This is a genomic window from Candidatus Hydrothermales bacterium (genome assembly GCA_039630235.1).
Classification (GTDB): domain Bacteria; phylum Hydrothermota; class Hydrothermia; order Hydrothermales; family JAJRUZ01; genus JBCNVI01.
The window spans coordinates 1-44,906 of record JBCNVI010000011.1 but is presented as its reverse complement, the minus strand read 5'-3'; the positions used below and the strand labels follow the sequence as shown (position 1 = coordinate 44,906).

Genomic DNA, 44,906 nt, shown 5'->3' with positions numbered 1-44,906 from the left:
AATAGTTTTAAGTAGGGGCTCTCCGCAGTTGCCACAGTATTTAAATCCCTCGGGATTAATAAATAAACACTTAGGACATTTCATCCTATTTATGTATAAGTAGATTATAATATAAATCTAATCTTCGTTGAAACTTAAAGAGTTATTCCCTATAAGTGTTTAGAAAGTTTTTTTAGCTAATCTTTTAACATTCCAAGTTGCCACATTAAAAAGATAAACTCATCAGTTATTGATTTTATTATCTTTTTTAAAGGTTTCCCCGCTCCATGTCCAGCCTTTTCTTCAACATAAAGAATCACTAAATTATCTTTAGAAATCTTTTGCATTTTTGCAGCCATCTTCATAGCATGCATTGGATGAACCCTTCCATCAAACTCTGAAGTTTTGAAGAATACCGAAGGATATTTTTTATCTTCTTTTATATTGTGATATGGTGAATAAGCATAAAGGTATTTAAAATCTTCCTCTTTATCAGGGTTCCCATATTCAGTAGTCCATATATGGGCAACTCCAAATTTATGATACCTTATCATATCAAGAAGTGGGACACCACAGTAAACTGCTTTAAATAATTCTGGTCTTTGTGTCATTACAGCACCTACAAGTAATCCACCATTGCTTGCTCCCATTATAGCGAGCTTTTCAGGATTTGTATATTTTTTATCTATTAAATATTCAGCTGCACTTATGAAATCATTAAACACGTTTTGCTTTTTCTCTCTCATGCCTTCCTTATGCCATCTTTCGCCGTACTCATCTCCTCCCCTTAGTCCAGCTATGGCAAAAACTCCCCCTCTTTTTAAGAAAGGAATAAGTTCCTCCATAAAATAAGGGGAAATTCCAACACCAAATCCTCCATAACCTGTAAGAATTGTCGGATTTTTTCCGTCCAGTTTTATTTCCTTTCTGCTTAATATATAAAGGGGAACTTTAGTGCCATCCTTTGATGAGTAAAAAACTAACTCTTCTTTATAATCATCTACATCAAAATCTTCTTTTCGTTGATATATCAGAGTGTCTTTTAAATTATTTACGTTGAACTTATGAATTGATAGAGGATAGAAGAATGATTCAAATACATAATAGAATTCGGGAAAATCGTAATCCTTTTCTCTTATCCATATGGTTCCCTTTCGTGGTGTGTTTATTTCGTATTCTATTTTGCCTTTTAAGTCAGCGATAAATAACCTGTAATATGTATTTTCTTTTATTGTAAAGACTATTTTGCCTCCTGCAAAGGTAAAGTCTTTTAGTACTCCTTTTCCCTCTGGGATTACCTCTTCGCTATTTTTTAAATCAGGATTTTCTAATGGAATTCTTATTAATTTAAAATTTGGTGCGTTATGGTTTGTTTTTATGTAAATATAGTCTTTATAAACCTTTGCCTCAAAAATTGCGTCTATGCCCTTTGCAATCTCTCTAAATTCCTTGTTTTTTACCTCTTTAAAATAAAGATCGTTTTTATCCCAACCCCTTGAAATCTCGAGGAATATATATTCACCACCTTTTGAAGAATAAACTGATGGAATTTCTGTATCCGAAAGTTCTCTTCCAAATATGTATTCATCGTCTTCATATTTATTTCCAAGTTTGTGAAAGTAAACTCTGGGTAAAAATTTTTCTCCTCCTTCGTTTCTTGTGTAATAAAACCCTGAGTTATCTTTTAGCCAAGCAACAGTTGACCATTTTGTGTTAGGCAGTTTATCAGAGAGAATCATCTTTTTTTCTGTATCAATTATGTACATAGTGCTTGCCTCACTACCTGCCTCTGATTTTCCGTAAGCAATATATCTTCCATCAGGAGAGGGATAAAAGAAGTCTAAACTTACTAGTCCCTCCTTGCTCCATTCATTCGGATTTAAGACTATCTCGGCATTTTCAGGGAGGAATTCGCCCCTGCTAAGGTATAAAATTGCGTGGTTTTGGTCTTTTTTTATTTTATAAAAGAAATATTTATCTTTGTAAACAACTGGGGCACTTATTCTTTCTTTTAACAAGATTTCTGTGTATTCCCTTTCGATTATATCTCTCTGTGGGATAAAGTCGAGAATTTTTCTCGCGAATTCATTTTGTTTTTTTATCCATTCCTTTACTTCTTTATCTTCAAAATTTTCAAGCCACCTGTAATTATCTTCTATTATAAATTCGAAAATCTGTTCTTTTAAGAGAACTTCCTTTGTTTCTGGATAATTAACCTTCATTTTTATCCCTCTTCCTAAAATTAAAAAGATTAAAATAGTTTTTATATTTAGTAATTATAATTAAACTAATCAAAGTATAGACAATCTCAACAAGTCTTTTCATCTTCTCCTTTAAATCTGATAAAGAGAGCTTTTAAGAAAAATAATGGAACTCAGGTCAGCGTAAAGAACTTAGAGAAAAAGAAACTGTTGTTATAGAAAGAGAGGAAAAATTATATTTGAAAATTTAGACTCAACAAACGAAACTTTTACCAACTGTTTCACACTACCAATGGAACATTCATAAATGATAAAGGAGTTCAAGAAAAAATTGAAATATAGAAAGGGCAAAAAGGTTGTTTTAGAATTATTTTGGAAACACAAGACAATAACTCCACAAGGTGCGTAGAAAAACAAAAAAAATATACTTTAGCAACATCATCAAGGCTACACAAGCTCATACAATCTCGTCTTATTCCTATTACCCCCATGCACTTCACATTATCAAAAAACTGCTCTAACTTATTACTCTTGACTAGCCTCCTATACCCATTTTTAACTTTCCTCCCCTCTGTTTCACTTATCGGTATTACACACTTGATTGATCCCTTTTCCAAATACTTTATAAAATTTACGCCGTCATGATACCCATCAGACACAAAGTGTTAGGCTTTAATATTAGCTCTTATAGCTCAAAAAAGCTGTAGTTCTTCCCGAATAGGCTTTACCAATTGCCACTTCTAACATTATCTTGTTCTTACCTATTAATACACGAGTTTTTGATGTGTGTATATTGTAAACGCTTTCTTACTTAGTTTTAAGACGATAATAAGGAGTGTGTTTATGAGTGATATGATGTAGAGGGTGGTGAGGTAGAAAGTAAGGTGTTAGTAGGAGTGAGAAGAAGGATATGAGGCAGTTGTTGGAGAGTATGGATAAGTGGGATAAAGAGTTTTAATTCTATGAGTAAGTGGCTAATCTATTGCTTATATCTTTCTTATAAAAAAGAATATAACTTAATTTCTCACTTGATGTCTCAGGTGTGCTATGTTTTATATTATAATATATGTAGAAGGAGAGGGTGTTATGAAGAAACTTTTGGTGACTGTGGTAGGTGTTTTTTTATTAGGTGCCGGTGCTTATAACCAGATCAAGGAAAAGACTCAAACACAAAAGTCCAAAGATGAAGATGCTCATCTTCTGAATGAAGCAAAAAAATTCTTTCAACCGCTTCCAAAGGTAGCCGAGAATCCTGAGAACCCACTGACAAAGGAAAAGATTGAGCTTGGCAAGATGCTCTACCATGAACCGAGACTCTCAAAAAGTGGTCTTATTAGCTGTAATACCTGCCATAACCTTGCTTCATATGGTGTTGATAACCTTCCGACTTCAATAGGTCATAGCTGGGCGGTAGGTCCAAGAAATGCCCCGACAGTTTACAACGCCGCTCTTCATATTGCTCAATTCTGGGATGGAAGGGCAAAAGATGTGGAGGAGCAAGCACTTGGTCCCATACTAAATCCTATAGAAATGGCAATGCCCTCGGAAAAGGAAGTTATAGAAAGGCTAAAGTCCATACCGGAGTATGTGGAAATGTTCAAAAAAGCATTCCCCAATGAAAAAGATCCGCTCAGGTATGAAAACATAGGTAAAGCAATAGCAGCCTTTGAAAGAACTCTTATGACGCCCTCAAGGTTTGATGAATTTCTCAAGGGAAACACTAAGGCACTCACCCCAGAAGAAAAGAAAGGTCTAAAGCTTTTCATAGAGTTGGACTGTGTATCCTGTCATAGTGGTCCAGCTATCGGTGGAGATGCCTTTCTTAAGTTTGGTCAGTTTGTTGACTATTGGAAGGCAACAGCTCCTTATGTAACCATAGAAAAACCTACAATCCCTGTAGACCTTGGAAGGTTCGGAGTGACGAAGGAAGAAGAAGATATGTTTGTTTTCAAAGCCTCTTCTTTGAGAAACGTAGAGAGAACCTATCCCTATTTCCACGATGGAAGCGTATGGAAGCTTGAAGATGCTGTAAAGATCATGGCAGAGACACAGCTCAACAAAAAACTGACCGATGAAGAGACCCGCTATATAGTCGCTTTCCTGAAGTCCCTGACAGGTCAGATACCGAAACATGCTCTTGAACTACCTCTTTTACCTTCTTCAACAGCTGAAACACCCCATCCTTCCACGAGGTAAAGCTTAGAGTCCCATACAGAGCCTTATGATATAAACCAACGTTCAAGGGAGTGTTTTTTTTGGAAAGAGTTTGATGTAGCTTTTAACATGTTGAGTTGTTAGTTATGGATATTATGTTGAGGCTGTTTTAGAATTATCTTGGCTGTATATGACAATAATTCTACAACGCATGTAGAAATACACAAAAAAAGACCTTATTTCCAGCAACACCTTCAAAGTTCCACATTATGAATCTTGCTATCACGAACAGTCTCATAAGCTAATATAATCCCGTCTTATCCTTAATTACTAAACACACTTCACATTACCAAACAACCACTTAACCTTATATCTCTGTTCAAACAATATAACCTCCCGTAATATTTCACATTTTCATACCTACCTTTGACTAGCTTTATGTTGTAAACGTTGTCCTTCTTGGTTTGGAGAAATTTAAAACATGCTCAACAAATAAACTATTAGAAAACTGATGAAAAGACCAAAGAGTGTAAAAAAACATTAGGTGAGTTAAGATTAGAGATATGAAAAAACCTCTGGAATAGGAGATATCACTAAGAAAGATTAAATCTTTGAATTTATTAGAAAAATTTTCTCTAGATAATTTTTCTACTGATTTTCGGGAGTTAGCTGTTGTTGTTCTTTCGGAAAATTTTTAGTCTTAAAGAGGCGGTCTTTCAGCTAAATATACGCTTAGGAGACAGTTGAGGTATGTGAAATTGAGATTAAAGTAATGCCTTAGAGTTTTATAGAATAGCTACTCTATGATGCTGAAAGTATAAAAGTAGGAAAAAGAGAATCAAAGATTAGGAGATTAATATTAAGGAGATTGCAAGAGAATCTTGAAAAAGATTATAGTAATTTTATGGAAAATAAAGAAAAGAAACTAGAAGAACTTGAGAAGATAAAGGAAGAGGTAATTAGATTTTATCAGAAGTCAAGAGAAATGCTTAATAAGTCTCCTATTGATGAGGAGTTAAATTCTTATGAAGATATAAGATATGTTAGGGTAGCTTATAGACTCTTATGGGTTGCAATTTTGAAGGTACTTGACTATGCATTTTTGAGTACTGGGAAAATAGGAAAAGAGGAGCTACCTAAAAATGAAGATGAATATATGGACTATATAAATAGGAATCCATTTTCTGAGGATGCACAACTGTTGAAAAAGCTATTTGAAACTTTTTATAAGGGTATTAATATTGCAGGTTATAGTATGGGGCTAAAAGAGGGAAAAGAAGAAATAGATTCAGATTTTAGGTTGGCAGAAAAGTTTATTTATAGATTAGGTATCAAAATCGAAAAATAAACCCTGGCAGAGGCAAGATCAGTGCAAAGCAATATGAAGATATAGAATCTGCCGAAAAAGCCTCAGAGTCTGAAAACTCTCAAGGTTTCCCCCACTTTCAGCAGAAGAATTTGGAGGGATCTAAAGCGATAAAAGATTTACGAAAGAATCCTAAAAAAGAGTATAATATAAATTATGAGAAATAAAGAAAAAATCGTGATGAAGTTAGTCTAAAAGATGTAGTTAAAGAACTAAGGAAAATAAGAAAAAAATTAGAAGAACTAGAGAAAATAATAAAAAATATAGTTAAGCTAGCAAAAGAGTTTTCTGATCTTTCAGAAGAATTTTCGGAGGAATTTGAGTATGAATCAGTCAGAAATGCCTTATATTCCTTAGGTTTTATAGAAAATTTAGAATTAATAAAGGTGGAAGAAGTAATTCCTGATGAATTAAAAAAATATGCTCTAAGAGAAGGTTTATGGATAATGTATCCTCATAAAACAGGTTTAAAAATTCAGACTAAGATCGAAGATTAAATTTTTAAAAACTAGAACATGCGATAGAGAGAAATTGAAGGGAGAAATAAGAGAAAAGATAATTTGCCAGAAAATTCTCTGTCAAAGGAAGGGCAAAGAAGAAAGTCTTTTACAGAGGTTCGGAAAAGAAAGGGTTAATAATTACGAGTATGGCCTTTTCTTATACTCTTTTTTAGCACCCTAATTAGGATTTTTAAGTCCAATAAGAAGCTTACATAATCTGAATTTTTTGTTATCTTGCTCATCAATCCTTTACCTTTTCTTTTTACCCCTTAGATAGAGATTTGAAATTTATACTGAGGATAGCACAGAACATATTAGAGCAGCGCCGCGTCTCTGAGTTAAAAGGGACGGTAAAGACTTAGCTCTAAAGATTCCGAAAATTTGAAATATACAATTTTAGTAAGGAATAAAAAATATCCCAGGTTTCCACAGCTTCTATCGCAGGAGTTTGATAAATTTAGACCACTTGACTTGTGCAAGAACATGAAGGTAACATTAGATTTAAAGATTTGCGAGAAAATTTTAAAAAGAAGTATGATATTTACATGAACAATTTAGAAGAACTCGAGGAAATAAAAAAGAGGTCATAAGATATTATCAAAATGCGAGAGAAACATTAAAAAAATCTCCTCTTGATAAGGAAACAAATCTTTATGAAGATTTAAGATATGTTCGGATAGCCTTTAGACTCTTATGGATTTCAATTTTGAAAGCTCTTGATTATGCATTCTTAAGCACTGGAAATATAACAAAAGAAGGCCTACCAGAAAGTGAAGAGAGATACGGGGGCTACATAGATAGGTATTTACTTTTTAAAGATGCAAAACTAAAAGATTTATTTGAAAATCTTTATAATGAAGTTTACGTTGCAGGTTATTATAGAGGTTTAATAAGAAGCAAAAATATGATAGATTTAGATTTTGAAGCAACAAAAGAATTCTTTTATAGATTAGGTATTGAAATTGAAGATTAGATCTTTTACCAACAAAATTTTATTCTTCTTTTAAGATCTTTTTTACAAGCTCCTTTTTTCTTCCTTTGTTTCTGCTAAAACTAAAAGAGCAATAAGTTTTAAATCCTCGTGCATTCTTTCAGATCCCTTATCCATTCTTTCAAACCCTTTTTCCATTTTTTCAAAACCCTTTTTCATTTCTTCAACTATTCTTATAGTATTTTCTCTTGTAATTTTTCCATTTCTCCATGAAGATATGTAACAGCAAATGCTAAAAATGTCACCCCAAAACCTATAATTGAAAGCGCTATTTCCATATTTAAATTATAATGTAATTTTCATTTTTCAGAAAGAGTAGCTCTAAAAACATTTGTTTAACCAAATCCTGAACACCAAGATCCATTACACTATACAAGATCTCTACCTTTACTTATTGATTTTTTACCTTCGTTTTTTCGTTTTATCCTCCAGAGTGGAGATTTGAAATTTATATCAAGTGTATTATAGAATATCAAATAAGGTGGGGCCGTAGCTCAGCTGGGAGAGCGGCAGGCTTTAAGCAGTATTATCTCCTTTGCTGGTATGATAAAAATTGTTGAGATAATAATAAATCTCTTTAAAAGATGATATGGTTATTAATTTTTATGTTAATATTAATTTTATTTTTAATCATAGGACCAGAAAAAAAATCTTTAAAAGAGCCAGAAATAATTAAACCTTTTCAATTTGCTTCTTCAAAAGATGAGTTTATCAAAAAGTTTATGCCTTATGCTGTTAAAATAGCTTCAAAATATGATATGGACCCAAAGATAATTTTAACTCATGCAGCGCATGAAACAGGTTGGGGAAAAAAAGTAATAGATTTAAATTTTTTTGGAATAAAAGCAACTTCTAAATGGAAAGAAGCGGGGAAAGATACAATTTTTATATGGACAACTGAATATGAAGATGGAAAAGAAAAAAAGAAAATTGATGAATTCAAAAAATATAATTCTATTGAAGAAGCAATTGAAGATTATATCAATTTAATTCAAAATGTTTATCCAGAGGCTTGGAAAAATAGAAAAAATTACAAAAAATATTTTGAAGCACTTATAAAATATGAAAAAAAATATGCAACAGATCCTTTATATTCTCAAAAACTTAAAAATGTTTATGAATCAATTACATGATAATAAGAAAGCTTGAAATATGGAAGAAAGACAAAAAATTATTTGGGGTTATATCATTAGAAAAGGAAAAAGGGCAAGGATTAGAAATTCTTACATATCAGAGTCCGAAATTAAAGTTTACAAATCCCATCCTGAATGGGATATATATCTTATACAAGAAGGAGAACCTGAAAGATGGGGATATAGAAAGCTTAGAGAAGGAGTTTATGAACTCTATTCTTATAAATTCCTCAAATTTAATCCTGATAGAAAATTTGATAAAGAAAATAGAGATAATAAAACAGATACAGGAGGCGATAAAATGGTTGAAACTACTGAAAATCCTAAAAATGAAATAAAAGAATATTGTAAATATTTAAAAACTTTGCCGATAAATCTTGAACTTTGGTCAAGAGTTCAACTTCCTAAAACAAAAAGAGGAAGAAAAAGATTTTTAAAAAAATATGGAAAATATGCCTTTTTAGACCCTGAAAATTTAAAATATCCAATTTTAACAAAAAAAGGAGAATTTTCTCCTTATGGTCTTTTATCAGCATATAGAAGGGCAAGACAATATGGAGATGAAAAAATTGCAGAAAAAGCTTTAAAACTTGCAAAATGTTTAGGGCTTGCTTGGGCACAAGAAAACCCCTCACAGGTTCAATCAATCCTTTTTGATAGAACCCTATGGAGTTTAAAAGAAGCAAGAAGATGGCTTATTGACCATGATTATCAATATAGGACTTATGAAAGGACAAAAAATTATTATAGGTTCCCTCAGCTCCCGGCAGAAGAATTTGATAGATTTAGAGTTTTGGATTGGGGAAAAGGGATAAAAGCAATAATAGGATTTAAAGATATAGAAAAGAATCCAGCTGATTTTGAAGAAAAAAACCTTATAATATATATATGGAACTTTTTGAAAAATATTTAAAAGAGGCTGAAGAACTTCATGAAAAAGGTGATTTACCACAAGCAGGTGAAAAATATTATGGGGCAATATCAGAACTTATAAAAATGATAGGTGAGAGAACGAAATGGGAACATAAAGGACATAGAGCGAGAAGAGAAATTATTCTTAAATTAGATGAAAAATATCCAGAATTAAATCTTTGGACTTTGCATGGAAGTGCAGAAAGATTACATCAAAATTTTTATGAAAATGATTTAACCATAGAAGGATTTGAAAAAGATGTAAAGAATGTGAAGCTTTTAATTTCTTATCTTAAAGAAATTTTAGAAAGATTATAATGAAGATTAAATCCTTTCAAACAAAGAAAGCCATTTTTTATTTAAATGAAGTTTATAATGTCCCCTATGACGTTTTATCTTATGCTTTTGGTGTTTCAAGGGCGACAATAAAAAGGATAAAGAAAAATTTTAATGGGTATGATAAAGAGAAGTTAAAACAAGAGATTAAAGAAGAAATAATTTGTTGGAATATTTTCAACCAGAAAGAGTTTAAAGACAGGGTCAATATAGAGGGGGGTAGTAAAATATACCTCCTATCTTTTAGGATGCCTCAGAATTGAAATTTAAGCGTCCTTTTTCAAAATGTCGCAAAATAACCATAATGCGACATAAAACAGGATAAAATTGCACAAAAATTGGTTAAAAATGGGTATTTTTTGGGGTTAAAATGTCGCCTTTTGGTCTCTTTTGCGACATTAAAAGATCCTGTAAAATTATAAGAAAAAACATAAAAATAAATTTTTTAAAAGACTAATATTCGCAATTTTCAACATAATTTCTTGTATCAATTGATAAAATTTTAAGATAAATTAAAGTATTTTCAATTTTAGCGTGTCCCATCCATTCCTTTAAAACAGCTGGTGGGACTCTATTTAAAGTATGGAAGACTCCAAAAGAATGTCTAAAAGTATGGGGATGAGCTCTATTATTATCAATTCCAGCTTTTTTACAAGCTTCTTTAACGATTCTTTCAATTTGTCTTGCTTTAATTTTAAAAAGAGGTTCTTCATTTTGTATTTTAGCATTTACAATATATTGAGCAATCATTCCTAAAAGTTCTGATTTTACAGGGACAATTCTAACTGTAAATTTTTTTCTTTTCAAAGTAATTATTTTAATAGTTTTAGCGTAATAATCAATATCACAAGGTCTAATTTTTAAAAGTTCAGAGACTCTTGCTCCTGTTTGCCAAAGCATTTCCATTATAAGTTTATTTCTAAAAATTTTCTTTTGATTTCTTCCCGGTGCATTTTCAATAATTTTTCTAACTTCTTCTTTTGTAAAATATTTAGGAATAGGTCTATTAAAAATATCCAAAAATCCAGAATATCTTTGAATATCTTTTTTCATATTTTAAAATAATTCAAGTTGTCTTTAAAGTTCATCTTTTTTAAAATAATTTTTCTAAAAAATCTTCAATTTTTTCATTTTCTTCTTGCTTTATAAACCTCTATAGGTTTTTTAAATCCTTCCAAAGCATGTGTACTTCTAAATTTAGCAATTCCTTTTTCAATTATCCAATAGTAAGCAACTTTTTCTCCTGTTTTTAAAATAAAAGTTCTTCCTTCTGGATTAAATTCCATAAATGTTTGTTTAATAGAGCGTGAGAAAGTAAGTTTTGCCTTATTTCCAAATTTTCTTTCATCTGAGATATACCAATATTTCCCAGAATAATCTTTGATTATTCTATTAGGATAATCATAAAAATTTTGTTTACATCTTTTGCATATATATCCGATATATTCAATTTCGAAAGTTTTCCTTGTGATTATTTCAATATCTTCTCCCCACTTTTCCTTTAGACAAAGGTCACATTTCATTATTTTCCTCCAATTCTTTTAATTTTTTTTCTTTTAATTCAAGAATAATATTATTAACAAAATTTTTCATCGGATTATTTTTCTTTTCTTTAAGTGGGTTGATATATCTATCAACGCTTTCAAAGCTTTCCCATCCTCCTAATTCCTTTATAATCCTTAAAGAAGTTCCCATATCTTCAGCGATTGTAGCCCAATTATGTCTCAAATCATGAAATACAAAATTTTCAATATTACATTTCTTTAAAAATTCATGATGGAACCATTCAGAAAACTTTCTTTTTTTATATTCAGTTTGGTATGAAGGGAAAAGCAGGTTTGAAGTTGAGATAGAAAGTAAAAACAGAGCCAATTGGTAAGGTATATCAATTTTTCTACTTTTTCCAGTTTTAGTAATATCAGGAGTAAAATGGATTAATCCTTCTTTTATATCATCAATTTGAACAATTCTTATATGTTCTTTTCTAAGTTTTAAGATTTCTTCAAGTCTTGCTCCTGTAAAATATCCAATCAATAAGATTCCTTTCTTTTCAGCTTCGTCTATTTCTATTATTCCCTTTAGAAATCTAACATTTTCTTGATAAGAAAGTGCTCTTTCTCTTTTCTTTTCTTCAAATTGTCTTTCTTTTAATATTTTATCTGCATAATTAATTCCTGTTAGATATCCATTTCTTAAAAGGAAATTCCATACTGCTCTTAAATATTTAAGTTCATTTTTAATGCTTTTTTCAGTTATATTCTTTAAAGTTTTAGGGTTTATATCTTTTAGTCTTTCAGTTATGTAATTCTCAATTTTAATTTCATCAATTTCTTTCCATGTGATATTTCCCCATTTAGCAAAGAATGGATTAAAGAAGTATAGAAAATGTCTTAATTTTTTCAAATCTTGTTTTCTATTATAAAAATATTCAGAAAAAAGTTTAAGTCCTTCTTCAAGTGTTAATTCTTCTTTTTTTTCTTTTAATTTTTCCTTTTCTCTTTCCCAAAGAAATCTTTCCGCTTCTTCATATGTATTAAATGAATATCTTTTTGTTTTTTCTTCTTCCCATACTACAATTGACCACTTTCTTCCATGTTTTTTAATTTTACTTCTCCATCCTTTTTTCTTACAGGGATTTTCTTTTCAATTTTAGGTTCTTTATGGTATTTTAATATTTCTTTTGCTTCTTGCATAATTTTTTCAGCTTGTTTTCCAAGTTCAATTCTTGGGTCAATTTCTCTTTTCAAAACGCAATATATTCCATATTCAAAAGCTTCTTGTTGAGAGTCAAAAAAGAAAGATTTTCTTATTCTTTTTCCAGTTTCTCTATCAATTCCAAATTGAACATCAATTCTCCATTTTTTATTTCTTCCCAAAAGATAAGGTTGAGGTATTTTATATTTTCTTAGTCCTCCTCTTGTAATAAGATATTTTTTATCACAAGAAATTTGAAATTCATATCCTTTATACTTTACAATATCATTATGCAATTCAAATTCAGTCCTCCAAGAGATAACTTACCTCCTTTTAAAAGGGAAGGGAAGGAGTGGGACCTCCTCTCCTTCCTTAATAATTTTGGTAAGAAATTTGGTAAGAATTTAAAATTTAAAATGCTTAATTTACAAAAATTTTCTTTAATTTTGGTAAGAATTTTGGTAAGGATTAAACTTTTTAAAAATTACATATTTAAATTATATGTTAAAAGATGGTTATTTGTCAAGTGTTTTTAATTTTGGGGCCGTAGCTCAGCTGGGAGAGCGGCAGGCTGGCAGTCTGCAGGTCGTGGGTTCGAATCCCACCGGCTCCACTTTTTAATATGAAAACTTATATGAAACTTATTTTATTGTTACCTATTATCTTTTGTTCCATAGCAGATAAAAAAAGAGAAGATAAAACTATTAAGGAAGAAGATAAAGAAAAGGCAAAACACCTATTCATAAGAGCAAGTGTTTATATAAATCAGCAGAGATATAACGAAGCAATCTCTTTACTTAACGAGGCTAAAACTCTTAATCCTAATCTTTTAGATGTTTATGTAGCTCTCGGAAATGCATACATTTCTATTAACGATACAAAAAAAGCAAGAGAAAATTTTAGTGAATTAGTAAAACTTGCTCCAAACGATAAAAGGGGATACCAAGGCTTAGGATTTCTTCATGGATTCTTTTTAAGAGACTACGAAAAAGCAATAAGTTTTTATAAAAAAAGTTATGAACTTGATAAGACTGATATAAACGTTTTAATCGTGATTGCTCGCTTTTTTGAAAAATTAAATAAGGATAGTTCTGATTACTACTATAAAAAGGCACTCACCTTAAGTCCCGATAATCCTGAAGCTCTTAAGAGATATCTAAATTTTTTAGTTGAAGAAAAAAGATTTGATGAAGCAATTCCTTACGCAAATAGAGCAATTGAAAAAATGTCTCATGATGAAACAGTTATGGAAAGTGCCTTTAAAGTGTACATTCAGATGGGTGACCCCAAAAAGGCTATAGAGATTGCAAATGAACTAATAAAAAATAATCCTAACGAGTATATTTATTATCTTATGCGAGGATCAGCTTACGCCTCAATAAACGAAACAAAAAAGGCTCTCTCTGACTATGAACAAGCTGAAAGATTGAATCCAAAAAGTGTAGGTGTCTTTGTCAGAAGAGCCTTCTTATACTTGGATTTAAAAGAGTATAACAAGTCTTTAAATGAGAGTAAAAAGGCTTTAGAATTAAACCCAAAATCTGAGGAAATTCTATCTGCAATTTATTATGTTTTAGCCGAATGTTATAAGGGACTTGCTTTAATTAGCGAAGAAGAAAAGAATTGGGATAACGCCCTTAGTATGTGGGAGAAGGCAAAAGGGTGGTATTCAAAAATTTATTCCCTAGGAGATACACCATATAGAGATTACTCAATAAAAATGATTGATTATTCAGCTAAAAGATGGGAAAGAGCAAAAAGAATAAAACTTGGAATCGGTGAAGAATGAAAAAAGGCGGTATACTTGGGTCTATTATAGTTTTAGTTGGTTTGCTTGGCTTAATTATCTATATTGGGTATAAGCCTTTTCTTTCATATATGAAATACCTATCCCTTAAAGAAGAATTGAACCGAATAGCTAAATTTTCAAGAACACAGAGGAGTTTAGAAGAAGTAAGAGACTCTGTAATCAAGAAACTAGATGAATTTGGGTTCTACTTCTCTCCTAAAGATGTCTCTGTCCAATTTGAAAGGGAACATGTAGTAATTAAGACTTTCTTTTCAGACACTTTTAAGTGGTTCGGAAGTAGAATTATAAAGCCAATAAATTACAAAGTGGAGGTAAAGCGCCTTCCTGTCATCACGGACTAAAAAAGAAAAAATTTTAAGCGAAAAAGTTCTTGTCCTTAATCAAAATTATGAGCCAATATCTTTGTGCTCTGTCAAAAGAGCTATTATTCTATTAATTTTAAACAAAGCTGAAAGTGTTGTAGAAAGAAATGGGAAAAAAATAAGATCTTGCTATCTTGAAATGAATGCTCCATCAGTAATAAGGATTAAAAGATATATAAATTACAGACCAAATAATGTGCCAATTACTAAGAAAAATATAATAAAAAGAGACAAATATACCTGTCAGTACTGTGGAAAAAGATCAAAGGATATGACAATTGATCATGTAATTCCAAGGGAAAGAGGTGGTAAAGATACATGGGAAAATCTTGTTACTTGTTGTAAAGAGTGTAACATGAAAAAAGCTAATAGAACACCAAAAGAGGCTGGAATGAAACTTATTAGAAAACCGAAAAAACCAAACTACTTTCATATTCTCTTTTCAGAAGAAGAAATTCCTGATGAAAATTGGAAACCCTTCTTATTTATTTAATATTTTCCTTACCTATAACAGAAATAGAGGTAAAAGGATTAACTCCAGAGCTTGAGAAAAAGATAGTTTTAATCTTAGAAAAATTTAAAAATAAAGAGGCTTCTAAAACTAACCTTGATAGGCTTACACAAGAACTTTCTTTATTTTTTTTAAAGGAGGGGTATCCTAATGCACGAATTAAATTCTTGGGCTTCGAAGAAAAAGAAAATGGTTTAAAGGCAGTTATAAAAGTATATGAACTTAAATTTTTTATTGTTGATGATATTTTAATTAGTAAAAATATTAAAACAAAAAAGAAGATTTTTGAAAGATTTTTTAACTTTAAAGCTAAACCCTTTAAGATAGAGGACTTCGAGAAAAGTAAGGAAAAAATCGAAAGGTTTGGTTTTATTAAAATTAAGGGATTCGAGTTAAGGAAAAGTGGAAGTTTTAATTACCTTTATCTTGATGTTATAGAAAAACCCTCAAATAGTTTCGAGTTTTTTACTCTTTATGATAATAAGATAAAAAAGTTTACTGGTAAAATAGAACTTAATATAAATAATATTTTTGGAGATTTAAGGCAATTTTTATTAAATTGGGAAAGGTTTGCACAGGGTAGGACGAATTTAGAAGTTAAATACAGTGAGCCCTTTATTGGTAAGTTTGATATATCCTTTTCTCCCTTTTATAGCATCTTTCAGAGAGAATCGCTCTATATAAAGGAAAATATTGGTTTTAAAATCGGTTACTATTTTGATAAAGGAGTTTTTTCTTTTATATACAGTTATTTTGAAGAAATACCGTTTTTGAGGTCTTCGAAATTTATTAACTCAAGTGGTTCAGAAATTTTTATTGGAAAAAAAGGCTTTTATCCTTCAAATCTTTTTTACTTTTCTATAAAAGGTATGATTTTGAGGGGAAAAAAGACGTCTCATAAGGCTACCTTTGACTTTTTTATTATGAGAAATTTTATAAAAAATTTTTATGTTTCTTTTGAAATTTTAAGGGGACTTATAGATTTAAGGGATACTATTTTTTCAGAGTACTTTTTCCTTGGAGGTTCTAAGTATCCGCGAGGTTTTAAAGATGAGGAGTTTGTAGCAAATTCTTTTGTAACCTTTGTTTTGGAGAATTATATCAAATTTCAAAATTTTTTCCCTTTTATTTTTTACGACTATTCGACAATTAAATTAATTTCTGATCGTATTATCATAAAAAGGTCATTTGGATTAGGTTTTTTGTTATATACCTTAAATACTGAAGTAAAAATTTCTTTTGCCTTACCCTATAAAGAAAAAATAGAGATTGCTAAAGTACACTTTACCTTTAAAAATTACTTTTAAGATAAAATTTCTTTAATTTTTGGAATAATTTTTTTTGCCTCGATTCTTGCTAATCCAAGGTTTTGTATCGTCCCTGAGAGAACAAGAACAAAATATACGTCGCTATTTACAGGTCTAACAAGAACAGTGTATTTTTGAGTCATAAAGAGTATCTCGTTTAATTTTCCACCATCTATACTTTCGGAAGCTCTCAGAGTTACCCCGATAATGTTTGCAATTTCTGCATCAATAACTGCAGGATCAAATTGAACTTCTTTTATATGTTGTGAAAGAGCAATACCATCATTTCCTACACAAGAGGCATAAACTGCTCCCTCAACTCTCAATACTATTTCTTCAAGTATTTGTCCAAGTGTCATATTTATATATTAATTTTCCGGAATTGAACCTTTAATGTTAAATTATTGACTAATTATTAACTTATTTTCAAACAATTGACTATTTTTACAGTTTAATTTATAATGAAGTAAAGGAAAATAGAATGAGAAAAAATTATTTATTTTTAATGAGTGCCATTTTAGTAGGTTTACTTCATAGTTTTGTATGGCAGGTTTATCCCGTTGATGTTCAAGGAGTAGTTGGTAAGTATTCATCAATTGCCGTGGATGAACTAAATAGAATTCATATTTCCTACTATGATTCTACAAATGGAAATCTTAAGTACGCCTTATATGATGGAAATATTTGGAAATTTGAAACTGTTGATGGAATAGGCTCAGGTAACCCTAATGTGGGTAAATGGACATCAATTGCTATCGGTCCAAACAATCTACCTCATATAGCTTATTATGATGTTACAAATACTAATTTAAAATATGCACACTTCAATGGTACAAACTGGGTTATAGAAACTGTAGATGGCGCAGGAACTGCGGTAGGTCAATACACATCCATCTTTGTTGATCAAAATGGTATCCCCCATATAAGTTACTTTGATGCTACTAATACTGCGCTTAAATATGCTTACAAAGTTACAACAAACTGGATTATTGAAACAGTAGATAACTCAGCAGATGTTGGAAGATTTACCTCGATTTCTGGTGATCTGTCTGGGATAATTCATATCAGTTATAATGACCGGACAAATAATTCTCTTAAATATGCTTACGGTACCTATGGAAATTGGAATATTCAATCGGTAATTAGTAATCAGTATGGAAGTTATACCTCGCTTGCTCTTGGTTTAAATAATACGCCCTTTATTTCTCATAGAAAATACGGTGGCGGAGGTTCTGAAGGTTTAGTTTTAAGTTTTAGATCTGGAACTACGTGGGTATTAAGGTATATAGATTTACCTGCGAATAATTCTATTCTTGGAAGAGGAACTTCTATTGAATATGATAAAATTAATAACAGAATATGGATAGCTTATTATAATGGAGATCAAGGAAATCTTAAGTTAGCCTCTTCTTCAGATTATCCAAATTTTAATACTTGGAATGTTATTAATTTAGATACAACCGGTAATGTTGGAATAACTCCTTCAATTGCCTTAACGATTTTCAGAACCCCTATAATTAGCTACTTTGATTCTACAAATGGAGATCTTAAAGTTGCAGAGTTAAAGGATACAACTCCACCAGCTGCCCCAAGAAATCTTACAGCTAATGGCGGAAGACCTTCACCTTGGAGTAAAGAGGGAGTTTTTATCCTTCATTGGATTAATCCAACCGATGAGACTGGTATTAGAAGGGCCTTGTATAAAATTTATAACTTCCCTCAATCTAATTTTGATACAACAGGCACACTACGACCAAATGCTCCAGACACTGTTGTGGTAGTAAATGAGGGGATTATACCTCTTTATTTGTGGTTGCAGGATTATTCTGGAAATTTAAATTATAAAAACTATGATTCAGTCTATCTAAGACACGACAAATCTTTACCTGTAAATTCTAAGGTTAAAATATCTAAAAAATTTGTTAACACTTCAAGTTTTATCATTACCTGGACAAAGGGAGAAGATAGAGGTAACCCTCCATCAGGGATAAAAGGTTACAACGTTTACTATAGGGATGGAAACGGACCGTGGGTTATTTGGCTCTCTAATCATCCAGATACAGAAGAGGTACTTTACGGGATTGACGGACATAAATATTTCTTTGAAGTTACTGCTATTGATAGTGCCGGAAATGAAGAAACGCGAACTTTTGTTGCAGAAGATACTCTAATTTTTGACTTAACTGCCCCGTCTCCTCCACAAAATCTTTTGGCAAATGGCGCATCTCCTTCACCTTGGACAAATACTCCAAATTTTGTTATCTCATGGTCAGAACCTGAAGATACATCTGATATAAAAAGAAGACTTTATAAGCTCTTTTCTCCACCTGTTTCAAATTACGACACAACTGGAACCTTTCATAAAAGCCCTGATACAATAACTATTTCAAACCAGGGTATAGTGCCTCTATACTTATGGTTTGAAGATTCAGCGTCCAACGTGGATTATAATAGGAGGGGATTTGTTAATCTGAGATTTGATGCTACAAGTCCAACTAATTCAAAAGTAAAAATAGATGTGAAAACAACTAATCAATCTACTTTCCTTATCCATTGGACTAAGGGCTTAGATAATCTCTCAGGAATAAAATCTTACAGTTTATACTATAAAGTTAAAGGATCCAACTGGTCCTTATACAGATCTAATATAAAAGATACTTTCACTGATTTTAATTTTACTTTGACAGATACTTTGTATTATTTTGAAGTTGTAGCAGTTGATAGTGCGGGGAACGTTGAAAATTTAGTAGGTCTCCCAGAGGATTCTGTTTTTTATGATGTCAAAGCTCCGCAAGCTCCAACAAATTTACTTGCAAATGGATCTAACCCCTCTTACTGGACAAATATCAACTTTTTTTCTATTACATGGGTTGAACCTTTTGATAGATCAGGGATAAAAGATAGATATTATAAATTGGGCTTTCCACCCCAACATAATTTTGATACAACCGGAACTTTCCATAAAAGTCCAGACACTGTAAAAGTTAGTTTGGAAGGAGTTACCGGTCTATATTTATGGTTAGGAGATTCTACTAACAATGTCCAGTATACAAATTATTCTTCTGTATTTCTGAGATATGACACAACAAAACCTTTTAACGCAAGGTGTTCTATCCCTCAGTTTTATATTAACCAGCCTACTTTTACCTTGTCCTGGACAAGAGCTCATGATAATTTATCTGGTATAAAATTTTATGAGGTTTATTATAAATATAAGCATTCCAATTGGACTTTATACGCTGATAGTTTAGTTGACACTTTTGTTTTATTTAATGCTTTTTATTATGACACTGTATACTACTTTGAAGTAATATCTGTAGACAGTGCTGGAAACAGAGAGGTTATAAGTGGAGTTGCAGAAGACTCTGTTTTTGTAGGGACTTTGATACCACTGCCTCCAAGTAATCTACTCGCAAACGGTTCAAATCCCTCACCTTGGACAAAAGATACTGTTTTTGTTTTAACCTGGGATAATCCACATGATCCAACCGGAATAATAAGGGCTTTCTATAAGTTAGGTTCAAGACCTCAGCATAATTTTGATACTACAGGCTCATTAAGAGGTATACCTCCAGATACAGTTTATACAAAGGTAGAAGGTGGAGTAAAACTTCATCTTTGGCTTATGAACGGGCTTTATAACCTCGACTATCGTAGTACTGATTCGGTGCTGTTGAGACATGATAGAACCTCTCCTTCGGGTTCGAAGGTGCAGATACCTCTTTACTCTACTAATGATACAGCCATTATTACTTGGACTGAAGCACAGGATCAAGGAGGATCTGGTTTAAAAGGTTATGATGTTTATTATAAGGTTCAAGGAGGTAACTGGAATATATTAGTTAGTGATACAATTTCATTATCAACAATATTCGTTGGTTCAGATGGAAAAAAATATTATTTTGAAGCTATATCAAAAGATTCAGCCTCTAACTTTGAGCAGATAACTTTTTTACCTGAAGACTCAATAATTTTTGATTTAACATCACCTACAATTATTTCTATTAGTCCACCGCATGGCTCTGTGGATGTTCCGCCTAATACAAACATTTTAATAAGATTTTCTGAAAAGTTAAATAGATCAACAGTAATTGATACTAACTTTCAGGTTATTGGTAAAACTAGTGGAAGCCATAGTTTTGCTCTATTTTATGACTCCTTAACTTATACTGTTACTCTTGACCCACATCTAAATTTTTCTTCTCAGGAGACTGTTTTTGTAAGGATTTCCCAAAATATTAAAGATTTAGCTGGTAATTTATTACAGGGTCAACGTGAGTTCTTTTTTATAACAATGTTAAGGCCAGATACTCAGGGACCTGTTTCAATTTCTTCTATAAATCCAATATCTCCAGAACCTTATAACTATCTTGATATAAATGTTATTGTTTCAGATACAGGAAGGGGTAATTCAATAATCTCCTACGCTGAGATGTTTATTGATAACATAGGACCAAGTGGCACTGGAATTCCCCTTTTACCTATAGATGGAAGTTTTGACGAAAGCATAGAGGAGTTAACTAAAAAGATAGATCTTTCCACATTTAATTTTAAAAGCGGAGAAACTCATTTCATTTATGTTCATGCTAAAGATATAAATAACATTTATGGTGAGTATGATACTATAAAGTTTACTGTATCTCCTGACGATGATTCTATACCTCCGTCTTTTAAATCTTTTACTCAAGGATATATAAATCCTGGAACAAGTTTTTATGTAAAAGGTGTAATAAACGATTTATCAGGAGTTTATGATGATGAGACCGGATCAAAAGGGCAGGGAGTTTATCTTTTATGGGATTATGATGGTGAAGTTGATAATTCTTATTACGAAATACAGCTTCAAAGAATACGCGGTGATACCTTTATTTCAGTTGAAATGATCCCTGGTTTAGCTTCAGGTGAAGTTGTGTATCGTGTCTTTGCCCATGATAATGACTTTGACACTTATCATCCAGGTGATAGAAAAAAGGGACAAAGTGAGCTCTCTAAAGTTATTTTTGGAGTCCCTATGGTCGTTAATTTTAAGCCCTATCCCGATGTTATTTTTATTGGAGATAGCCTGTTAGTTGAGATAACTTCAAATATACCATTTAGAGAGCCGCCCATTTGCAGTCTCATAACTTTTAAGGGAAGTTTAAAAGAAAGGATAGAACTTTACAGTTTAGATAGAAATCATTATAAGGGTAAGATATCTACCTCTGGTGCTGATGTTGGCATAGCGAGGGTGATTGCTTATTATAAAGAGTACGGCACTCTTAAGAGGCTCGAAGATACGGTTATGATAAAGGCAAAGGGTGAATTTTTACCTGAGAATACTGTTTATGTATGGCCGAACCCTGTCAAGGACTATGGTAACTTTCATTTCTATATAAATCAAAATGCAAAAGTGACTGTAGAGATCTTTGATATAAGAGGAAAAAAAGTAGCTGAATCTAGTGGAATATTTAAGGGTGGTATTGAACCACATACACTTACTTCTAATTCACTAGTAATTGATTTAAGAGGTTTAGCGCCGGGACTGTATATGTTTAGATTAGTAGCAGAGGCTATTGATACAAATGAAAGAAAAATGGTTATAAAAAAATTTGCAATAGTGAGGTAAGGTTATGGCGTTTATGGTTAGTTTTTTATTTTTATCAGTGGGTGCTAAGTTTTTAACATTAGGTGTTGGGGCAAGAGAGGTTGCCTTTGGTTCTATTGGTTCTGTTTTTGTGAGAGATGCAAACGCTACATACTTTAATCCATCTTTACTTTCTTTTCAAGAAATGGGTAGTTTTGTAGTTTCTCATACAAATTATCTTTTGGATATGAGGATGGAGTCTTTTAGTATTTCTAATCCTTTTGGAAAGGTATTTTTAGGTTTTAACTTTTATGGTTTTTTTGCGGACAGGTTAGAGAGAAGAGCTGGTCCTTCAGAAAGCTTTACAACCTTTGGTTTGTCCTTTTTAAATACAAATTTTTCTGTTTCCAGTTTTCTCTATAGGAATTTAAGTGTTGGTTTTACTCTTAAGAATGTTTATGAAAGGATAGATACTTTTAGTTCAAGTTCTTTTGCTTTTGATTTAGGGTTTGCTTATAGGCCAGAGGTTCCTTTTTTTGAGTTAGGTGGTGTTTTATCAAATATTGGTGGAAAGTTAAAATTAAAATCTGAAAGTTATGAACTTCCAACATCTTTAAGGGTTGGTGTAGGTTTTCATTATAGGGATTTTAAATGTGGTATTGAAATTTTTAGGATTTTAAAGGAAGATACTGAATTTCGTTTAGGATTTGAGTATCTTTTAAAAAATATACTTTTTATAAGATCAGGTTATATTACCGGGTATAGAGAAGCTCAAGGTTTTGCTGGATTTAAGTTTGGATTGGGTATTAAGTATACACCCTTTAGTTTAGATTATACCTCTGAACCTTATGGAGACTTTGGAAATGTTCAGAGATTAAGTTTGGGAGTAAGTTTTAAGCCTTTAAGGTTTAAGTTGCCTGAAAGAAAGAGGGTTCCGCTGGAACCAAAACCAACTTTGCCAGTTGTAAAGGAAATTAAGCCTGAATATCCTTTTAATCTGGATTCCCTTTATGAGGTTGCACTAAAAGAGTATGAAAATAAAAATTTTGCTAAATCTTATAAGTTGTTTATGGAGGTTGTTTATGTAGATAGGAATTTTAGAAACTCCTTTGAGCTTTTTAGCAAAGTAAAGGAAATTTTGACAAACTCAAAAATTGATTTAGTTTTAAGTGATTTAAAAAAGAATTTAGAAATGGAAAATTATCTTGATGCTTACTCCTTAGTTAAAAGTAACTTTGAGTTATTAAATAGACCTGAGATTTTGGGTAAGAAGTTAAGTGAATTAGAGATGATGATTATAGAGAAATTTAGAGTGAGGGAAGAGGAAAAGGATATACTTATAAAAGCTTTTGAGTTTTATAAGGAAAAAAGATATAGGGATGCAATTAGTGAGCTTAGGAAACTTCCTGAAAATGAGATGATTTTAAAAGCTATAAAGATATGTGAGGAAAAGAGGGAAAGAAAAATTAAGTCTAATGAGAGGGCTCTTGATTTTTATTTTAGAAGTGAGTTTTATGAGAAAGCATACTCTGCAATTACCGAAATTGAATCAGAAGGGGTTTTCTCTTCGGAGTTAATTGTAATGAAAACAAGAATAGAGGGTAAGCTTAAGGAAAAGACAAAGACCTTTTATGAAGAGGCTTTATCTATGGAAAAAAATAAAAGATACATTGAGGCACTTTTATTAGTTAGTAAATCTTTAAAAATTTTTCCACTTGAAGAGGTAGAGAAAATGAAAGAAAGACTTCTTGATTTAATAAAGATTGATAACAAATTGTATGAGGAGCTGATGAGTTTCTCGATTAAGCTTTTCCATCAGGGTAAAACAGAAGATGCTTTAGTGCTTTGGGAAGAAGTTGAAAAGGTAAATCCTCATGATGAAAGATTAAGCTATGTAAAATTTTATAAAGTTTTTTAGATTTTAATTAAGTATTTTATAGTTGATTTCAAATTTTATGTTTTTAAATTCCTTTCCGTCTAATTCAGCGTAGGGGAAAATAAAATAGTTTAAGGGTTCTCCCTTTTGTGGAGGTTCAAAAATTATATCTCTGCCCCTTGTAAAGGCTATCCTTCTTGGATCAAGTTTTCCAAAGTAATAATCTCTTAAGCTGGCTTTTTTATCTGCCTCTGATATATCTACTGGTATCCAAAGAGGTTCACTGTAAAAATAGGCCCAACAATGGTATCCATATATTTTGCCTTCTTTCCCCTCTGGAATAGATAGTCCAATTTCAAAGAAGGATGGTATTTTTAAGCTTCTTGAAAGACCTATAAAGAAAGAATGATAATCTGTACAGTTTCCCTTTCTATAGTCACAGGTATACCAAAAATCACCCCTTCCCCATTTTTCACCTTCTTTACTATAAGTCATATATTCAATAATAAAGTCGTATAGTTTTCTTGCCTTTGTTAAGTTATCTTCAGTTTCAATATCTTTAACAATTTTTTTAGCTATTTTAGTTACACTATCGTTAATTGGAACAAGTTTATCGGATTGAAGAAAAATTGATAAATCTTTAACGTCCCATTTTATTCCTTTTGATTCGTATCTAAGAACTAAAAAGTTTAATTCTATATCTATTTCACTCCTGTTTTTGCTTTTGATAAATAATATTCTGTTTCCAAATTTTTTTCTTTTGTTCTCTTGTACTTTACTGGAGTTTTTATTTATCCCTTAAGTATTTTTTGGTCTTGATTTTCAAGGGGCAAGGGAATCCAGAGCTTCAGTTCTGACTCTTTTGGAATATCCCATAGATGAACTTTATATTTAAGTTCAAATTTTAATGTATCAAGGTTAATCAATAAAAAAAGCAAAATCATAATAATTAATTAAATTTATTTAACTTCTCTTAAATTTTTTTCTATGTCATCGTAGTCTGGTTCATTAGTTATTTCATTGACAAGTTGTATGTATTTTATTATGTTATCTTTATCAATGATAAAGACACATCTTGCAAGTAGGCCATTTTCTTTTATAAGGACTCCATAGTTTTGGCCAAAGCTTTTTTCTTTAAAATCTGAGAGTGTAATTACGTTATTTACTTCACTAAGTCCACACCATCTCTTTTGTGCAAAGGGTAGATCCATGCTGATGGTGATAAAAACATAATCTTTTTCTGGAAATTTCTTTATAAGTTCAGATAGTTTTTTTGTTTCGTTAGAGCAAACTGGTGTATCAAGTGAGGGAACAGAAGAGATTATCTTTATTTTTCCTTTAAAATCATCAAGAGTCTTTGAAGAAAAGTTCTCATCGAGGGCAACAAAGTAGGGAGCCCTCTGATTTATCTGAGGTATCTCTCCTTCAAGAGTTAGGGGTTTACCCCTTATAAAGACCTTGTTCATTTTAATTCTTTAATTTTTTCACTTCGTATTTAAATCTTTCTTTACCACTTACTTTATGAATTTTAATGTCCGTTACCTCAAGCCTTCTTTTTTCTTCCTTTAGCCAGAAGTCTAAATCAAGAGTTTTTTTCTCCATCTGTTTCTTTAAAATCTGCACACATAAAGTAAGTTCCGTCACTTAAAACCCTTACTTCTTTATGGAGTTCCTTAAAGTTTAATCTCCAAACTTGTTTTATTTCTTTATCCCATATTAAAAAGTATCCTCCCTTAAGTTTAATGTCTTTATTTATGTAATCGGTAATTGCTTTTCTAACATCATCAGGCCTTATTTTCTCAATGACTCCAGGATGTTCACGATCTTTTAACCCTAATGTAAATATAAAAACTAAAGTTATTAATTTTTTCATGTTTGCTCTAATTTTTTTGGAATTGAACCGAAGTATATTATAACTTAAATTTTTATTAATTTCAAATTTAAATTAGTTAAAATTTTTCAAATTGTGGAATTAGAGGTGTTGATGATTACTCATTGATCTAATTTAAGATTTTATGATTCTCATTGAGTTGAGTGTAGTTAATATAGAGACACCCATATCGGCGAATATAGCCTCCCACATCTTTGCTAATCCCATAAATCCCAGGTAAACAAATATTGCCTTTATTGAAATTGCAAGGATTATGTTTGTTAATACGATTCTTTTAGTTTCTTTTGATATATTTATTAGTTTTTTAATTTTTGATAGGTTATCATCCATAATGACAATGTCTGAGCTTTCTATAGCTAAGTCTTGGCCCATAGCTCCCATAGCAATACCCACATCAGAAACTGCTATAGCTGCGGCGTCGTTTATTCCATCCCCTACAAATGAGACCTTATAATTTTTTCTCAGATTCTCAATTTCTCTTGCCTTTTCTTGAGGTAAAAGTTCTGCCTTAAAAAAGTCCAATTTTAAATTTTTTGAGATAGTCTCTGCTAAAACTTTTCTATCACCAGTTAACATTCCAGTTTTTATCTTAAGTTTCTTCAAGCTGTTTATTAAGTCTTCAGCTTCCTTTCTTATCTCATCAGTTATAGAAAAATAACCAGCGTGAACATTATCAATAACTACATGGACGGTAGTCCCCTCTCCCTGGCATATTTCATGTTTTATATTATTTTCGTGTAAGAATCTATCACTACCAATAAGTATATTTTTACCCTTTATTTTTGCCTTTATTCCAAGTCCAGATTTTTCCTGGAACTCTTCATATTCAACATCTTTTATCTTTTTTCCGTAATAATCAATTATTGCTTTTGCGATAGGGTGATTAGAGCTATGCTCGGCAAGAGCTGAAAGTTTAATAATCTCTTCTTTACTAAATCCGTTTAAGTTTACAACATCTTTAACTTTAAATACTCCCTTTGTTAATGTACCGGTTTTGTCAAATACAAAAAGTTTTATATCGCCTATTGTATCAAGGTAATTTGAGCCCTTTACTAAGATACCGTTTTTTGAGCAACTTCCAAGTGCTATAAAGTAAGAAAGGGGTACACTTATTACAAGTGCACAGGGGCAAGATATAACAAGAATTACAAGAGCTCTATAGATAGATTCATTTAAGTTCAAATTAGAAACAAGAGGTGCTCCAAATGCAAAAATTATTGCTGAAAGAGTAACAAAGGGTGTATAGTATTTAGAAAACTTGGTAATAAATTTTTCGGGGTTTGCCTTTCTTTCTCTTGCTTTCTCTATAAGTTCAAGTATTCTTGATATACTTGATTCTTTAAACTCTTTAGTTACTTTTATTTCGAGTAGTCCATCTTTGTTTATAACACCTGCTAATATTTCATCTCCTTTTTTATAAAGTCTTGGTATAGATTCTCCTGTTAAGGGTGATGTATCAACTGTTGATTCGCCCTTTATTATAATCCCATCGAGAGGTACTTTTTCTCCGGGTTTTACAACTATTATATCTCCTTTTTTTACATCTTCAGGTTTTACCCTCACTATAGTGCCTTCTTTTTTTAAATTTGCAAAGTTAGGTTTTAATTCAAGGATTGCTCTTATTCTTTCCTTAGATTTATTTATTGAGATATTTTGCAGTAATTCACCGATTCTATAAAAGAGGGCTACTAAAGTGGCTTCAGTTATTTCACCTATAAGTATCGCACCAAAAGTAGCTATGGTCATAAGGGTATATTCATTAAAGGGCTCTTTTTTTATTAAACTATTTATTGCGTTTTTTATGATCGGTTCAGCCAGGATTAGGTAAGATAAAAGTAGAATAAGAGTACTTAGATGTTGTTTATCGTTAAAAAAATATATACCTGATATTACAAAGAGTAAAATGATTATGACAAGAGGTGCCCTTATAGTTTTAGCCTTTTTTCCGGGGATCGCGGTTTTGAGATTATCGTTACAGTTTTCGCAACAATAATTTTTTGTTTTCATTAGTCCTTATTGAAAAATTATAGCGTTCCGTTATTTTGTTTTCAAGAAATTAAAGGAGATATACTTTGATTTAGACTTTAGGTTTAAATCTTTTTAAAAGAAGTGAGTTAGTAATTACAGAGAGAGAGCTTAGAATCATTGCCATAGCTGACCATTCTGGTCTGAAAGGTGTTTTAAAGAGTATGTAAGAAAAGCCAGCAGCTAAAGGTATTAAAATGATGTTATATATCAATGCCCAGAAGAGATTTTCTTTTATTTTATTAAAAGTTTTATTTGACAGTTCTATAGCTAAGGCTATGTCTTTAAGGTCATTTCTTAAAAGTATTATGTCGCTGTTTTCAATTGCTATATCTGTTCCTGATCCAACAGTTACGCTAATATCTGCTTGGGCAAGGGCAGGGGAGTCGTTTATTCCATCACCTATAAAAGCAACTATTTTACCTTTTTTCTTTAATTCTTTAACTTTTTCTTGTTTTTCTTGCGGTAAAACCTCATAAAAAACATTTTCAATTCCCACCTTTTTTGCTATTGCCTGTGCTGATTTTTTCGTATCACCTGTAATCATGTATACATCTTTCTTTTTCTTTTTTAAGTACTCAACGATTTCTTTTGAATTTTCCCTAACTGAATCAGACACAGTGATAATACCCTTTATTTCTCTATTGATACAAGTAATGATACATGTTTTTGCCTCCTCCTCAAATTTCTCTATTTCTTTTTCTATTCTTTTGTCTATTTCTACCTTAGATTCTTTTATGTATGTTCTATTGCCTACGATGACTTCTTTATTTAATATTGTTGCTCTTATGCCTTTACCAGGGTAAATTTCAAATTTTTCTGGATCAATCAGTTTTATTTTTTTATTTTCGGCAAAATTTAGGATCGCTTTAGCTATAGGGTGTTCTGAGTTTTTTTCGGCAGATGCCGTATAAAATAAAAGTTCGTTTTCATCTATGTTAAATGTTAATATATCAATTACTTCGGGTTTACCTTTTGTGAGTGTTCCCGTTTTGTCAAAAATAAAAGTTGTTGTTTTTCTTAAGATTTCTAAAATTTCGCCATTTTTTATTATAATGCCGAGTTCAGCTGCTTTGCCCATGCCTACTGTTATTGCAGTAGGTGTTGCAAGTCCAAAGGCACAGGGGCAGGCTACAACCATTACAGAAATCATTGAGATGAACGCAAAAAGCAAAGGAGACATGTTTTCAACTCTAAATATAAAGTTCCAAAATAAAAATGTTAGTATAGAGATAGTAAGAACGGTAGGGATAAAAACTGAAACTATCCTGTCAGCGAGTTTTTCTATAGGGGGTTTTGAACTTTGTGCCTCTTCGATCAGTTTAATAATTTGAGAAAGGAATGATTCTTTTCCAACTTTAGTTGCCTTTATTTTTAGGTAGCTATTAAGGTTTATAGTTCCACCTATTACTTCGTCTCCTATTTTTTTTAGGTTTGGTATTGGTTCACCTGTTACCATTGATTCATCTACGTAGCTTTCTCCCTCTATTACTATTCCGTCAACAGGTATTTTTTCTCCAGGTTTTGTTATTACTATATCATTTTTCTTAATTTCATTGATTGGGACTTTAATTTCTCTATCATTTACTAAAAGTGTTGCTTCTTTTGGCTTGAGTTCAATAAGTTTTTTGATCGCTTCGTTAGTTTTATTTTTAGCTAGGTTTTCAAGGAGTCTTCCCGTAGTTAAAAAAGTGGCGAGGAATATGGATGTTTCGTAGAAGTTATAGTTTTCGAGTACTAAGTTTAGGGTGGTAAGAACGCTTGATATGTATGATGCTCCTATACCTATGGAGTACATTACGTCCATATTTAGGTTTTTATTTTTCAGGCTTTTTATGGATTTACTAAATATTGGGCCAGCCACGTATATTAGGGTGGGAGTTGTTATTAAAAATTGTATTATTTTTAGAAGATCGGGATTTTTTGCTCTAATTCCGAGGTGTTCTCCGTACATGAGTAAAAGTAGTACAAAACCTGTTATGTAGCCGATAACTATTCTTTTTTTGAGGTCATCTATAGTTTTTTTTCTTTTTACAAGTTCGTTATCTTCTTCGGTTATAGTGCCTAAAAATTCATAGCCTATTTCTTCTATATTTTTTTTAATGTCTTCTATTTTTATGAGTCTTTCCTCGAGTGTAACTGTAGCTGTTTCTTGGAGTAGGTTTACGTTTACGTTGAGGATTCCCCTTAGGTTTTTGAGGGAGTTTTCTATGTTTTTTGCGCAACTTGCGCAGTGCATTCCACCAATTTTGATCTTTAATTCTTTCTTTCTCATTTCCCTAAAGTTTTACTATTTTAGTTTCTCTATTAAAAAATTTCAAATTTTTTAAACTTTTAGGTTTGACGGTATTTTCAAATCACCTTTGAGAGTCTTTTTTTGACTTGAAACATAAAGGTAATTTCAATATGCCAGAGATTAAAGAAAGTGGTTTTATTAATGCATAAAAAGACCGACGGATTACTTCAATGATGCGATAGTTCTTATTATCTCGTTAATTTTTTTATCTACTTCATCAAGGTTCTCACTTGAATTTCTAAGTTGATTTCGTGCACGGTCAAAAAGTTTCCTCATTTCCTCTATGTCCTTTTCGATCCTCTGTAGCACGCTGATGACCTCTCTTGCTTTTTCCTCAATTTTTAAACTTCTTAGACCATAAAGAATTGTAATTAGGTAAGCGTAAAAAGTATTTGGTGAAACAGGTATAACTTTTTTATTTATAAAATAATTAAAAATTTCTTGATCCTTCACAACCGCTTCATAGTAAACGCTTTCAGCTGGAATATACATTAAAGCAAAATCAAATGTTCCCTTATCTGGCAAGATATACCTAGCAGTTTCATTGATTCTTTTTTTTATACTCTCTATAAATTCCCTTCTATACTCTTTATATTTTTCCTCATTTTCAGCGCTCATCATCTTGTTGAAGCTATCTAATGGAAATTTGGCATCAATCGGTACAATCTTATCCCCTATTTTAATTACCGCATCGACTCTTGTACCTCCCGCTAGTGCGTATTGAATTTCATAACTCTCTTTCGGAAGCACCTGAGCCAAAAGATTTTGAAGAAGAACTTCTCCTAAGGTACCGCGAATTTTTGGTGGTTTTAACAGATCCTCTAATTTTTTAATGTCTTCACCAAGTTCAATAACCCTTTTTGTAGCCTCAGTAAGTCCACCTAATTTTTCACTAACTTGAGAAAAAATTTCATGAGTTCTATCAAGCCTTAAACTGATGTTACCGGTTGTATTTTGTAGAGCTTGATTTAATTCCATTCTTAATCCATCAATTTGATCCTGCACCCGCCTTATCGACTCATCCCTTTTTAACTCCTCAATTTTCAAATAAAGAAAAATTAAAAAAACAATAACTAAAACAATTAAAGAAGTTACAATAACTCCCCACATCATATTTTTATTTTCTCCTGTTTTTTGATTTTAAGCTTAAATTCATATTTTAAGATTAACTTGATCTTCAAATATACTCTCTCTAATGACTAGCATATTTTGAAAATATTTCAATCTCTCACTATACTTTTTAGTATTTTCGTAAACTCCTCCACATACTTTTTTCATAAACTACCTCAATTAATCTTGAAACTTTATAAGCAAAATTTTTCTAAATTTCTCTATTTTTAATCATAAAAACTACTCCCTATTAAAAAATCCTTTGTATAGTATTATCAATTTAGAATACGCTTAATTCAGAAACCATGGGAGTTATTATTTAGTCGTAAAACGTTAAGATTAAATTTTCTTTAAAGATCCCTGCCCCTTATAAGACTCTAGTGTAAATTCTCAAATTAGACCCCATAAAATCCTTGTCTTTTGATTTAACCAAATGTTTTGCGGTTTAGTTTTTGTCTATAATTAGATTTTTCCGCAGATGCTGCTTGCTAGTGTATTAGGGAAAGGAGGGAATATAGAGCTAATGTCTTGGACGTTTAGGTTAAAGGGTTTACCGCTTCCAAAGAATAAGACATCAAAAGGTTATAAGGTAAATTTTAACATTTAAAATTTTCGGTTTAAAAATATATGGGATTTATAACGAAAAAATCAAATTATTTCTAATTTTGCATTTAAGTTGAAGGTGAAATTGGTGAAATATTTTTTCAGCTTTTTTTGTGGCAAATTGTAATTTTTTGTTAAGTGGATGTTTAGTGTTTTTTGTTTAGATTTTTTTGGTAGTATTAAGTTATAGGTGAATACGTGTGGAGTGGTCGTCGAAAGCGGTAATTGAGGTTGCCCTGCTCTGTATTAAGTTATAGATGAATACTTGTAGAGCGGAGCATTTACAGATATTTTTTTTGAGTTTATAAAAGTATAGCTGAATCATTTCTTCGCGAAATTTTTAAAGGTTTGGATTTAATTTTTTAGTGATTTTTAGTGAAATTGCAGATTGCTCTGGTTGACTTATTTAATCTGTAAAGTTTTCGAATTTATAGTTTTTAATTTTGATTTAGCTTATCCTTTTCCTTTTTATTTGGGAATAGTAAGGGCTTGTTTGATTTAGATTTAGGATTTCTTCTTTTTTCTATTTCTGTTTCTGTTTTTATTTTTGCGTTTGTTTATGACGGAGTTAACTATGTCGACGAATTCTGAGGGTATTTCGGTGTATTCTTTGCATTCTATCTCGTCGAAGTCTCTGATGCCGACTAGGCTGTTTTCGACGACCCAGAACAGTTTATATTTTTTTACTTCGTCCCAGTTAATTATATACTCCTGGTAGTTTTTCAGTATAGAGAGTAGGTCGAGGAAGCTTATAAAATAGGCGTCTTCATCTTTTGCGATTATTATTCCTACGTAGCATTTTAGAACGTCGAAGCCATTTGATGATTTAGCGAAGGTTAGGGATATGTCGTATTTATGTTGAGGTTTTATGCCTAATTTTCTGAGGAGGAGGAAGCTTTCTATTTCGTATTTAGTTATTTCTAAAGCTAATTCACCGTTATGGTAAACCTTTATCACGGTTTTTATAAACTAAAAAGTTTAATTTAAGTTCGGTGTTTTTTTTATTTAAGTAGTATTGCCACATAATAATAGCGGGAAAATTTTGTTTTATCAATAGAGTAGTTAATAGATTGTTTGGTTGTGTGAGATTTATTTAAAAGATTTTTTGGTTAGGGGTGTTTTTTGTATAGGTAGTGTTGTTTTGGGTTTCTGTTTAGTATGTTGTGATTTGGTTAGTTTTTGTAGTTATAGAATGTGTATTCAGTTTAGATTTCTTTTTGTTATGTGGTGATTAAGTTTGAGGAGAGGAGTGTTTGATGGGATTGTTGTTTAGGTTTAGGGTAGGTATCGAGTTTACTCTTGTGTGTTTTTAAATTTCTGGTGATTTATTAGTGTATTTTGATTTAGATTTGTTGTAGAAGTTAAATCAGTTTTGAGTAGTCTAAATTCTTTTTCTCATATTTTGACAAATTTTAATCTTTGCTCCTTCTCGTTACAATAACGTGTTTAAATTCCTCTTTGGTGCACTGCGACCGTAAATATTTTATTGTATATCACGGAAATTTTGCAAATTTTTATAAGATTTGCGTCAAACCGGCAACTTTGCCAAACCAACCTCTATTTTCAAATATTAATACTATATTATATTCGAAGTAGGATCTTCAATGTTTGTTAAAATTCTCCTTTCAAACTTCACTCCATCCGGAAACACATAAATTATAACACTGTCTTAATCTTTAGTTCAGCTTCTAGTCTTAGTCTTTCTGGTAAAAAGTATAGTGTGTGAGGTGGTATAACGTTTACGCTTATTAGGCTACCTCCCTCTGAAATTTGTTTTGCCATATGAGTGTCAAACGAGATATATTCATCTACTTCTAGGCTTACACGACCTCCATTGTAATTTACTTTTATTTTTTCCCAAGATGTCTTTTAAGAGCCTCCTCTAATTTTTTGCCATTTTCATTCTCAAGAAGAATTCTTGCGGCCCTTATTAAATTTTCGTTTAAATACAAGAGGTATTCTTTTTCATCTTTTTTCCAGTGATGAAACGCTATTGCCGATAGAAAAGTAGCGTATAAACTTTCACTATAATCTACTAATTCTTTTACTTTACCTTTGTTTATGAAAAAAAGCGAAAGGATATTATGGCGGACATCTGGAAAATTATCGATCTTTATATCAAAACTCTCCTTACCTACTTTCTTTTGAAAAGATGGCGAAACCTTACCTAAATCGTGAAAAACTATCGCATAATCTAACAGTCTTTCAAAATACTCCCTGTTAATTTGTGTGTCCCCTACTTTAAGTTTTTCATAGTCGAGCTTTTTGGAGGGCAGACATCTGACTGCCACTAATAAATCTTCTATGTGTTTTTTAAGAGGTATTTTATTATACTTTGCTATTATTTCCATTTTTACCTCCTGGGCTCATCTTACATAAAAAAATTGGAATTTTCTCCTTTATTTCAGAATTTATCTCTATGTAATCTGTTAAGCATTTGAGAGGTTCACCAAAATAAAAGGGAAACTCTCCCATTTCAAAGAGTTTAACAGGTATATAATTAAAATTTCTGACACCGTCTCTCAGTTCGTAAAATGACGAGATAAGATGAGAACTTCCCGGTATTTTATTGTAAAAGTGCTCAAAATTCTCGTCGTATAAACTTTTATCAAAATATTCGCTACCTTTATTTGGATCTACGTAAAATAGTTAAGTCTTTCATAAAAATACTCTTTTTCGTCTTTAATCTCAATTATTTTTATTGTTTCATCTATATCTCCGTCAAAAACCAGTAGGTCTTCGGCTCTGCCAAGATGTAGCGGAGAAATTCTTTTCTCGGGATTTTTAAAGGATTTCTCTATTTCTTTAAGAAAGCTCTCATCCGGATGATAAATATAGATAAGTAGATTTACATTTTCTAAGACATCTACTTTTGTAGGGACTTGACCGCCGGGATGTTCTGGAACGCTTTCGAACCTTCTATTTTCTATTCGACCGAATCTTGATATGTGGAACTCTACGCTCAGATTTCTAAACCAAACAAACTCTCTTGTGATAGACTCAAATTTTCCATATATAGCAAGTGATAGTCCCTTCTTGAGTTTTTTAAATTTTTCGTCGTGCGTTATTATTCCTAAGATATTGCATATGAGTCCAATAACTGTAGAGTAGGGAGGTATAGGATAGGTATGTCTCCTTGCGAAAGTAAATGGAATTTTATAGTGAGCATGGGGCTAATAAATTTTTATTTTTAAGAGTTTCATATTTTAGCAAATTCTCTTATAAAAAATTTTTTTATTTCTCCCCACTCTATCTTTTTAATCATTGGAAATTCAGGTTCTTTCTCTGTATCTTCAAAATAGGTGACCGCTTTTTTGATGACAAGTTCATCGTAGTTACCAAATTTTTTCCTAAAGAGTTCAATAGCTTTTTCACTGTCGATTTCAAGAAAATTCATAATAAAATAAACGTCTACAAAGTCCTTTCTGCTTCCACGGGAAATTATAGCGTTGATTTTCATACAGAGAATATCCTCTAAACTGGCAATTTTAATTAAATCAAGACTTCTAAGAGGATTTAATAGTGGATATAGGTATTGGAAAAAAGAAACATTTACGTTTTCTATCTCTGCATGGATTGTATCTTTACTTAAAAATTTTATCTCTTCAGGTTGAAAAAATGGATAGAGTTCTCTGAAATCGATCTTTTCGTTTATAAAAAAATCAAGACCTATGGAGTGTCTATGATTTAAGTAGTAATATACTGCAGTTCCGCCGGCGAGATAGAAGCCCTTATCCAGTATGTCTTTTATCCTTGTGACCACAACTTTATGTTTTTTGAGTAGGCTCTTTCTCTTTAACTCCATAACATAATTTCCAAAAATTCCTCGATTCTTTAGAAAGTAATCTGGGGTACTTTTTTAAAAATTCTTTTATCTTTTCAGAGCCTACTAGGTTAATAAATTCTTTAACTTGTTCTTTATTTCCGATTTCAAGAACCCTTGCGATTACAAAGGGCGAATCTATGTTTTTTAAGACAGATTCCCATTCATAATCCCAGAATAAGTCTTTTAATGTTTTCAATTCCGCACTATTTTTTGTTTTTGGCTTTTTCTTACTTCTCATCGAATAAAATTTTTATAAAGTCTTCCCAGTTAGTTGTAAAAGAATTTTCCTGAATGAATTCTTCAGATAGTGCTTCTGGTTCTCTCGATTCTAAATATACTAATTTTTTAGACTTATTATCTTTCGTTTCTAACTCAATCCATCCATTAAATAGACTCTTTTTCAATAGATCTTCCCTTATTTTAAATTTTGGTCTATGATTTTTGTGATAGAATTCTACATCAACAAAGGAGTGAAACACGGGAATTGGTACTTTTAGAATTCCTGAAACAAGGAATAATGGAACGATACCCGGACATTCGCCCGATGAATGGTAATATAAGCCGTTGTAAATAGCATTTAAAATATCTTTTATCCTTTCTTTTTTCTCTCCCTCCTCGAGTATTGTTTGTCCGCTTTCATCGACTCCTATTTTCTTACAATCAACGGTAAAAGAAACTTTATAAATTGACCTATGTTCTTCTGGAGTATAAGGATTTGGCTCTAGTTTACTATCGGGATTTTCTTTTATGTATCCTCTTACTAAATCATGATTTGCGTAAAAGGCAATATCTCCAGTCCACGGTTCAAGCAAGACGGCTTTTGTAATCCCTACACAAGCCTTCCTTGTTATTGCCTTACCTTCCCCTTTAGTTCCCATGTAACCGAAAACATCAAGTTCTGCATACTCTCTTATATTTCCTCTCTCGAGATCAAACTGAATTACCTTGTCGCCCCCTTCACTTTTTGCTTTAGTTACGGATGCCTCTTTCCATCTTTCAGGATTAGTAATATGTAAGGTGCTCCAGAGATAATGTCTCATAGCGGGTCTTGATATGTATGAATAGGTATCTCCCCATCCTCTTGTGAGTTTTTTAATTGATGGTATATTTCCGGCTATCTTTTCGCCTCTATTTAGAGCGTCTGCCTCAAAGATAATTGTGATAGTAATTGCTTTTTTCATTGTTTACACCTCTTTTTTCTTTACCTAAAGTTGGGGCAAGGAAAGAAAAAAAATAAGGGTTTTAAAATATTTTTTCGTTTTCAGGTTTAAAGGCCTCTATAAGTTCTTCCGGAAATTTTTCCTCATTTGCCTTAAAGCATCTTAAGAGCATATAGAATACGTTGTCTTTATTACCGAGTCTGACCTGTTCAATGAGGCGGAAGGCTATATCATCTATGGATTGTGCAACACTGGGTTCCTTGATTTCTTCACCTCTTCGTTTTAAATCTCTAATTAGCGCATCAATACTTTTTCTACTCATATTTTTCCCTCCCTTTCTAAAGTTTTTGTTACTTTCCCATATAACTCAGGTAAAATTTTAGAGATTTTGTTTAGATGCTCGAGATTATCATATTTTTCTACATAATTTACTAAAGGGTCGTTATTCTTCTATTTCTTTGAGTTTTTTAAGTTTTAAAATGCCCCTTAGAGCAAGGTAATTTACTTTTTCTAGTTCAGAGAATTTACTTTCTATAATTAGCTGGAGAATTCTTTTTTCCCCTATCCTTTCGATTAAACTTGCGATTTCATGATCGAGTAAAATCCTTGTTATATGATAGGGTAAATCAAAGTAATTGATAGTATCTTCTTCTTTAACGATTACTTCAATATTCATCAACGTCCATGCGCCAAGCAGAGCTTTCCTTTTTACTGCAAATTGAAAAAGTGTGGATCCCAAAATCTTTTTAATTTCTCTCTCTTTCCGCTCTTTAAGAATTTCTTCTGCAAAATTATTTAAATCATAGGTTAATTTAAAAATAGGTGTATTAACGAATATTTCCTTTTTGTTATCCAATTTGACAAAAGGTATATGATGACACATAAGAATAAATTCACATTTAGGGCAAATAACTTCACGTGATTTAAGCATCCAGTAAGTATTTGGAAAGGATTTTTCGGCTCCGAAGAGGATTTTACTAAAAGCTTGGCTTAGAGTTTTAACATCCGATTTAGTAGAAGAAAAAATATTTCCACAAATAGTGCAAGAAAAGGAAAGTTTCCTTCTTTTTTTTTACATTATCTTCACTTAACTCATTTTTACCTAACATTGCTTCTATTTTTTTCTTTATACTATTTTCAGTCTGGTTGGCATAATAATACTGTTTAGTTCCTCTCTTTTTTTCTTTTTGTTGTGTATATGAAATTTTCAATTTTCTAAAAGTTACTTTGTCCCAAGCGTCAAAAATTTCGTCTTTGTTTAACTCATCAAATTTTATTTCTATATGTTCTTCTAGATATATATTTAAACTCTTGTTTGAATCTGATTCCTTTATTTCTTTTAATACTTTTAAAAACCCTATCACTCCTGCATTATAAAGCCAACTTGAAGGATAAAAAGTTATAGAATTTCCCTTTCTCATTTTAAAACCTTCTTATTTATAATTCACTAATTAGTTCCAAAAGACCAAAACCTTGACCTGTTCTTACTCCAAGTCCAAAATCATAAATAAACTGAAGCATCCAAGAAGAAGACTCAAGAATAAAAACACCCTTAAAACCTTTTAAAAAACCCCCCATAATGTCTTATATAAACTTTTTTTATACTTTTATCCTTAAAGGCAGGACTTAACTTACCCTGCCTTATTAAAATAGAAGTCTCAATCTGTGATAGGGAAGTTAATCTCAAATCTGTTTTAACCCTTTTACCCTTTATTAACTTATACTTTTTAAGCATTCTCTCTTGAAGTACACTGTTAAACTTTTCTAAATTTTCCTCCTCAGGCACAATAAACCAATCTTCAAAGTTCTTTGGATCTTCCTCGGGATTATTCAACACATAAATACCCACAGTTTTAAAAATCGCACAACTACTTTTTATCTTTATATCTTTGTTTAAGTGAATTCTTCTTATCGGAAAAACTCTTTTGCTAAGTCTTAAACCATCATTTTCTTTTTTTATTTGAAGAACACCGTTGTAAAAATGAGAAAATATCTCAGTATCACCGGTTGAAAAGATAAGATTAAAAGGTGGATTAACTTTTATTTTTTTTATCCTCAGTATCTTTAAGAATTTCAAACTCATCACCAAGAAACGCCGAAAAGGTAAAAGGCTTTACCTTCTTACCAGAATAAATTTCTTCAAATTTTTTACTCTTGGTAAAAGCTTTTTTATAAAAGATATGAAGTACCTCCTGAAATCGCTACTTATATTTATACTTTCCCCTCATCTCCAAAAATAATTTTTAATTGCATGGTTTTATTTTAAAGTTTTTCAATATTTTTAATCAAAATTAGAATAATTTTAAAAAGCCTAAAAACTGATTTTTTGAAAAATCAAGCTTCCTATTTACTAAAGATGGTTAAAGGTTCGATCAGTATGAATATTATTCCGGCTATTATGTTTTTAAATATACACAAAGAAGCACACAACCAAGGATTTTTCTGAAAGTAAAAGATACCAAGGTTGCAAGGGCAAGTCCTAAGATTACACCAGTATAAACTGTTATCGGATTATATTTTGTAGCAAAACATATTGCTGCAAGCTGAGTCTTATCAGCAAACCCCATTAAAAACACAGTCCCTAAAATTAAAAAAACTCCCTTAAAATTACAGCCATACTCACCCCTTTTTATTTCATACACTTTTACAACTTAATAAAATATCTTTTAGAACTCCCTCTAAATCTGGATACAAGAACTTAAAATTCTCTTCTAAAATTCTTCTTGGAATCACTCTACTACTAAAAAATACTATTTCATCGGCCATTTCACCCATAAGGATTTTAAAAATAAAATTCGGAAATCTTATAAGTCTTTTATTTAGGATTTTTGAAAGAGTCTCGTAAAAATCAATAAGTTTTACAGGATTGGGAGATACTAAATTATAAACTCCCCTCGAATTTTCGTTTTTTAATAAAAAAATTATTGCGTTTATAAGATCATCAATATGAATAAAGGAGATGAAGTTTTGAGGTTCACCTATTAAAAACAAAAAGGGAATCTGAGGAAACGATAAAACTTTTGAAAGAAATCCACCTTTACCAAGGACAATTCCTATTCTTATTATGCATCTTCTTATCTTAAGATTTTCTGCTTCCTCAGTTGATTTTTCCCATTCTACACATACCTTACTTAAAAAGCCACTTCCAGCCGGCGAAAACTCATCTTTTACTTCATAGGAACTTCCATAATAACCAGTCGCAGACGCTTGAATTAAAACCCTGGGCCTAACTCCCTTACTTTTTATATACTCCATAATTCCTCTTCCAGCATTTACCCTACTTTCAACTATTCTTTTCTTTTTATTTTCGCTATAAATTAAAGAAAATATGTTTTCACCAGCAAGATTAACTATTGCATCTATTTCTCCCAGATACTCGGTTATGTTTTTACCATCCCAAACTAAAAATTTTATTCTTTTGTTAAAAACCTTCTTAACACTTCTTGTTAAGATATAAAGAGTGTGCCCTTCTTCTAAAAGTTTTAAAGAAAGCTCTTTACCTATAAAGCCTGTGCCACCTGTAATAAGTATTTTCATTACTTAAATTAAATCCATAATTTTCCTATATTTTTCAAATCTTAAGTTATCACCTTCTTTTTGGATTAGCCAGGTCATCCAGCACATTTCTATACATCTTATGCCCGTTTCTTTACTAACTTTTTTCACTTTCTCAATAAACTTTAAATTATCTTCCTCTTCCTCTAAGCCTCCTTCTTTAAAAATTTTGTTAAGAACTCTTTTCACAATTTTATCAGGCATAACTGTATCAATACCTCCCATCATTTTTAAGTATTCAAAGGTCACAAGTCCTACACCCTTAATTTTCCCTATGGGATCCTTCTTAAAATTATAAGTATCCGCATTTTTGGCCCACGCTCTCAATGCCTCCTTCTCAGAAAATCTTCTTTCATTTTTTAATTCACATAAGTACCCTGAAATTTCCTTTATAACATGCCATGATCTTTCATTTCTCCATATGTAAAGGGCTTTTTTATAATCAAAATTCGCTAAATCACATAAACCCCTTACTATTCCTTTATCAACAAAATCTTCTTTAAATTTTAACACCTTTGGAACTACTGCTGTAAAATAATTAAGACCAATTGATGTAAAGGCTGCATCTATTATCATTAGAGAGACGTTGCCTTTCCATCTTTCTGTATTTAAGCATCTATCACAATAACACTTTAACCCCTTCACCTGAGAAAGATAAGAATTTAAAATTTTTCTTATTTTTAAATTACCTTCTCTTTTTCTCAACAGGAACTTCTATTTCAACTATTTCAATTACGTCCTTATATTTTTCAAATTTTTCTAAATTCGGTGTTATTTGGATTTCCTCTGTTTTCTCAAATCCTTCAAGCAGTACGTTCTTTATAGCTTTGTTTAGTCTCCAGTTAAGGATTATACCTCCCTTTATTTTTTCAGAAATAAATTTCGGAAAACCACTTTTTTCGGATTTTATTGCTTCGTAGTATTTTAAAAGTTGATGGAGAAACTCACCGGTTATATCCTCTTTTGCCTTTAACTCTACTAAAATGCCATTTTCCTCTTTTTCATCAAACACTATAAAGTCCACTTTCCCCTCTTTAATTATCTGATCCTCATACATTATGTCTACTTGAAGCTGCTCAAGATACTTTAATCCGTTTTTTCTGAACTCGTAGGCTAGTGCAGCTTCGTACTTTAGCTCCTCAATAAATCCAAAGGGTCCAAGTTCGTTATAGACCTTTTGAGCCAGTTCCTTTATTTTTTGCTTTAACTCTTCCATAGTTCCTCCTCCTTAAATTTATTCTTCGTATCTACCCCCTAAATATTTTGCTAAAAATTTTTCTACTGTAGCAATGAATTTTAACCTATTTTGAGGGTTTAGTAGTCCGTGACCCTCATCAGGAAATAGTAAATATTCTACCTCTAATCCTCTTTTCTTTGCTGCCTCAACTATTTGGTCACTCTCTTCTTTTTTGACCCTTGGATCATTTGCACCTTGTGCTATAAGTAAGGGAATGTTTAAATTATCTATCTTAAATAAAGGGGAACGAGATTTTAAAAATTCCTCATCTTTCTCAGGATCTCCTATTCTTTTAGTAAATAAAGATTTAAGTGGTTCCCAATAGGGTGGTATGGACTTAAGAAAAGTAATAAGATTTGATACACCACATTCTGAGATTGCACAACAGAATGTATCAGGCGTGAATGTAGCACCAACGAGTGCTGCATATCCACCGTAGGAACCTCCGAAGATTGCTATCTTTTTTGGGTTTGCAAAGCCTTCATTTATTGCCCAATTAACTGCATCTATTAAATCATCATGCATCTTTCCTCCCCATTCTCTGTCTCCTGCATTCACAAAGCTCTTACCATAACCTATTGAGCCACGAAAATTTACCTGCAACACTACATAACCCCTATTTGCAAGGAGTTGAACAATTCCATCATAGCCCCATGTATCTCTTGCCCAGGGTCCACCGTGAGGTAAAAGAACCATTGGTAAGCTTTTTGGCTCCACACCTACAGGAAAAGTTATATATCCATGTAGGGTCAAGTCGTCCCTTGCCCTTATTTTAAATGGCCTCATCTTCGCTAATTTATATTTTTCTAATTCTGGTCTTGCGCTGAATAAAAATCTAATTTCTTTTTTATCTCTTTCATATAGATAATATTTTAACGGCTCATCATCAGCATCATAAGAAATAGTCCATATTTTATCTTCTAAGTCGCGACTTAAAATGTCGAAGTTGCCACTTCCAAAGCTAGTGAGAAATTCTATGTCTTTTTCTATTTCCTTGTCTAAAACTCTCCATTCAACACGATCTCTCATATATCCTATTGCCTGTAATTTCTTTGTTTTAGGATGAAAGAGAAAAGAGGTGTAAGTTGTTATATCATATTCGGGATCGTGAAATAGTACCTTTTTCTCACCTGTATTTATATCAATTTCTACAAGTTGAGAAGTATCGCTGTCTCTTGTGTCTATCACATATAGTTTACTATTATCAGGGGTAAAGCCTATAGGCATCGAAAAGCTATCTTCTGGTGACCAAAGAATGAAGCTTTCCCATTTATTATCTTTCTTTACCCTTAACTCTACGCTACCATCATCTTTCATACTCAAGCATACTCTGACTTTTAAGTTATGGTCTGCGAGCCAACCACCTGTGGATGAAAGACCCCCTACATCACCTGGGTTTTCTGTGTCAATATTTATTGCACCTGTTAAGAGGTTAACTCTATATACATCATGTAGACGTTTATCTCTCAAATTCATTGCAACAAGTAGCTCGTCTTTAAATTCGGGCTCATATGCTACGGGGTAAGCTTGTACATCTTTAAATGGAGTATAATCCCTTATTATCTCACTTGATAAATCCACTCCATAGATATGGTAATTTTCATCTCCTTCGAAGTCTTGTAGGTATAGAATTTTTTCGCTATCATACCACCAGAAATAGTGCCTTATCCCACGATGTTTTTCAGAGGTTAAAGGTTTATCATCTTCTTTAAAAACTGTTTTAACCCAGATGTTTAGTACTCCGTTGTGTGGTGCAAGATAAGCTAACTTTTTCCCATCTGGTGAAACATAAGGGTACAATTTTTCAGGTTCATCGAATAGGACTTTTCTTGGAATTAAAGGTGGTAATTTAGTTAAGTCAAGCATGTTATCCCTTTTTATTTAACAAGTTAAATGGACTGCGCAGACGACTTTTTGTTTTTCTCAACATATTCGTTGAATATTTTGACTGCTTCCTTTGTATTTTCTACTATGACCTTTATTCTGATTTTTTCAAGTTCTTTTATTATCTCTTTGGGGACTTTCATAACTCCTGAGTATCCCGTTTCCTATTATAAGGATTTCTGGTTTAAATTCAAGGACTTCTTTTAGGTCCTCCATGTAGAGGGAGTGTCCTTCTTTTCTCCACCAGTTTTCACTTATTCTGTCTTTAAATATAATTAAATCCCTTGTGTATTTTTTTCCTTCAATGATAATTTCTCCAAATTCGTATTTTTCTATTTTCATTTTAGAAATTCCTCCAATAGTTTTATTGAAAACTCTGCGCCTTTTAACGCTTCATTTGCGTCTTTTTTTGTGTATTTTTCAGATGGGATAAAATCTATATCTCCATAAAAAGCAAATTCTCCTTCCCTTCTCAGCCATCCAGAGATCTCAGCGTATTTTTTAAATTTTTTCCTAAATTTAGGGTATTTGTCTAAAAGTTCTATTACTAAGACACCGACATCATGCCATTTGGGTGGATCAATTCCTACGCTTCTTAGTATTCCCTTTCCACATAATTCAACAATTTCTTGTGCTTCTCTTACGACATCTGCATAACTCTTTTCGTTATATAAAAATTTTAGTGCCTCAAGTCTTTTTTTGCATCTGTTTAAATATTCAAGGGCAAGTTCTCTTTTATTCATATTTTTACGCCGCTCTTTACGTCTACATCTTCTTTTATAATCCAGTAATATCCGCCCTTTTTGTATATTTTTTTGGCGCCATACTCTTTTAGTTTATTGCATAATTTTTCTGAATAATTTTCAAAAAATATGTTCTTATCAAACAGAATTACAGAATCTTTAATCATGTCAAGATATATAAAGCCACCGTATTCTACTTCGTTAGGTTTTTTTATCAGTGAGAAATTTCAATAAAATAGTTCTTTTCTCTTAGTTTTTTTAATTTTTCTTTTAAAGGTCTTTCTATGTTTTTTATGAAATCTAAAATTCTTTTTGTTCTTCCCTTTGGTAGATTTTCGGAGATTATAAGAAGGTCGATATCAGAGAAGGGATTAGTTTTATTTTTAGCGACTGAGCCAAAGACAACAAAGCCTAGGAGATTTTCTCCGTAAAAATTTTTTACATCTTTGAAAATTTCTTTAATTATGCTTCTGTATGGCTCCCTTAAAAAGTAGAGCTTTGGTCTCATTTAAAAATTTAACTTTTGCTATGATATAAAAATATTGTATAAAACAAGTGGAAGTCAATATTTTGTGTAATTCTGTAGCGCTTTAGGCTGATGATTGATTAACCGAAGCTAAATTTTCCTATTTCAATAAGATTTTTGGGCACAATTCTACGGGATGCTCTTTTAGGCTCTAATGAATTTTTCTATACAAAGTATCGCTTTGTGGATTCTTTAGTCCACAGGAATTTTTCAAAAACATCAATAAATTCCTATAAAATCTTTTATGCTATAACTTTTGGGAGATTTATAAGCATAGGCAAACTTTCAAATGTCTTGTAATTCCTGCAATAGTAGATAATAAAAAGTAGATCTTGTCACTTTAGGGACATCTCTA

48 protein-coding genes, 1 tRNA gene and 1 pseudogene are annotated in these 44,906 nt (G+C 31.6%); 14 read left to right on the top strand and 36 right to left on the bottom strand.

What is annotated here, in order from left to right; genetic code table 11:
* Positions 1-176: 176 nt before the first annotated feature.
* On the bottom strand, positions 177-2,201 hold the full coding sequence (locus ABDH49_08610; protein MEN3047015.1) for a prolyl oligopeptidase family serine peptidase: 2,025 nt from the start codon (positions 2,199-2,201) through the stop codon (positions 177-179).
* Between the two features lie 1,026 nt (positions 2,202-3,227).
* On the opposite strand from ABDH49_08610, the gene ABDH49_08605 reads away from it, so the two are divergent.
* The 3 genes from ABDH49_08605 to ABDH49_08595 all read left to right on the top strand — a co-directional run bounded on the left by ABDH49_08605 (position 3,228) and on the right by ABDH49_08595 (position 7,173).
* Positions 3,228-4,376 carry a cytochrome-c peroxidase gene (locus tag ABDH49_08605; GenBank protein ID MEN3047014.1) on the top strand — a complete coding sequence of 383 codons (1,149 nt, stop codon included), beginning with the start codon at positions 3,228-3,230 and terminating at the stop codon, positions 4,374-4,376.
* 862 nt (positions 4,377-5,238) lie between these two features.
* The gene (locus ABDH49_08600; GenBank protein ID MEN3047013.1) at positions 5,239-5,682 is read left to right on the top strand and encodes a DUF5618 family protein; all 444 of its coding nucleotides are present in this window, start codon (positions 5,239-5,241) and stop codon (positions 5,680-5,682) included.
* A 1,104-nt stretch (positions 5,683-6,786) separates the two neighbouring features.
* On the top strand, positions 6,787-7,173 hold the full coding sequence (locus ABDH49_08595; GenBank protein ID MEN3047012.1) for a DUF5618 family protein: 387 nt from the start codon (positions 6,787-6,789) through the stop codon (positions 7,171-7,173).
* A gap of 42 nt (positions 7,174-7,215) precedes the next feature.
* On the opposite strand, the gene ABDH49_08590 is transcribed toward ABDH49_08595, so the two are convergent.
* Positions 7,216-7,350 carry a hypothetical protein gene (locus tag ABDH49_08590; protein MEN3047011.1) on the bottom strand — a complete coding sequence of 45 codons (135 nt, stop codon included), beginning with the start codon at positions 7,348-7,350 and terminating at the stop codon, positions 7,216-7,218.
* A gap of 425 nt (positions 7,351-7,775) precedes the next feature.
* On the opposite strand from ABDH49_08590, the gene ABDH49_08585 reads away from it, so the two are divergent.
* Genes ABDH49_08585 through ABDH49_08570 form a run of 4 tightly spaced genes read left to right on the top strand, consistent with a single transcriptional unit; the run spans position 7,776 to position 9,835 of the window.
* A complete protein-coding gene (locus tag ABDH49_08585) occupies positions 7,776-8,324 on the top strand; it encodes a glucosaminidase domain-containing protein (GenBank protein MEN3047010.1) in 549 nt (182 codons plus the stop codon).
* A gap of 19 nt (positions 8,325-8,343) precedes the next feature.
* Complete coding sequence (locus ABDH49_08580; protein MEN3047009.1) at positions 8,344-9,237, top strand: hypothetical protein; 894 nt, start codon at positions 8,344-8,346, stop codon at positions 9,235-9,237.
* Positions 9,213-9,554: a PaREP1 family protein gene (locus ABDH49_08575; protein MEN3047008.1), complete on the top strand. Its 342-nt coding sequence runs from the start codon at positions 9,213-9,215 to the stop codon at positions 9,552-9,554. The genes ABDH49_08580 and ABDH49_08575 overlap by 25 nt, the downstream gene beginning before the upstream one ends.
* Positions 9,554-9,835: a hypothetical protein gene (locus ABDH49_08570; protein MEN3047007.1), complete on the top strand. Its 282-nt coding sequence runs from the start codon at positions 9,554-9,556 to the stop codon at positions 9,833-9,835. Before ABDH49_08575 ends, ABDH49_08570 begins: the two co-directional genes overlap by 1 nt.
* 190 nt (positions 9,836-10,025) lie before the next feature.
* Here ABDH49_08570 and ABDH49_08565 read toward each other — a convergent pair whose 3' ends face one another.
* The 4 genes from ABDH49_08565 to ABDH49_08550 form a co-directional block, all read right to left on the bottom strand.
* Positions 10,026-10,625, bottom strand: a complete 600-nt coding sequence (locus ABDH49_08565; protein ID MEN3047006.1) for a tyrosine-type recombinase/integrase — start codon at positions 10,623-10,625, stop codon at positions 10,026-10,028.
* 74 nt (positions 10,626-10,699) lie between these two features.
* On the bottom strand, positions 10,700-11,095 hold the full coding sequence (locus ABDH49_08560) for a hypothetical protein (protein ID MEN3047005.1): 396 nt from the start codon (positions 11,093-11,095) through the stop codon (positions 10,700-10,702).
* Positions 11,085-11,975 carry a tyrosine-type recombinase/integrase gene (locus ABDH49_08555; protein MEN3047004.1) on the bottom strand — a complete coding sequence of 297 codons (891 nt, stop codon included), beginning with the start codon at positions 11,973-11,975 and terminating at the stop codon, positions 11,085-11,087. The genes ABDH49_08560 and ABDH49_08555 overlap by 11 nt, the downstream gene beginning before the upstream one ends.
* A 167-nt stretch (positions 11,976-12,142) precedes the next feature.
* The gene (locus ABDH49_08550) at positions 12,143-12,562 is read right to left on the bottom strand and encodes a hypothetical protein (protein MEN3047003.1); all 420 of its coding nucleotides are present in this window, start codon (positions 12,560-12,562) and stop codon (positions 12,143-12,145) included.
* Positions 12,563-12,806: 244 nt separating this feature from the next.
* Here ABDH49_08550 and ABDH49_08545 point away from each other — a divergent pair.
* The 5 genes from ABDH49_08545 (at position 12,807) to ABDH49_08525 (ending at position 16,256) form a co-directional block, all read left to right on the top strand.
* Positions 12,807-12,879: transfer RNA gene (locus ABDH49_08545), tRNA-Ala, on the top strand.
* Positions 12,880-12,900: 21 nt separating this feature from the next.
* Positions 12,901-14,055: a tetratricopeptide repeat protein gene (locus ABDH49_08540; GenBank protein ID MEN3047002.1), complete on the top strand. Its 1,155-nt coding sequence runs from the start codon at positions 12,901-12,903 to the stop codon at positions 14,053-14,055.
* Positions 14,052-14,417: a hypothetical protein gene (locus ABDH49_08535; GenBank protein MEN3047001.1), complete on the top strand. Its 366-nt coding sequence runs from the start codon at positions 14,052-14,054 to the stop codon at positions 14,415-14,417. The genes ABDH49_08540 and ABDH49_08535 overlap by 4 nt, the downstream gene beginning before the upstream one ends.
* A gap of 61 nt (positions 14,418-14,478) precedes the next feature.
* Positions 14,479-14,931 carry an HNH endonuclease gene (locus ABDH49_08530; protein ID MEN3047000.1) on the top strand — a complete coding sequence of 151 codons (453 nt, stop codon included), beginning with the start codon at positions 14,479-14,481 and terminating at the stop codon, positions 14,929-14,931.
* Positions 14,907-16,256 (top strand): hypothetical protein, encoded by a 1,350-nt coding sequence (locus tag ABDH49_08525; GenBank protein ID MEN3046999.1) that lies wholly within the window; start codon positions 14,907-14,909, stop codon positions 16,254-16,256. The genes ABDH49_08530 and ABDH49_08525 overlap by 25 nt, the downstream gene beginning before the upstream one ends.
* Here ABDH49_08525 and ABDH49_08520 read toward each other — a convergent pair.
* Positions 16,253-16,615 (bottom strand): roadblock/LC7 domain-containing protein, encoded by a 363-nt coding sequence (locus ABDH49_08520; protein MEN3046998.1) that lies wholly within the window; start codon positions 16,613-16,615, stop codon positions 16,253-16,255. The two genes, ABDH49_08525 and ABDH49_08520, sit on opposite strands and share 4 nt — an antisense overlap.
* A 122-nt stretch (positions 16,616-16,737) precedes the next feature.
* Here ABDH49_08520 and ABDH49_08515 point away from each other — a divergent pair, with 122 nt between their 5' ends.
* Positions 16,738-21,861, top strand: coding sequence for an Ig-like domain-containing protein (locus tag ABDH49_08515; protein MEN3046997.1), 5,124 nt, complete (start codon positions 16,738-16,740; stop codon positions 21,859-21,861).
* Positions 21,862-21,874: 13 nt separating this feature from the next.
* Positions 21,875-23,737, top strand: coding sequence for a PorV/PorQ family protein (locus ABDH49_08510; protein MEN3046996.1), 1,863 nt, complete (start codon positions 21,875-21,877; stop codon positions 23,735-23,737).
* 3 nt (positions 23,738-23,740) lie between these two features.
* Here the strand turns inward: ABDH49_08510 and ABDH49_08505 are convergent, their stop codons facing one another.
* The 29 genes and pseudogenes from ABDH49_08505 to ABDH49_08365 all read right to left on the bottom strand — a co-directional run bounded on the left by ABDH49_08505 (position 23,741) and on the right by ABDH49_08365 (position 44,533).
* On the bottom strand, positions 23,741-24,262 hold the full coding sequence (locus ABDH49_08505; GenBank protein ID MEN3046995.1) for a transglutaminase-like domain-containing protein: 522 nt from the start codon (positions 24,260-24,262) through the stop codon (positions 23,741-23,743).
* A 224-nt stretch (positions 24,263-24,486) separates the two neighbouring features.
* Positions 24,487-24,639 carry a hypothetical protein gene (locus ABDH49_08500; protein ID MEN3046994.1) on the bottom strand — a complete coding sequence of 51 codons (153 nt, stop codon included), beginning with the start codon at positions 24,637-24,639 and terminating at the stop codon, positions 24,487-24,489.
* Positions 24,640-24,654: 15 nt separating this feature from the next.
* Complete coding sequence (gene tpx / locus ABDH49_08495) at positions 24,655-25,161, bottom strand: thiol peroxidase (GenBank protein ID MEN3046993.1); 507 nt, start codon at positions 25,159-25,161, stop codon at positions 24,655-24,657.
* Position 25,162: 1 nt separating this feature from the next.
* On the bottom strand, positions 25,163-25,297 hold the full coding sequence (locus ABDH49_08490) for a hypothetical protein (protein ID MEN3046992.1): 135 nt from the start codon (positions 25,295-25,297) through the stop codon (positions 25,163-25,165).
* Positions 25,278-25,568 carry a hypothetical protein gene (locus ABDH49_08485; protein ID MEN3046991.1) on the bottom strand — a complete coding sequence of 97 codons (291 nt, stop codon included), beginning with the start codon at positions 25,566-25,568 and terminating at the stop codon, positions 25,278-25,280. The genes ABDH49_08490 and ABDH49_08485 overlap by 20 nt, the downstream gene beginning before the upstream one ends.
* A 132-nt stretch (positions 25,569-25,700) precedes the next feature.
* Positions 25,701-27,593, bottom strand: coding sequence for a heavy metal translocating P-type ATPase (locus ABDH49_08480; protein ID MEN3046990.1), 1,893 nt, complete (start codon positions 27,591-27,593; stop codon positions 25,701-25,703).
* Positions 27,594-27,663: 70 nt separating this feature from the next.
* The gene (locus ABDH49_08475; GenBank protein MEN3046989.1) at positions 27,664-29,886 is read right to left on the bottom strand and encodes a heavy metal translocating P-type ATPase; all 2,223 of its coding nucleotides are present in this window, start codon (positions 29,884-29,886) and stop codon (positions 27,664-27,666) included.
* 183 nt (positions 29,887-30,069) lie between these two features.
* Positions 30,070-31,020: a DNA recombination protein RmuC gene (locus ABDH49_08470; protein MEN3046988.1), complete on the bottom strand. Its 951-nt coding sequence runs from the start codon at positions 31,018-31,020 to the stop codon at positions 30,070-30,072.
* Between the two features lie 459 nt (positions 31,021-31,479).
* Positions 31,480-31,587, bottom strand: a pseudogene (locus ABDH49_08465) (hypothetical protein).
* A 537-nt stretch (positions 31,588-32,124) separates the two neighbouring features.
* Complete coding sequence (locus ABDH49_08460) at positions 32,125-32,577, bottom strand: hypothetical protein (protein MEN3046987.1); 453 nt, start codon at positions 32,575-32,577, stop codon at positions 32,125-32,127.
* A gap of 699 nt (positions 32,578-33,276) precedes the next feature.
* Positions 33,277-33,402, bottom strand: coding sequence for a hypothetical protein (locus ABDH49_08455; GenBank protein ID MEN3046986.1), 126 nt, complete (start codon positions 33,400-33,402; stop codon positions 33,277-33,279).
* Positions 33,403-33,467: 65 nt separating this feature from the next.
* A complete protein-coding gene (locus ABDH49_08450) occupies positions 33,468-33,971 on the bottom strand; it encodes a CRISPR-associated endonuclease Cas3'' (GenBank protein MEN3046985.1) in 504 nt (167 codons plus the stop codon).
* An 848-nt stretch (positions 33,972-34,819) separates the two neighbouring features.
* Entirely contained in the window at positions 34,820-35,425 is a 606-nt protein-coding gene (locus ABDH49_08445; GenBank protein ID MEN3046984.1) for a nucleotidyl transferase AbiEii/AbiGii toxin family protein, read from the bottom strand.
* Entirely contained in the window at positions 35,388-35,684 is a 297-nt protein-coding gene (locus ABDH49_08440) for a hypothetical protein (GenBank protein ID MEN3046983.1), read from the bottom strand. Before ABDH49_08440 ends, ABDH49_08445 begins: the two co-directional genes overlap by 38 nt.
* Complete coding sequence (cas7i, locus tag ABDH49_08435) at positions 35,674-36,627, bottom strand: type I-B CRISPR-associated protein Cas7/Cst2/DevR (protein ID MEN3046982.1); 954 nt, start codon at positions 36,625-36,627, stop codon at positions 35,674-35,676. Before cas7i ends, ABDH49_08440 begins: the two co-directional genes overlap by 11 nt.
* A gap of 61 nt (positions 36,628-36,688) precedes the next feature.
* A complete protein-coding gene (locus ABDH49_08430; GenBank protein MEN3046981.1) occupies positions 36,689-36,928 on the bottom strand; it encodes a hypothetical protein in 240 nt (79 codons plus the stop codon).
* 120 nt (positions 36,929-37,048) lie between these two features.
* Positions 37,049-37,633, bottom strand: a complete 585-nt coding sequence (gene cas8a1 / locus ABDH49_08425; GenBank protein MEN3046980.1) for a type I-B CRISPR-associated protein Cas8b1/Cst1 — start codon at positions 37,631-37,633, stop codon at positions 37,049-37,051.
* Entirely contained in the window at positions 37,617-38,027 is a 411-nt protein-coding gene (locus tag ABDH49_08420; GenBank protein MEN3046979.1) for a hypothetical protein, read from the bottom strand. The genes cas8a1 and ABDH49_08420 overlap by 17 nt, the downstream gene beginning before the upstream one ends.
* 16 nt (positions 38,028-38,043) lie before the next feature.
* Positions 38,044-38,184 carry a CRISPR-associated endoribonuclease Cas6 gene (locus tag ABDH49_08415; GenBank protein ID MEN3046978.1) on the bottom strand — a complete coding sequence of 47 codons (141 nt, stop codon included), beginning with the start codon at positions 38,182-38,184 and terminating at the stop codon, positions 38,044-38,046.
* A complete protein-coding gene (locus ABDH49_08410) occupies positions 38,159-38,683 on the bottom strand; it encodes a hypothetical protein (GenBank protein ID MEN3046977.1) in 525 nt (174 codons plus the stop codon). Before ABDH49_08410 ends, ABDH49_08415 begins: the two co-directional genes overlap by 26 nt.
* Before the next feature lie 319 nt (positions 38,684-39,002).
* Complete coding sequence (locus ABDH49_08405; GenBank protein ID MEN3046976.1) at positions 39,003-39,248, bottom strand: TMEM165/GDT1 family protein; 246 nt, start codon at positions 39,246-39,248, stop codon at positions 39,003-39,005.
* Positions 39,241-40,143, bottom strand: coding sequence for a TIGR01777 family oxidoreductase (locus ABDH49_08400; GenBank protein ID MEN3046975.1), 903 nt, complete (start codon positions 40,141-40,143; stop codon positions 39,241-39,243). Before ABDH49_08400 ends, ABDH49_08405 begins: the two co-directional genes overlap by 8 nt.
* Before the next feature lie 3 nt (positions 40,144-40,146).
* Entirely contained in the window at positions 40,147-40,866 is a 720-nt protein-coding gene (locus tag ABDH49_08395; protein MEN3046974.1) for a hypothetical protein, read from the bottom strand.
* Positions 40,847-41,377: a GxxExxY protein gene (locus tag ABDH49_08390; protein MEN3046973.1), complete on the bottom strand. Its 531-nt coding sequence runs from the start codon at positions 41,375-41,377 to the stop codon at positions 40,847-40,849. The genes ABDH49_08395 and ABDH49_08390 overlap by 20 nt, the downstream gene beginning before the upstream one ends.
* 18 nt (positions 41,378-41,395) lie before the next feature.
* The gene (locus ABDH49_08385; protein MEN3046972.1) at positions 41,396-43,264 is read right to left on the bottom strand and encodes a S9 family peptidase; all 1,869 of its coding nucleotides are present in this window, start codon (positions 43,262-43,264) and stop codon (positions 41,396-41,398) included.
* 126 nt (positions 43,265-43,390) lie between these two features.
* A complete protein-coding gene (locus ABDH49_08380; protein ID MEN3046971.1) occupies positions 43,391-43,624 on the bottom strand; it encodes an MTH938/NDUFAF3 family protein in 234 nt (77 codons plus the stop codon).
* Entirely contained in the window at positions 43,621-44,025 is a 405-nt protein-coding gene (locus ABDH49_08375) for a HEPN domain-containing protein (GenBank protein MEN3046970.1), read from the bottom strand. The genes ABDH49_08380 and ABDH49_08375 overlap by 4 nt, the downstream gene beginning before the upstream one ends.
* A complete protein-coding gene (locus tag ABDH49_08370) occupies positions 44,022-44,192 on the bottom strand; it encodes a hypothetical protein (GenBank protein MEN3046969.1) in 171 nt (56 codons plus the stop codon). The genes ABDH49_08375 and ABDH49_08370 overlap by 4 nt, the downstream gene beginning before the upstream one ends.
* A gap of 47 nt (positions 44,193-44,239) precedes the next feature.
* On the bottom strand, positions 44,240-44,533 hold the full coding sequence (locus ABDH49_08365; protein ID MEN3046968.1) for a nucleotidyltransferase domain-containing protein: 294 nt from the start codon (positions 44,531-44,533) through the stop codon (positions 44,240-44,242).
* Positions 44,534-44,906: the final 373 nt, after the last annotated feature.

Excerpts from the sequence above, each read along its gene's own strand:
- ABDH49_08440 (MEN3046983.1), bottom strand. The coding sequence starts at position 35,684 with ATGAGAAGTAAGAAAAAGCCAAAAACAAAAAATAGTGCGGAATTGAAA.
- cas7i (MEN3046982.1), bottom strand. The coding sequence starts at position 36,627 with ATGAAAAAAGCAATTACTATCACAATTATCTTTGAGGCAGACGCTCTA.
- ABDH49_08585 (MEN3047010.1), top strand. The coding sequence starts at position 7,776 with ATGATATGGTTATTAATTTTTATGTTAATATTAATTTTATTTTTAATC.
- ABDH49_08580 (MEN3047009.1), top strand. The coding sequence starts at position 8,344 with ATGGAAGAAAGACAAAAAATTATTTGGGGTTATATCATTAGAAAAGGA.
- ABDH49_08455 (MEN3046986.1), bottom strand. The coding sequence starts at position 33,402 with ATGGCAAAACAAATTTCAGAGGGAGGTAGCCTAATAAGCGTAAACGTT.
- ABDH49_08515 (MEN3046997.1), top strand. The coding sequence starts at position 16,738 with ATGAGAAAAAATTATTTATTTTTAATGAGTGCCATTTTAGTAGGTTTA.
- ABDH49_08390 (MEN3046973.1), bottom strand. The coding sequence starts at position 41,377 with ATGGAAGAGTTAAAGCAAAAAATAAAGGAACTGGCTCAAAAGGTCTAT.
- ABDH49_08370 (MEN3046969.1), bottom strand. The coding sequence starts at position 44,192 with ATGATTAAAGATTCTGTAATTCTGTTTGATAAGAACATATTTTTTGAA.
- ABDH49_08600 (MEN3047013.1), top strand. The coding sequence starts at position 5,239 with ATGGAAAATAAAGAAAAGAAACTAGAAGAACTTGAGAAGATAAAGGAA.
- ABDH49_08480 (MEN3046990.1), bottom strand. The coding sequence starts at position 27,593 with ATGAAAACAAAAAATTATTGTTGCGAAAACTGTAACGATAATCTCAAA.
- ABDH49_08590 (MEN3047011.1), bottom strand. The coding sequence starts at position 7,350 with ATGAAAAAGGGTTTTGAAAAAATGGAAAAAGGGTTTGAAAGAATGGAT.
- tpx (MEN3046993.1), bottom strand. The coding sequence starts at position 25,161 with ATGAACAAGGTCTTTATAAGGGGTAAACCCCTAACTCTTGAAGGAGAG.
- ABDH49_08375 (MEN3046970.1), bottom strand. The coding sequence starts at position 44,025 with ATGAATAAAAGAGAACTTGCCCTTGAATATTTAAACAGATGCAAAAAA.
- ABDH49_08400 (MEN3046975.1), bottom strand. The coding sequence starts at position 40,143 with ATGAAAATACTTATTACAGGTGGCACAGGCTTTATAGGTAAAGAGCTT.
- ABDH49_08485 (MEN3046991.1), bottom strand. The coding sequence starts at position 25,568 with ATGAAAAAATTAATAACTTTAGTTTTTATATTTACATTAGGGTTAAAA.
- ABDH49_08570 (MEN3047007.1), top strand. The coding sequence starts at position 9,554 with ATGAAGATTAAATCCTTTCAAACAAAGAAAGCCATTTTTTATTTAAAT.
- ABDH49_08475 (MEN3046989.1), bottom strand. The coding sequence starts at position 29,886 with ATGAGAAAGAAAGAATTAAAGATCAAAATTGGTGGAATGCACTGCGCA.
- ABDH49_08535 (MEN3047001.1), top strand. The coding sequence starts at position 14,052 with ATGAAAAAAGGCGGTATACTTGGGTCTATTATAGTTTTAGTTGGTTTG.
- ABDH49_08430 (MEN3046981.1), bottom strand. The coding sequence starts at position 36,928 with ATGAGTAGAAAAAGTATTGATGCGCTAATTAGAGATTTAAAACGAAGA.
- ABDH49_08415 (MEN3046978.1), bottom strand. The coding sequence starts at position 38,184 with ATGGGGGGTTTTTTAAAAGGTTTTAAGGGTGTTTTTATTCTTGAGTCT.
- ABDH49_08420 (MEN3046979.1), bottom strand. The coding sequence starts at position 38,027 with ATGAGAAAGGGAAATTCTATAACTTTTTATCCTTCAAGTTGGCTTTAT.
- ABDH49_08450 (MEN3046985.1), bottom strand. The coding sequence starts at position 33,971 with ATGGAAATAATAGCAAAGTATAATAAAATACCTCTTAAAAAACACATA.
- ABDH49_08445 (MEN3046984.1), bottom strand. The coding sequence starts at position 35,425 with ATGGAGTTAAAGAGAAAGAGCCTACTCAAAAAACATAAAGTTGTGGTC.
- ABDH49_08560 (MEN3047005.1), bottom strand. The coding sequence starts at position 11,095 with ATGAAATGTGACCTTTGTCTAAAGGAAAAGTGGGGAGAAGATATTGAA.
- ABDH49_08500 (MEN3046994.1), bottom strand. The coding sequence starts at position 24,639 with ATGATTTTGCTTTTTTTATTGATTAACCTTGATACATTAAAATTTGAA.
- ABDH49_08385 (MEN3046972.1), bottom strand. The coding sequence starts at position 43,264 with ATGCTTGACTTAACTAAATTACCACCTTTAATTCCAAGAAAAGTCCTA.
- ABDH49_08610 (MEN3047015.1), bottom strand. The coding sequence starts at position 2,201 with ATGAAGGTTAATTATCCAGAAACAAAGGAAGTTCTCTTAAAAGAACAG.
- ABDH49_08490 (MEN3046992.1), bottom strand. The coding sequence starts at position 25,297 with ATGGAGAAAAAAACTCTTGATTTAGACTTCTGGCTAAAGGAAGAAAAA.
- ABDH49_08510 (MEN3046996.1), top strand. The coding sequence starts at position 21,875 with ATGGTTAGTTTTTTATTTTTATCAGTGGGTGCTAAGTTTTTAACATTA.
- ABDH49_08605 (MEN3047014.1), top strand. The coding sequence starts at position 3,228 with ATGTTTTATATTATAATATATGTAGAAGGAGAGGGTGTTATGAAGAAA.
- ABDH49_08520 (MEN3046998.1), bottom strand. The coding sequence starts at position 16,615 with ATGACACTTGGACAAATACTTGAAGAAATAGTATTGAGAGTTGAGGGA.
- ABDH49_08540 (MEN3047002.1), top strand. The coding sequence starts at position 12,901 with ATGAAACTTATTTTATTGTTACCTATTATCTTTTGTTCCATAGCAGAT.
- ABDH49_08470 (MEN3046988.1), bottom strand. The coding sequence starts at position 31,020 with ATGATGTGGGGAGTTATTGTAACTTCTTTAATTGTTTTAGTTATTGTT.
- ABDH49_08380 (MEN3046971.1), bottom strand. The coding sequence starts at position 43,624 with ATGAAAATAGAAAAATACGAATTTGGAGAAATTATCATTGAAGGAAAA.
- ABDH49_08575 (MEN3047008.1), top strand. The coding sequence starts at position 9,213 with ATGGAACTTTTTGAAAAATATTTAAAAGAGGCTGAAGAACTTCATGAA.
- ABDH49_08565 (MEN3047006.1), bottom strand. The coding sequence starts at position 10,625 with ATGAAAAAAGATATTCAAAGATATTCTGGATTTTTGGATATTTTTAAT.
- ABDH49_08365 (MEN3046968.1), bottom strand. The coding sequence starts at position 44,533 with ATGAGACCAAAGCTCTACTTTTTAAGGGAGCCATACAGAAGCATAATT.